This window comes from Bacillus sp. FSL K6-6540, assembly GCF_038007545.1.
Map to the genome: position 1 here is coordinate 6,961,200 of NZ_JBBOXH010000001.1, position 57,671 is coordinate 7,018,870.

A 57,671-nucleotide genomic window follows, 5' to 3' on the forward strand; every position below is an offset into this window, starting at 1 on the left:
TCCAACCAGCCGAGCTTCCATATTCCTTATCTGTTCAACTATGTAGGGCAGCCCGCATCATCCCAGGTGATCCTCAAACAGCTGATGTCGAACCTGTTCAACAGCGGCTTTGACGGCTTCCCGGGCGACGAGGATAACGGCAGCATGTCCGGCTGGTATGTGTTCAGCTCCATGGGCTTCTATCCGGTATGTCCGGGCAGCAATGAATATGTGCTCGGCATCCCGCTGTTCGACAGCGTGAGCATTGAGCTGCCAAACGGCAAACAGATGTTGATTCATACCGACAACAACAATCCGCAGTCCAATTTCGTGGCGAACGTGCAATTGGAGGGACAGGATTACACTAAACTGTACATTACGCATGAGGATATTCTGGCAGGCAAATCCCTCGATTTCCGTCTTGGATTGGCTCCAAGCTACCGTCATTACAGTGCGGAGGAACTGCCGTTCTCGATATCGAAGAAGTAAGAGCTTCAGCTTAACTCGCATCATAAGGGCATCCATCAGGTCAGCGGCCTGGGGGATGCCTTTTTTTTGCGTATCCAGTTTTCCAGCGCAATTCGTCATCATTGGAAGGCAGACCCGTGGGTCCCCTTCTCTAATATTGAAAATACAGGAATTTTCAAGATCGCCTCGGGTAACAATACACATGATTCGCATTATGACCCAATTGCTAAGAAACTGCGGGGTGATTATCGGTGTGGTCCGTCATTGCGTCTTATATTCCGAAGTGGACGATATTTTTCCAAGCCTTTCTGCTCTTTTTTGTCCCCGTCGTGATGCTGATGTTCTCCAAATGGTTTCACAAGTCAATCAACTCAAGCTTTTCCCTAAAGCCTAACATCCCCTCTTCACCCGTGAGGGAGGATAGCGTTTCGCCAGACGCTTCCCTAACGGGACTTTACGACACGGATATCACGTCGGTTCGCCAAGCGATCGGTGACAATGCGGACGTGGAAATCAGAGAATTTACGATACGGGGCACGCGAACGCGGGCGGTCGTCGTATATGTGGACGGATTGCTGGATAGCGACCTCATCGACACCCATCTTATAAGACCCCTGATGCTGGAGGGGGTTCCGGAAACGGAGCACGACAACTTTAATGATTCGAGCGATGCCATCAAAGCCTACATCAGCAGCCAGATGCTGCCGGTATGTGAGATTAAGCATGTTCGTCAATTATTGGACCTTGTACAAGCCGTTCTTGCAGGCACGCCCTGTTTATTGGTGGATGGAATGCAAGGAGCCTTTTTGGTGGGGTCGGCGAAGGGAAAAAGCCGAAACGTAGAAGAGCCTCTATCGGAAGCCCTTCTTCGAGGTCCCCGTATCGGATTTACCGAAAGATTGTCAGACAATACAGGCCTGCTTAGGCTTCATGGAAAAAATGAAAGTCTTCAGCTCACCCGATTCGAGGTCGGAAACCGGGTAAAGAAAGATCTGGTCGTCGCCTACATGAAGGACATCGCCGACCCCAATCTGGTGGATGAAGTCGTTACGCGCATCCGGAAAATCGAAATCGACGACCCGCTGGAATCGGGATACATCGAGCAATTGATTGAAGAAAACGTCATGAGTCCTTTTCAGCAAATCCAAAATACCGAGAGACCGGACAGGGTCATCGGCGCTTTGCTGGAGGGGCGGGTAGCCATCCTTCTTGACGGCACGCCCTACGCGTTAATCGTGCCGGTCACGTTCAGCATGCTGCTCCAATCGCCTGAAGACTATTACGAGAGATGGATCTCGGGCTCCTTTGTCCGCTTATTGCGCTTTCTCTCCGCCCTTCTGGCGCTGCTGGCACCCGCACTGTACATTTCGTTTATTTCGTTTAATCCCGGGCTGATACCCACCAAGCTGGCGTTGACTATTATCGGGACGAGGCAGGGCGTGCCCTTTCCCTCGATCATCGAAGCGCTCATCATGGAGATCGCCATTGAAATTTTGCGGGAGGCCGGGATCCGGCTTCCGAAACCCATTGGACCTGCGATGGGCATCGTGGGCGGTCTGATTATTGGCGATGCTGCCGTAAATGCCGGAATTGTCAGTCCGTTTCTCGTTATTGTCGTAGCTGTAACCGCGATCTCCTCCTTCACGATCCCGGTCTACAGTGCCGGCATTACACTGCGCGTCCTCCGGTTTACCGCGATGTTCTTTGCGGCAGTGCTCGGTTTGTTCGGCGTCGTGATGTTCTTCCTTTTGCTGTGCAGTCATCTGGTCAGATTGAAGAGCTTTGGCGTGCCTTACGCAAGCCCCATGGTGCCTTACGGTATCAACGACTTGAAGGATTTCCTCATCCGCTTCCCCTTGAAGGTGATGAAGAAACGCCCCCAACTGTTAAAACCGCAGGATCCCGATCGTCGAAACTAATCATTCCAAGCACGAAATGAGGTGAGGACCATGAGCAGCTCCAGTTTACAGACCAAAGACCAAATTACCACTTCCCAGGCTGCCGTCATGATCATTAACTACATGCTGGGCGCCGGTATTCTCACGCTCCCGAGAACGACGGTAGAGGCTGCCAAAACCCCGGATGTATGGATATCCATTCTAATCTCCGGCATGATCATCATGCTGGCCGGATTCATCGTCGTGACGCTATGCCGCAGATTTCAGGGAAAAACCTATTTTCAATTCGTGCCCGAAATCACTGGTAAATGGGTGGCCTTCCTGTTGAGCTTGCTGGTCATTGCTTATCTCATTACCATTTCTGCTTTTGAAATCCGGGTGATGGCGGAAGTTACGGGGCTCTACCTGCTTGAGGGCACACCCGTATGGATCATCGTGATGACGTTTATGTGGATCGGTCTGTATTTGACCACAGGAGGGATCAACTGCATCGCCAGAATGTACGAGATCATTTTGCCCATTACGCTGTTGTTCTTCATTATTGCAATTATGCTGAGCAGCAGCATATTCGACGTCAAAAATTTAAGGCCGGTGCTTGGCTCGGGCATCATGCCCGTGCTGAAAGGGATTAAACCCTCGCTGTTATCGTTCACCGGTTACGAGATCATGTTTGTTGCCATGGCGTTCATGAAGTCGCCCAAGAAAGGCACCAAGGCTATGCTCGTCGGTATTACGGTTCCCATGGTGATCTATTTGATCACCGTCATCATGGTCATTGGCGGGCTCTCCATTCACGGCGTACAGAAGAGAACCTGGCCCACGCTGGACTTAATGCGGAGTTTCGAGATGCAGGGCTTGATATTCGAGCGCTTTGAATCCCTGCTGCTTGTCATCTGGATCATGCAAATATTCTCGACCTTTACGGTCGCGCATTACGCAGCCTCGCTAGGGCTCTCCCAGCTGCTGAAGAAGAATATACGCCCCATCCTCTTCATCATGCTTCCGGTGATCTTCCTGATCGCCATGGTGCCGAAGGATGTGTCGGAGACGTTCAAGCTGGGAGATACCGTAGGTTATATGTCGATATATTTATTCGGAGGACTGCCACTCATCCTATTATTGATCAGTAAGGCCCGCAAGAAAGGGGGGAAGCCGAAATGAACAGATATAAACGATGCGTGTCGATAGTAACGGCCAGCGTCCTGCTGCTGCTGACAACCGGATGCTGGAGCAGCAACGAGATCGAGGATGTCAGCGTCTATGTAGGTTTAGGACTGGATGCAGCGAATGAATCCCGATTCGAACGGGAGATCAACCAACAAGGGGCATCTTACCCCAAAAGGAAAGTGCTGACGGCGACGGTCCAGATCGTGCCCCCGATTACGAGCAAGAGCGAGAAACAAGGCGGATCCAGCTCGTCACCCCCAAGCAAGGCCTACCTGAATGAACAATTAACGGGAGATTCCCTTATTCAGATCTTCCGCCAATTTGCTCTGCGACGAGACCGTCCGCTGATCGGCCATCATCTCAAGGTCATCGTCGTTTCAAGCGAACTCGCCAAACGGTACAGCCTAGAGCAGATCCTTGATTTTATTCTCCGCGATAATGATATCCGCCCCAGCTGCATGGTGGTGGTGAGCCACCGGAGTGCACTTGAAGCATTGAGCTCCACCGAGCCCGGGGAAATTCCCGCTTTCTACTTGATGGGACTTGTGGACAACCGATATCGTTCCAACAAAATCCTTCCCCCGATGTCACTCATAAAGCTGGATAGCACCATGCAGTCGGGAGAGAGCTTCCTGCTGCAAAATGTCGTTACCGCGCAAAGCGAGCATAAATTCTCGGGTGCCGCCGTATTCAAAGGCAACACCAAGAAATTTATCGGGGAACTAAGCCAATATGATCTTGAAGGCTTATCCTGGATCAAGGAGGACGTGAAGGGAGGGGCGCTGAAAACGTACGCGCATAAAACCGGACATACCGTTATTTATGAGCCCAAGAATTCCCACAGCACCATTATCCCCAAGATTCAGGGAGACGAAATATCATTTCATATCAAGGTCCGTTCGGAAGGCAGATTAATTGAGGATTGGAGCTTTCCGGAGATTCCCACAACCGAGCAATATATGAGAGAGTTGGAACGACTGTTTGAAGAAGAAGCCCGTAAACAGATCGAACAGGTTCTGGATAAAATGCAGCATGTCTATCATGTAGACGTTGGGGGCTTTGCCGATCAGATCCGAATCAAATATCCAAAATTGTGGAAAAAAGTAGAGAAGGATTGGGATGAAACCTTTAGCCATATCCCAATTACGTATGAAGTCGACATGAAGATCACGGACTTCGGTTCCTCAACGGATTAAAGAGCGCTGACGCAATACCGTCAGCGCTCTTTTGCCTTGGCTTACACCAGAAACATTGCTACGACCGTGGTAACGGCAAGGCCCAGCAGCACCGGCTTCAGATTCCGTCTTGCCAGTTCGAACGGGCTGACCCCGCAGATGGCGGCGGCCGGAATCAGTGCCCACGGAATGAGCGTCCCGCCGCCTACCCAGATGGCGGCAACCTGGCCGAGCGCGGTCAGGGTAGCCGCCCCTGAGCCGATGGCCGTGGCAAACAACTGCGCGATCGAGCCGGCGAGCGATATGCCGGAGAAGCCCGAACCGTCCAGACCCGTAATGGCACCGGTGATCGTCAACGTCACCGAACCCACGGCGCCGTTCAGCGGTACTGCATTCGCAAGGGCAACCCCCAGGTCGTTCACGATCCCATGGGATGCTTCCGGAAGCACTTTGCCGAACAGATCGCTGAACGCAGCATCCCCCAGATAGAAGAAAGCCGCAATGGGAATGACGGGACCGAACACCTTAAATCCGAACATGAAGCCCTCAATCAAATACGAGGTGACCTTCTCCAAACCGCGGTTGCGATGAGCGACCAGCGCAATGACGCCGAGGATCAGGACGGCTGTTCCGCCTACCAGGGCCGTCGCATCTCCGCCTTGCAGCTTCAAGATGAACATGGCCGCGACGTCTGCCGCGAACAGGAGCAGGATCGCGATGGCCAGCCATTTTTTCATGCCGGGAGAAACGGCTGCAACGGTATCATCCTCATCGGTACGCGTGGTCAGCGCGTCTCCCGTGCTTTTGATGGAGACCAATCCATCCCTCCAGCTGCCATTGCGCTGATCTCTCTTCATCATCCAAAATGCCGCCACCGTCGTCACCAGCCCCATCACGATCACGAGCGGCACACTCGCGGCCATGACGCTGGCTACAGGCAATCCGGCTGCATCGGCAGTCAATTTAGGCGCGCCTTGAATGATATAATCTCCCGATAGCGCGATGCCGTGCCCGAACAGATTCATCGCCACGGCTGCTCCCAGGGCAGGCAAGCCGACCCGGATGGCAACGGGAAGCAGGACCGCTCCGATCAACGCCACCGCCGGTGACGGCCAGAAGAAAAAGGAGGTGACCATCATGATGATCCCGATGCCCCAGTAAGCCATAGCCGGAGTTCGGAGAAAACGGGTTAACGGGGCTACCATCGTCTCGTTGATCCCCGTCTTGATCAAGACCCGGCTCATCGCCACGATAATGGAAATAATCATGATCGTGCCCATCAGCTCTTTGGTCGCGTAGATAAATGAATTAAATACGCCGGAGACCGAGCCGCTCAGCGTCTCCGTTGCCAGAATGCCAAGCGCGAATATTCCGGTAATGCAAACCAGCGTCGTATCGCGCCGCCGGATCAACAGCGTCATGATCAATACGATAAACGCCAGGTAAACCCAGTGAATCGCGGTTAGATGAATTCCCATATGAAGCCACGCCCTTTCCCAGGCAGCAGGTTTTGTGTGACTACATCTTATGCATGGGCCTGGGCAAGGGTTCATGACCCGTACTTATCATACGCTTACGGATCTCCGGGAAGGGTGTGGTATAGTGAATGCAAGCCCCTGCTTTGCGTTAAAGGAGTTGATGACATGTATACCATTCTGATTGTGGAAGACGATGAACGAATCGCGGATAAACTAAGGTCAGCGATCTCCAAATATGATTTCAACGTACGGATTATCGAAGATTTCAACCGCGTGATGGACATTTTTGCGGAGACGAAGCCGGATCTGGTTCTGCTGGACGTCAATCTGCCGAAATACGACGGATTCTACTGGTGCCGGCAAATCCGCACCCAATCCCACTGCCCGATCATCTTCATCTCGGCACGCGACAGCGGCATGGACCAGATCATGGCGCTCGAAAACGGGGCCGATGATTATATTACGAAGCCGTTTGACATGGAGCTTGTCCTGGCCAAAGTCCGCAGCCACCTGCGCCGCGCGGTCGGCGCCTATGCCTCCGGCCAGGAGGAGGAGCCTACCGTTGAAAGCGCCGGCCTCCTCCTGTATCCCGAGCGACTCCTCGTGACCTATGGAGACCGTTCGGCCGAGTTAACTCAGAAGGAAGCTGCCCTGCTGACGATGCTCATGGAAAAAGACGGCCGCGTGGTCAGCCGCGAGCGGCTCCTGGACCTAATGTGGGAAGATCAGCACTTCATTGACGACAATACGTTGAATGTTTATATTACGAGGGTTCGCCGCAAGCTTCGTGAACTCGGAGCCGGGGATCTCATCGAAACCGTCCGGGGAGCAGGCTACCGGTTCATGACAGGCAAGGAGACCCTATGAAACTTTTTTTGAGGGAGCACCTCCCGCTCATGCTGTTTTTTGCCGTTCAAATGCTGCTTGTCCCCCTGCTGTACTGGCTTACCGGTGAAGGCAGACCCTTTACTGTCGTACTATACGGGGTACTGTTGAGCAGCGTCGTGCTGCTGGTCTATCTGGTGTACCGGTATCTCTCTCATCGCACGATGTATCAAGAGCTTTCCAGCCAGGAACTTTCGGAGGAGTTCTCCAATCCTCCTCTGGGCGATGCGCCGCTGCCGGAAGCGATCCACGAGCGGATCAGCCATTATGAACGCTTATACCGGGAACAGCTGCATCGGCATCAAAGCGGAACCGACCAGCATCTGGCCTTCGTCAACCGCTGGGTTCATCAGATGAAGACCCCGCTGTCGGTGATTCAATTAACGCTCGATGAAGTCGAAGAAGCACCCGCCGAACATATACGGGAAGAGCTTGAACGAATACGCAAAGGCCTCGAAATGGTGCTCTATACCGCACGCCTGGACCGGTTCGAGCAGGACTTCGCGGTAGAAGCCGTCGGACTCCGTGCCGCGGTCAGCGAATCCGTCGTGGAGAACCGAAAGCTATTCATTCGCAAAGGGATTACCCCGGTGTTTCGCATCGATGATCGGATCTCCGTCTACACGGATGCCAAATGGTTTCGATTTATGCTGGGTCAAATTCTGACAAACGCCGTGAACTACTCCGGCAGCCCCGGCAAGAAGATTCAATTCACTGCAGAAGAAGCAGGGAAACACATCAAACTTCGTATCCGCGATGAGGGGATCGGCATTGCACCGGAGGACATCAACCGGGTATTCCATCCCTACTTCACCGGCGAGCGCGGCCGGCAATATCATGAATCCACCGGCATGGGCCTGTATCTAGTCCGTGAAATCGCCCATAAGCTTGACCATTCCGTCGAACTGGAATCCACGCTCGGTGAGGGAACCACCGTTATCTTAACGCTGCGCACTGCAGCAATCCAAGGCACATCTTTTTCATAGGTGTGCCTTATTTTCATGGGGCGGTTAAGCTTAAACTTCATGCCGGCATCTCAGGATACGAACAGAATATGCGAACATAACCTTATGGCAGATGTAAGCTCCGTTTCACCTAAATCCATAGCAGGAGCATGTCGGTATGCGGTAGAGTTAGGCTACACTGAGAGGTTGTTCAAAAAATTCGCCTTTTGATAAGAAAACCAATCGAGGCCAATCAAGGATGAGCGACCGCGATTCAAAGGTAGGTTTTCTTGCGATATAGAATTTCATCAGCTCTGCTGATAACGAATAAATTCTATATCTAACACGAAGGGAGTCAAGAAGTAACTTGGCATCGAATCTTGAATTCAGCCGGGCCTTCCGGTGCTCACGTACCCAAAACGTACGCTCCGCTCCTCACTCCCTAGTTTCATCCAACCTTCTCGGTGCTGAAAATCCGACTTTTTGAACTCGCACAATAACAAGGTTATAGAAAGGAGCCTATGGATTTATGGATATTCTTGAAGTAAAGGCTTTAAACAAAGTATATGCGGGCAAAGTGGCGACACAAGCTCTTACCGATATTCATCTCACCATCAAAGAAGGAGAATTCGTCGGCATCATGGGGCCATCCGGCAGCGGCAAAACCACCCTGCTGAACATGGTATCCACCATCGATCGCCCCAGCTCGGGCGAGGTCAAGATCGGGGGAAGCAATCCTTACGCCATGAAAAAAAGCGAGCTTGCCCATTTCCGCCGCAGACAGCTCGGCTTTGTGTTCCAGGATTTCAATCTGCTCGACACGCTAACGGTTGCCGAGAATATCGTGCTCCCGCTTACGCTGGACCGCCGTCCACTAAAGGACATGGAATCGCTGCTGCAGCAAACCGCTTCGCGGCTTGGCATCCGGGAAATTCTGAATAAACGCGTGTACGAAATTTCGGGGGGCCAAAGGCAACGCACCGCGATTGCCCGGGCGATCATCGGCTCGCCCCTGTTACTGCTTGCGGATGAGCCTACGGGAGCGCTCGATTCCAACTCCTCTCGGATCGTGATGGAGTCGCTCGCCGAGATCAATGAGCGGGATCGTACCACTTTAATGCTGGTTACGCATGATCCCCTGGCCGCAAGCTATTGCAACCGCATCGTTTTTATTAAAGACGGCAAGCTTGCCGCCGAGATTCACCGCGGAGAGAACCGGCAGGCCTTTTTCCAAAAAATCATCGATACGCTATCGTTCTGGGGAGGGAATACAAGTGAGCTTTCCTCAATTCGCGTTTAATAACGTCCGGCGGAATGCTCGCCAATACTTCGCTTACCTGCTGAGCAGCTCATTCATGGTCATGATTTTCTTTACGTACGCGGTATTCATCTACCATCCGGCCATCGAGAATTCGCCCATGGGCGCGATGACGCGTACGGGAATGACGATTGCCACGGTGATCGTCTATGTGTTTGCCTTCTTGTTCGTTCTGTATTCGATCAGCGTATTCCTGAAGTCGAGAAATCGGGAATTCGGCATTCTGACGATTCTGGGAGCGGAAGCCAAACAGATCAATTGGCTGATTTTCCTGGAGAACATTCTGATTGGCGCCATTGCCATCGTAACGGGCATCGCCAGCGGAATGCTGTTATCCAAGGTGTTCCTGCTCATCAGCACCAAGGTGATCGATATGGACGAGCTGCCATTCTATTGGCCGGTCAAAGCGATGCTGCTGACCGCAGGTGCGTTCGCTGCGCTGTTTCTCGTCATTTCGCTCTTTACCTTGTTATTTATCCGGAAGAATCAAGTTCTGGAGCTTCTCAAAGGCACCAGCAAACCGAAAACCGAACCGAAAGCCAATCTGTTCCTGGCCCTCTTGGGCGTGGTGCTGCTTACCATCGGCTTTACCGTCCTTCGTGTCAAAGCGTTAGACCCTGCGGGATTGATAATCGCTGCGGCAACCGGAATTATGGGCACGTATTTCTTCTACTCCCAGCTATCCGTGTGGATTGTCCGCATGCTGCAGCGAAATCGCAGGACCACCTGGAAAGGAACAAACCTGCTGTGGATTTCCGAAATGAGTTACAAGATTAAGGATAATGCCCGCATGCTGTTTCTGGTCACGGTTGTGGTAGCGCTGGCTTCCATGAGCACCGGATTCGTACTGGCCATGCAGCAATCGATCAAATCGGTATATTTGGATAACCCGTACGCGCTTAGCTACAGCTACTATAACAATGACGACGAGACTAAGGTGCAGGACGAATTGGCCCTGATTGAAAATCGTCTGCAAATAGAAGGGCTGGAGTATAAACGGGCGGAGGTCGGAACCATCTACTATCGCTTGTCAGCGAATGGGGAGGACTCCTTACACATCATGCCGCAATCCCAATACGACCGTTTGGCTGCTATGTTGAATACCAAGCCGGCCGGGACACTCGGCGAGAATGAAGCCTTATTGACGGAAACCCCGAATGCAGCGAGGAAGAGTAAAGGGAAGCTAACGGAAGCAGATATCGAACTATCCGGCCAACCCTACTCCTTCATCTTGGAAAACCGCACAGACCGGATTGCGGCTCTGGTATATAGCGGCAGGTTGCTGGTCGTTACGGACACCATGTTTGAAGAGCTGAAGGGCGGGAACAAAGCAAATAAAATCAGTGTGAATCATACGTATCCGTTTATTCTTCCCGATTCCCAAGGACTCCCCGAGAAGGATGATCCCGAAACCAAGCTCGGCCTTGAGCTGTCGGAGTGGAACGGAAGTGCAATCAGAGAAGGTTATATAGAATCCAGGGCGGAGAACTATTACGTCAATAAACAGGGATTTGCGTTATTCAGCTTTATCGGGGTGTTTGTCACCCTGATCTTCTCGATCTCAACCGCAAGCTTCCTGTATTTCAAACTGCATACAGAGCTTTCGGCCGATCAGGCGATGTACCGTTCCCTGTCCAAGATCGGACTCAGCGCGCGAGAGATGAACATCTCCGCAACCATACAGATTGCCGTGCTATTCTTTATTCCCATCCTTGTTGCAGCCCTGCAGTCCTTGGTCGTGCTCGACCCGATTCTAGGCTACCTGGATGTCCCGAATGTAAACGGACCTGTAATGGCAGCCTCATCGGCATTCTTAGCCGCCCAAATGATATATTTCCTGATCGCCAGAGCCCGTTATATTAAATCCGTGAACAGGATGATGGTGTGATCATGCATGCAGGACAACACGACGCTGCGACTCGGTATCGCCCTGCCCTTGAAAAGACACGCTTGCACTTTTTGGACCAATTCAGGGGGTTTGCCCTCCTTGGACTGCCGTTTGTCAACGTGTTGGGACTCTGGCTCATCGACACACCCGAAACGGCAGCTGATTATTGGCTCCAGCGAGGACTTAACTTTTTTGTGGAAGCCCGATTTTATACCATCTTCACGTTTCTGTTCGGACTTGGATTCTACATGTTTCTATCACGAAGCGCTACAATGGGCGGAAAGCCAAGACTTCGGCTGTATATTCGCCGGTTAGCGATTCTGGTGCTGATCGGCTTCATCCATCAGCAGTATCAATCGGGGGAAGCATTATTCTATTATGCGGTTGTTGGCCTGCTTACGGTTCCTCTCTACTGGGCTCCGCGGAGGGTTAACCTTCTCATCGGATTGGCGGGGTTTGTTCTGGCGGCCGTTACGGGCGTCAAACTCCTCACCATCCCTTTCCTGATCGTATTAGGTCTAGCTGCTGGCCAATATCGATTACTTGATGCGATCAACAAGGGATTAAGATTAAGATTACGCTCGTTGCGCATGATTTGGATACCGTCTCTGTTAGGAACGATTTTGGCCATCGGTATCATGTGGTGGGTAGCGCCTTCCGAGCCGATGCCATCGTTTCTGTTCGAGGTAGCAGGCGAGTCGCCGTCGCCAACCATGGAAGCCGCCTTCACTCTGGCACATATCGGGGTGGCGACAGGCCCTCTCGTATCCGTATTTTATCTAAGCTCTCTCTTAATGCTTGGACGTACCCGCGTAGGTGCGAAGATGCTGTATCCGTTACAGGCATACGGGCGCATGGCGCTTACCAACTACATTGGGCAAACCGTCTTTCTGGTAGGCATTCAGCGCTTCATGCTGAACACCACACCGACGACTTATGCCGTGTCCTCGCTCGTTTCCCTGGGGATTGTGATATTTCAGATCATAGCCAGCCAAGTGTGGATGCGTTGGTTCCAATATGGACCTTTGGAATGGTTGTGGCGATGCGGTACCTATTGGACCCTCGTGCCGATTCGCAAACAAACAGGAGACCTATAGGTCCCCTGTTTTTTGGTTTGTCTTTGCCCGATGACGGAATCGATGATAATCCTTAATTTCGGAAGCAGCCGTGCTGCAAGGTTTTCCAAGTATTCTCCCCACGCTGCTGCCCAGCTTGATCCGCCATTCCTTCTACCTCATCCGCCGCTCTAAACGCCGTATTTCCTCCTCGATCACAATCATACCCGCCTCGATTCGGGGTTTCTCCACCCCGATGATACATAACCGAATCCGGTCATTGCCCTGATTCTCAGGCAGCAGATGTTGATCCACGTTCGTAACCGAGATACCTCTCTGCAGCAAGCGATCCTGAAGTGCGGATGCCTTTACATACTGGGGCAGCCGGATGGTGATGAACACGCCGGAGGAGGGGCACGTATAGTGAATGCCGCTGCCGAAGACACGGGCACATACCTCGATGGCATAGCGCATCTTCTCCCGGTAATGCTCCCGGATGCGGGCTGCATGGCGTTTGTACATGCCGCTCTTGATATAAAGTTCAAGCGCGCCTTGGGAGAGGATCGGCGACGATATGTCTGCGGCGTTTTTATGCCTAATAAACGGATCCAACAGCCGATCCGGAAGAAGGACGGCGCCCATTCGAATGCCTGGCAGGATCGTCTTCGAGAAGCTTTTGACATAGATGACATGGTCCGACTGATCCAGTGCGTACAAAGGGTCTGCCTTCGAATCCTCCTCCAGGTCCGCCAGATAATCGTCCTCCACGATATAGACATCATACTGCCGGGCGAGATCCGCGATACGCCTCTTCTGCTCCAGCGAATACGAGGTGCCTAACGGGTTGAGGAATCGCGGCACCGTGTAGAACAGCTTGATCTGTCCGCTGCGAAAATAAGACTCCAGCACCTCCAGGTCGATACCATGCTCATCCCGATGGATGCCCATCACCGGACAGCCTGCAACGTGCGCCGCCGCCAAGAAACCGAAATACGTCGGCTGCTCCACCAGGACCGCCCGTCCCTCGCCCGGGAAAGGCATGCGCGTCAGGATCGAGAAGGCCTGCTGAGCCCCGGTCACCACAGCGATCTGATCAGGTTTAGCGAACATTTGCTGCGCGTGGAAATACCTGCTCAGTTCGTTCCTTAACGAAAAGATCCCCTGTGGATCGGTGTAACCGAACAGTTCCTCCTTGTATAAGGAAATCGCCTTACGCAGGCAGTGCTCCATCTCCTGAAACGGCAAAAAATCGCCCCGGGGCGTCGTTGAGGCGAAATCAATCGGCCCGCTTTCCGTCCGCGCAGAGGCTCGGCCCCTCCCCTCCACGAGATAGTATCCGCTTTTGGGCACCGGGTAAATGATATCATCGCGCTCCAAGGTCTGATACGCACGAACGACCGTATTGGGACTGCAGGAGAACATTTTGGCCAAGGCTCTGACCGATGGCAGCTTATGACCTGATCGGATATGCCCCCTCTCCACTTCACGGATCATATGGGCAACAATTTGTTCGTGCTTCGTGTCCATCCCGCTTATCCCCCTGTATTGATACAGTTGCTCTAAATTGTCCTGTTCATTTCCGATTCCATGATTAAAATTAGCTTATTGCATGACATAGCGGAAGTAAAGACTTGGGAGAGGGGCTGACGGGGTTGCGATGAAAAGAGACCGGGGTTATGCATGGGTCATTCTCATATTTCTATGGATGCTAGGGTTTGCGGCGGCCATCAGCCGGTTTGTCATGTCTTATTACCAGCACGAAATGGCAAGGGATTTAAGCGTCGACCTCACCTTTATCAGCTTCACCTGGTCCGTTAACATTGCCGTTGCCGCCATCTGTTCTCCGCTCGGCGGATGGTTGACCGATCGATACGGTCCCAAAAAAATGATGCTCCTGAACGCCCTGTTTGGCGTGATGTCCATGCTGACCGTGCTTACGTTTCGTCATCCGGCGGGATTCTTCCTGGGGCTCGGGCTGCTCTCCGGCCTCTCCGGCATGGCTGCAAGTACAGGTTATGTCGTGGTCACAAGCTGGTTCAGCCGCCATAAAGCGAAGGCACTCATGATTATGACCAGCGCGAGCTCGCTCGGCCTGGCCATTCTGACGCCTCTATTTGTAAGCAACAGGGACTGGCTCGATTGGACAACGGCATTCACGTTCACCTTATGGATCACGCTTGTATCCATACCGCTCACCTTGCTTATCATGAAAGAACGAAAGCGCGAAGAGCACGAAGCCGACCCCTCCGCTGCTGAATTGCCCCCATCGGCTGGGAGGCCACGGATCCTCCCGATCGCCAAGGAAATGGCAACCAGCCGCACCGTACTTCTGGTGATCTTCGCTTTGTTCACATGCGGCTTCAGCATGGGAACGGTTGAAATGCACCTGATGGCCATCCATCGCCATCATCAGATCAGTTCGGTAATGTTCACGTCCTCACTGAGTATTCTCGGTTTGCTTGAGCTGACAGGCGGACTGCTGTTTGCCTTCCTCCTGGACCGGATGTCGAGGAGTTTGGCCTTGTCCTTCCTGTACGTATTTCGAATCGTGGCCTTTATGGTGCTGTATCTGCACTTCAGCGCCTCTCCGATCCTCTTCTCGTTCATCTTCGGAGCCAGCTATTTAGGCGCCATTCCGGGCGGTATTCTGGTAGCCGGCGAGGCCATGGGCCATCGCTCCGTTGGATTGCAGGCCGGAACGCTGCTTATTTTCCATCAGGCGGGCGCCGTTCTCGGCTCCTTCTCCGGCGGATTCCTGTATGACCTTACGAACAGCTACCAAGCGCTGATCGGGATCAACTTGATATTCAGCGTTCTGTCGGCCACGGGCTATTACCAGATTCATCGTGCGTCGAATCGAAGGCGTTCCGTTCCAGGCCAGCCGGGCGGCGCCAGCTTAAAAAAATCACTATAGGCAGGTGTTCTTGATGAAAATGGCTTTCATTCTATTCCATGGCATGACGGCCCTGGACCTGATCGGCTTCACCGAAGTCATGACCCGGCTTGCCCGCATCCGTCCCGAAGCGGATATATCCTGGGATTATTGCGCGCTGAGCACGCAAATTACCGATGATCGCGGATTGGCGTATGTCGTATCCCGGGTCAAACCGGATCTTTCGGAATACGATCTGGTCTTCGTGCCTGGCGGCTTTACCACGAGGGAGCTGAGGTGCGACCCCGATGTGCTGACTTGGCTGCAGACCGCCCGGGAAGCCAAACATCTCGTATCCGTCTGCACCGGATCGCTGCTTCTGGGCGCGGCCGGCTTGCTGGAGGGCAAGCGGGCTACCACCAACGCTTCGGCTTACGAACTGTTGACACCCTACTGCAAGGAAGTTGTTCAAGCACGCATTGTACAGGACGGCCGTCTCTTTACGGGCAGCGGAGTGTCATCGTCCATTGATCTCGGCTTATATGTGCTCGAAAGGCTAACCGATGCAGCGACAGCAGAACGGGTCCAGACGGATATGAGCTACCCCTATTACCGGACGGGAACTTCATCCGCCGTATATCATGCGAAGACAGGCATGTAAATCCGGATGCGGCGACCGGGGAACTTGCCCTATATTATGGAAGCCGCTCTCCCCCCGCAGGAGTCACGATTTCATTACGCATAAGCACGGAGCCGGTCATCAATCAGCCCGAGCAGCCAATCTCTTTCCCCGGGAACATCCTCTCTCAGCCTGGCCGCCGCTACGGGCAGCATCCACCGGTCGATATCCTCCAGCTTCGCACGGGATAATCGGCAGTACTCGTTCAGGTATACTTTATTCCACAGCATGCGGGCCATCCGAAGCGGAAGCACCAGGATGCCCGGCTGATCGACCGGGTTAAACGGCGATTGGAACATGAGCGATGTCCTGGCGACGTCGCATAGCGGGTTACCCACATGGGCATTGTTCCAGTCGATCGCCCGGCATCCGTTCTCCGCGACGATCACATTGTCCGGGTGAAAGTCGCCATGGCAGATGGAATCGCCTTCCGGAAATGAATCCAGCACCTTGCATATGGCCTGCGCTTTTTCTTGCAGGATGCCGCTTGCATCAAGAATCGCGTGTTCCAGCTTTTCTTTTTGCGGCGGCAGCAGGCTGGTCGTGCAGCAGTGCGTCGCATGTTGGAGCTGCGCCATATCCCGGGCGCACTTCGTTAGCTGAAACGGTGCCGATTGAACCTGACGCAGCATCGAAGGGCCCGTAATCCGTTCATACACCAGCCCCGTACGTCCTTCAATATCCACCATGTCAAAGACGGAAGGGGCGGGAACCCCCGCTTCCGCAACGATGCGTCCCATCTCCGCCTCATACGTCACCCATTCCGGGCGATACCCTTCATAATACAGCTTTAGTGCCTGAGACTCTCCCCATTCATAGACCTCTGCACTCCTGCCTTTTCCAATCAGCGCACCCTTCTTCAAAAGCTCATCCTCCACATCTTTAATCAGCTGGATTTTGAATTCGAACGCATCATCATCCGCTGAATCCAGCCTGGCTTCTGAATCCGGCAGTTATGAAATGCCGATATCTTCCACTCTCCGTTCACTTTGACCAGCACGTTGGTATTAATGGAGAAGCGGCTGGTGGGCGGCTTCTTATGGAATCTCAGCTGCACCGCTCCCGTAGCCTGGGCTATCGCAAGCTCCGGGGTCAGGAAACGCAGCTCCGTCGGGGTTGGCCCCGCTACCAGTTTGGAGTCGCGGAGCACCCCGTCCCACAGCTTCTGATGAACCTCATCGATCTCTTGGCGGCCCTTCAAGTGCTGCCCGCTAAACGTCACGTAATCCGCATCAACCGTAAAGCATTCCGCATAAGCCCGGCCATTCCCTTCTCCCCACGCCTTGGACAGCGAATCGAATAACGTTTGGATCGCCTGGCGATCCTCGTGCGTTCCGTTCATCAACCTTATCTCCTTTCTTGCTCTGAAGCGGGATCACGAATCTTCTTTGAACACATTGTACGATAATCCGGCCGAACTGAATTCCCGCCCCGGGATGAAAACAGACTCGGTCTTGGGACCGAGTTGTTCCCTCAGTTCCGGCGAGTTGCGTTCTTTACGCAGGCAGGAGAGCGGGATATGATATCGTTATCCACGAGAGACCGAATCGTAAAGGAGGTAGCAAACGGTATGATGAAGATCAGCGTTTTTGCCAAGGTCAGCGGCATTTCCATCAAAACATTGCGTTATTATGATGAGCTGGGCCTGTTAAGGCCGGCCCATGTTGATGAGCAAAGCGGATACCGTTACTATTCCGAGGAGCAGCTTCTGACCGTCAAGCGGATTGCCGCCTACAAGGAACAGGGGTTTACCTTGGAACAGCTCAAGGATTTTTTTGAAGAGGATATAGGAACCGATGCCGTAAAGAACAAACTTGCGGATAAAATGACGGAGCTTCGACATGCGATGCAGACCCTCCAGCTGCAGCTGGATGAGGTGAACAGCAGAATGTCGCGCTTGGAGCCATCGGAAGCCGGTGATCCGGCAGGCTTCATCCGTATCCGGGAAGTCCCATCCCAGCTCGCCGCATCGATTCGCGACCAAGTCCCCCGCAGCCAGCTATGTCTCTTGCTTGATGAGATTACGAAATATGCTTCCTCTTATGGAGAAGAGGAAGCTAGCCAGTTAACCATCCTTTGGCATGATCACGGCAGCGAGAATGCCGACATCGCCGACATCGAAGTCGCAATCCCCGTAACCAGGGACATACCTGTTAACGGCCGTGTTCGTGTGGACTACCTGCCGATGCTTCAATCCGCCGCATCTCTTGTACATCGTTGTGATCCGTACGGTTATAGCTGTCCCGTTGCACCCGAGCTCAAAGCATGGATTTCGTCCCAAGGCCTCGTTCAATCGGATCGGGAGCCGATCCGCGAAATCTATCTCACCTCGGATAAAGATATCTATGGCAAGAAGCGCCCCGCGGAATTGCTTATCCCCTTACAAGGCAACGCGTTGTAACCCATCCATAGGCTGCCGGAGCAGGCTTCTGCCCAGCCTCCATCGCCTCCATCCGTACTTGCAGCAGCAGTAATCGCCATGTCTTTGTTGTTCATGAATAACTCTCGAAAAATTCTAAATCAACCTCTTGACTCTCCCCCTAACCGGAGAGTGTACAGTAGTTTTAAATCAAACAAGAGGAGTGGAGTTTCATGAAACGATTGGAAAACAAAGTTGCATTGGTTACAGGCGGAAGCCGAGGAATCGGTAAAGGAATCGCGCTTCGGTTGGCGGAAGAAGGGGCACTGGTCGTTGTTCATTACGGAAACCGCCGGGATGCTGCGGATGAGGTTGTGCAGACCATACAGGTTCAAGGCGGGCAAGCTATCGCCTTAGGTGCTGGGCTGGAATCGGTAGATGGAGCCAAGGGGCTTATTCATTCGCTGAAGAAGGAGCTGCTGCGTGTAACGCGGGACCAGCATTTTGATATTCTGGTGAATAACGCAGGCATCGGAACCTCAAAGACCTTTGAAGAGACGACCGAGGAGAGCTTCGACGAGCTACTTGCCGTTAATGTAAAAGCACCGTTCTTCCTGGTCCAACAGGCTCTGCCGCTCCTGCGTGACGGCGGGCGTATCGTCAACATCTCCTCCGGTGTGACGCGTATCGCCTATCCGCATATTATGGCTTACAACATCACCAAGGGAGCCATCAATACGTTCACCTTGCACCTCGCCAAGCTGCTGGGTCCACGCGGGATCACGGTGAATGCGGTTCTTCCGGGCATCGTGGATACGGACGTGAATGCTGCATGGCTTCATACTCCGGAAGGGCAGCAGCATGCCGCAGAGATGTCCGCGCTTGGCCGAATCGGTCAGCCGTCGGATATTGCGGACGTCGTAGCGTTTTTGTCATCAAGTGACGGGCGCTGGGTCACGGGACAGATGGTCGATGCAACCGGCGGCTCTCATCTGTAACTATGAAAAGAGCTATCCTTGCTTGGCATTAACGCCAGAAAGGATAGCTCTTTTGCTGTATTCTACTGTTAATCGGATCCCCCAATATGCTCAATATTGCTCTTTTCCTATGTCTTCGGTTAATCGGCTTCAGCTATCCGCACAACCGACTTCCGCTCCGGGTTCCAGCGCCATAACGGATCCTTCCCCCTTACCTGCAAGCCTCCTACCCATTTATCGATCGTTGCGGCGCAGGCATAGTCGGTCTTACCGGCCAGCACCTCATGCCCCAAACTCGTCACTTGCAGCACCCGCTCTTGAAAATGGGGTACAGCCAGTTTGAAGTCAGGAAACAGTGCTGTACCATCGATAACCAGCAAGGAATCCGGCCCCTCAATCATCTTCGCCAGGTAATACCAGAATTCCAGGTCTCCCATTCCGAGTGTATGAAGCCGGTCACCTACTGTGCGGAATAACTCATAAGGCGTATGAATTCCGCCCGCTACAGCTTCTAACGTCGTCTGCTCGATGATCCCGAGGCCATGGCTCACAGAGGGCAGCCGTGCCAGATGGGCCTCGAACGCATCCCTCGCAAAAGGCAGTGCCGAGGAATCCATTTCCAGCAAACGCTGATGTTTCTCCGGCAGGTCCGAGGCATAGGCTTCCCACAACATGCTGCCCAGCATTAGCTCTTCGTCTCCAATCGCATGCCATGTGCCCGATAAAGTCTCGAGCTGCTCTGTGCTAAGCTGCCCCAGCCCGCGAAAAAGCTCGATGCCCGGGTATGCGCCAATGCACAGCAGACTCAGCCTCGTATTCCCCAGTGACTGTTCCTTAAACCAATGCAGCAAGTAGGCCAGCATGGTCTGGTCAAACAGGTCATGCTCAAACCAGAGCACAACTTCGTCATATTTTCGAAAATCCTGGAGCTTCCTCTCCTGCGACTCGCAGGTCCCGATATATTCCTTCTGTGGAATCCCCAGCGTTTGCTCCAAATACTGAGCTCTTGTTCTCCGATGATCCGGCTCGTCCATCTTCGTATAAACCGGACCAAACGAATAAAGCTCCCTCCACACCAGGATATCTCCTTGAATGTTCCCTTGCTTCAGCTTATCCCCTACCGAATCCCCGTTAACGATATGCAGCATGCGTTTTCCTCCCTCATACAGATCGGTGAACACCGATACAAAGTCGGCTACGTGCAGCGTGTTCCTCAGCTTCCGCCGGGCATCAAAAAGTCGCTTCTTCAAAGCCGGCAAAGAAATGTCCAAATATTGCGAGATCTCACGCAGGTTGTAGCCTTGAAAATAATAGAGCTGGACCGCAATCCTCATGCCCGATGGCAAGTCCGCGATCGTGGCATGCAGCTGACCGATCAGCTCTCTCTTTTCCACGACCGACTCCAAGCTTCGCTGATCTCCCATCGGCAATTCTATCTCATGCAGCGGAAACGTCTGCAATTGCTTGCGGCGCAAGTCTCTGTAACACTGCCGTTCCACGATCACTTTGAACCATCCGGGGAAACGCCGGGGATCCTGCAGCTTATGCAGATTCGCAAAGGCCTCTGTAAAGGCCTCCTGCACGGCGTCCTCCGCCAAATGGGAATCCTGCAGCTTATCGTAGGCCACAGCCAGCGCCATGCCGGTAAAATGCCGGACCAAGCTTTCCTGAGCTTCGGCACTGCCCCTCCGGGCTTCCTCAATCCACTGGATCACGCTCACTTCACCTCCCTCTCGGTGTCTCTATCCCTTAAGTGCCGATCTAAATGAAAAAAGTTACCTCTCTTCAGGAAAAATGATCGTCTGCACCGGATGGATGATATATCGAAAATTCTCCATAGCCTTCGCCGGAGCCGAAACACGGTTCCAATGATGGTAGAAACTGAACGGAAATTTGAACAGATGGCCGAAGTCCCAATCGATGACAGCCCCGTCGATACCCGCCCAGTACTCCGGCTGGTGCGGCAGCCAAGCCGATCTTGGAGCCCCCACGAGTGGCAGCCGATCCACCGGAGACACGATTCGGATCGGCTCTGCAGGATCCAGCTGGCTGCTGGCACGGAGCACCTTCACGATTTTGAGCAGACCCGGCAAGCCTCTGTGGAAATAATCATGATGGCCAAGATCGTACAAGATGTTTAAGGCATGCGAGTACGTCAGCATATGCCCCATCAAGTCATGATGGGCTTCTGCGCGGTAGATCACCGAATAAGAGGCCAGCTCGTTTAAAATTAAGGCCGACAGCTGATCGCCGTCCGTTATTTCTGATATCCCGTCAAGTTCATCCAGGGTCAACCGTTTGACCTCGGCAGCAGAATATCCGATCCAGGACCTTCCCGGAATCGTCTTCGTGAAAGAGGCTATTAATTCCGCGATATCGGCTGCTTCATGCCGTAGACCGCCTCCAAGCTCGTGGAGTGCAGCCAGGCTTATTGCGGCATAGATCACATTGTGCCCGACCCAGTGCAGCCCATCAATCGTATCGTCAAGGGCCGCAAGAATCCTTGATTCGGCACTTTTCACACTCAAGCTTTCCCCTGTCACCGTTCCCGACTGCAAATACTTGGCGATCATCCTTTGGTTCTCCGCCGTAACGGCCTCCTCGACCTTCCCGGGCAAATGGTTTGCCTTTACAAAAAAATAACCCGCGATCGCGGCCGCTCCGTAATGAGCCTGCCAAATATCCCCTGTTAGCATTCTGCACTGCGACAGTATGGATAATCCGTCCCCAAGAATCGCTCTGTCCTTATCGCTCATCCTGCCCCCCCGATCCCTCTTGACATTCACCTAACATCTGTGTGATGATACTCATCAAATCATCTTGTTCTCTATTCACATTCGAACAGAGCTGCACAGATGAATTTAAGAACAACATACCACACGGCTATGAGAAGAAATAGTAGCTTATCTCTTGAGGTCCAAGCGAACCGGCGATTGGTGCGAGGCCCGGTACTCCGGAATAAGTGAATGGATCTTCTCGCTTCAACCCGAACCTCCGATCTCTGCCGGAGCAGTAGGCCTTGACGGCTCTCCACCGTTACTTTGGGAGATATGACAGGGAAAATGGTGCGTTTCCCCATTTCCGCGTCATGCTAAAGAGCGACCGTACAGTCGAATTTGGGTGGTACCGCGAAAGTTACACTTCGTCCCATACAGGGATGAGGTGTTTTTGTGTTGTTCGCAAACAAATTAGGAGGTGGTTATTATGCAACGATTATTGTCAGGCATCAAGCCGAGCGGAGATTTGAATATTGGCGGATATGGAGGTGCCCTCCGTCAATATGTGAAGCTGCAACATGAGTATGAGTCCTATTTCTTCGTGCCGGATCTGCATGCGATCACGGTCTATCAGGATCCCATGGAGCTGCACCAGCGCACGCGCGACATTGCCGCGCTGTACATTGCGTCGGGCATTGACCCCGATAAAGCGACGATCTTTCTGCAATCGCAGGTCCCCGCGCATGTAGAGCTCGGGTGGTTGCTGGAGACGCAGGCGCATTTTGGTGAATTAAAACGCATGACCCAATTCAAGGAGAAATCGGACGGAAAGGATACCGTAAGCTCCGCGTTGTTTACGTATCCGGTCCTGATGGCTGCCGATGTGCTGCTCTACCAGGCAACGCACGTGCCTGTCGGCGACGACCAGAAGCAGCATCTGGAACTGACCCGCGATGTGGCCGAGCGCTTCAACAACCGGTATGGCCGCACGTTTGCGGTGCCTGAGCCGATCATTCAGGATATTGGCTCCCGCGTCATGGGGCTTGACGATCCGTCCAAGAAGATGAGCAAAAGCAACCCGAATAAGAACAGCTGCGTCCACATGATGGATACGCCGGAGGATATCCGCAAGAAGTTCTCCAGGGCCGTTACCGACTCCGATGGCCAGGTCCGGCACGACTGGGAGCAGAAGCCGGCGGTCAGCAATCTGATTGAAATATATTCCGTATTCTCCGAGGAAGCCATCTCCGTCATCGAGAAACGGTATGAAGGCCAAGGATACGGTACGTTCAAGAAGGAATTAGCCGAAGTGGTCATCGAGAAACTTCAACCGATCCAGGAGAGGTTCCATGAAATCGTGAATTCCTCCGAGCTTGATCGCATTTTGATGGACGGAGCGCAGCGGGCTTCCGAAACCGCAGTCCCGACACTCCTTGCCGCCAAGAAAGCGATGGGATTGGTCACGTTCTGAAAGAACCGAGAGGGCGTCCCCTTAATAACTGATCCTTATCGGGAATCAGAACAAGGGACGCCCTGCTTATTTTTGTCGGCTGGCCTTTTTATGTTGTACATAAGCGTCTACACCGCTTTAGTCTGTCCTGCCTCACTATAACCCATGGTTCTTCTGATTCCCGACTTGTTTATTGAGATGCCTGCCATGTCGCTGTCGCCCCTTGACATCATCTCCCTATCGTAACCGTAATTGGAACGCTCGGTATCGACCACCAGGTCATATGAGGCCGATGATATCCGTGTAATACTTCAAGAACACATTGTGGATGAGCACTCCCCCGACTGACAGGATCGGACCAGGAAGAGCCAGACGCCATTTCTCCCCTAGAGTCAGTCCGGTAGCAGTGAAGCGAAAGGCTTGCCGCAAGGCACTTCGCGCTTTACCTAACATTTACCATCCCCCGATCGTTCAACGTTTCAACCAGATCCTGTATCTTGAACTCATTGTAAACCATGGAGTAACTCCAGATGAAATAGCTTTGTTCATTTTTTCCAATAGATTTTTCGCCGGAAGAACGGGTTTTAGACTAATGAAAAAAAAGGAGCCTTGCTGTTCAAGCAAGCCCCTGATCGCTTATAGCCGGCCATCCTATGTGCAGTACAAGGAGACCCTGCCATTAAATTTAAATATAGCTCTGCGTATCTCTATTTCTTGCGAACTTGTAGGTTGCAATCAGCGATAAGGCCAAGGCAAAAGCCAGCAGAATCGCCACGTTCAGAATCACGTCGGTCAGGCCGCTTCCTTGCTGAAGCTTGCCGAACGTATCGAGCAGCCAATACTGCGGCAGGAAATCGGCGATTCGCTGAATCGCTTCGGGCATCACGGAGAGCGGGAATACACACCCCGCCAGCAGCGATGTCGGCATGATCACCATCGTCTGGATTCCGTTAGCCATCATGGTGCTGTCCGAGAACGCGACAATGACCTGCGATAAACTAACCGCGACCAGAGCGAACAGCGACAGAATCAGAAACATCTGCCATAATGGAATGCCTGGCTCGATATGAAAGAACCGGGTCATGACGAACAAGGTGGCCGCAATCTGGATCATCATCAGAATGATGTTCACGATGGCATTCGAGAAGACGTAACTGCGGGCCGTAATAGGCGACGATAAGAGTCTATAGTACGTACGGTTCTCGCGATCCCGGATCGTCAATGCCGATAGATTCACGGCGGAGAATAGCATGAACACAACCAAGTAACCGATCGTCCGGTTGGTCATATCATGATTGGCCGATTGATCCGCAACCATAGTCGTGGACAATTGAAACGTAGAACTGCGGTAACCGCTGTATAATTCGTTAAACGCGGCGGCGTCGCCACCCGCTATAACCCCCATGGATGAAATATTCTGGACGTACGCGTTCAGATACGATTTGACATACCCCGTAACCTGAGCGCCCTTAATCGACTCGATCCGGACCGGCTCGGGTGTCCCCTGAATTACGCCTTTCGCAAACCCTTCGGGGAAGATCAGCACCGCATCCAGCTCACCCGACACAACCAAGTCATCCGCTTCCGATTCCCTAATGACCGATGCCTCGGTATGCTCCAATTGAGCAACAAAATCGATCGTATCTTGCGTGACCTTCTGTTCAATATCGTGATTCACGATGCCAAGGGTAACGGAGGTATCGCCGGAGCCCTTGTAGATTAAGGTGGATAGCAGAATGCCGACAATGGGAAGCGCAATAACGAGCAGCAGATTTTTATAATCCTTCAACGAGGTCAATATCGTTTTTCGAATGAGCCAGAGCATATCCTTCGACATTACAGCCCCTCCCTTCTTCGCATCGAAATCATGGCTACCGCCAGCAGCAGGATGGAAAAACCGATATTCAGCATCATCGCATGCATGGCTGCCGACCCACTGCCTGAATAAATGAGCTGCAGCAGAGCTTCATTGGACCAATGCAAGGGAGAATACGTTGCGGCCTCCCTCATGAATCCCGTTGTGCTTGCAACCGGCGTATATCCTCCGCCAAAAAACGCAGCCAGTTGAATAATGACCATGATGACAGCTCCGGCTGCATTGCCCTTCAGCACGTAACTGATGCCGAGCCCAAGGCTGAGCGCAAACAGGATCTCGGTGAACAACACCAGGAATACCATGACGGGGTTCTCCCCCCAGTAGGCATTGAACATATATTTGCTGATCAGCACGACGATGATGACAAATACGGCATTGATTGCGAGCGTGCCCGTTATTTTTCCGGCAAAAATCTCGGCTTTCGTCACCGGTGAAGCCAATAGGCGCTGTGCGGTGTTTCGCTTTCGCTCACTATCGATGAGTCCGTCTGCCGTCAAGGCGCTGTACAGGATGATCATCGTGGTGACCGCAATCGAAAAATAATCAAGCGAACCCGGCTGCCTCGCTCCCTGAATGGAAGACTCCAGCACATAGCTCCCTCCATCATCAACAAGCGGCTTGCTCTCATATTCCGGATCGATCTTCGCGGCTTCCGCTGACAGCCGATACCGGTCGGCAAAGGCGGACAGCACCCCTTGCACAATCCCGTTCTCCATACTGTTGCGGCTGTTCCCCTCATATCGGATGCCTTGGCCGTCTATTTCCACGTAACCGGTGTACCGGTTGTTTCTCACTTCCCGCCCTCCGTCCATGCCTTCCTCGATCTGCTCAAAGGCCATGCCCGATGAGCGCTCCGCCTCCTGCATGAATGCCTGCCATTGCTCCGTAAGCGCGGGTTCTGCTCCATTGTTATGGTATAGCACCCGAATGTCTCCAATCGTGGTACTGCCGTTAAAAGCATTCGAAAGCGCCGTCCCTAGGATCAGAATGAGCAGCACCGGGGTTGCCAGCATAAATACCAGCATCCGCGGCTCCCGGACGATCTTCATCTCCTTCAGCGCGATTCTCAGCACATTCATGTACTTCCACCTCCCTCTTCCTAAATCAGCTAATCCCGAAGGCTCCGGCCGGTCAGCGTCAGGAACACCGTTTCCAAATTCGGCTCGGACGCTTGAACGGAACGAATTTCAATGCCTTGCGCCATGAATTGCTGAATGATTTTATTCAGGTTATTGACCCCTGCGTCGGAGCTGATGTGCACGATATTCTCCTTCACTTCAACCGATTTGACGCCCGCGATCTCCTTCAACTTGTTCGCTTCAAGATGGGCGGCCGTTTGCACTTCGATCCCGATATCCTTCTGGTCCGTAATAATGGCCTTCAGCTGTGCCTGCGTGCCCTCCGCTATGACCTTGCCGTGGTCGATAATGGCAATCCGGGTGCAGAGCTCCTCCACTTCCTCCATATAATGGCTCGTGTACAGGATCGTGCTGCCCATCTCGTTCAGCTTCCTAACCGAGTTTAGGATATAGTTCCTCGATTGGGGATCGATGCCGACGGTCGGCTCATCCATGATGATCAGCTTCGGTCTGTGGGCAATCGCGCAAGCGATATTCAATCGTCTCTTCATGCCGCCGGAGAAGCTTTTCGGGTACATCTTATGTTTGTCGCTAAGTCCGACGAAGGTAAGCGCCTCTTCAGTCCTGCTCCTAAGCTCCGATCCTCTCAGTCCATACAATCCGGCAAAAAAATGAACATTCTCATAGGCGGTCAGATCCTCATAAATCGCAACCTCCTGCGGAACCATGCCGATCTGCTGCTTCGCGAACTTTCGATGCTTCGTCAGATTCTTGCCCAGGACATGAACCTCTCCCTTGGTCATGGGCATGAGCGATGATATGATATTGATGGTTGTGCTCTTGCCTGCTCCGTTCGCGCCCAGGAAGCCGAAAATCTCGCCTTCCCGTATGTTCAACGACAGCTGGTCTACCGCTATGAAATCCCCAAACTTCTTCGTGAGCCCTTTGATCTCCAGCACGTTCATATGTTTTTCGCCTCCATATTCCATCCACGCATCAACCGGTGGACTTGATCTGCATTTATCGTACGAAAAAAGGATGCCCTTGCGATAGTGCACAAGTTCATCCTTACCCATGAGAATATTCATGTTGTTGACGATCCAAATCTTCACCCTTGTGGGGAATGTCTTGTTTGACCCGGTATCCCTAACCCGCCAAATGCGCTTACCAGCTTTAGCTATAAGGAATTAGAGTGGTCACCGAGAAACCGCTCGAGCCATCCACGATCACGGTTCCATTCACGACCGCGGCGCGTTCCTCCATGCCTATAATCCCAAGGCCCTTGATTACCTTCTGCATGCCCTTGCCGTTGTCGCTGACTTTGGCCTTGATCATGGTGCCCAGAACTTCGATATGTAACGAGACTGCCGTTGCATTCGCATACTTCATCGTATTGGTTAACGCTTCCTGGGTATTATCCTGAATGATTTTCCACTGAAGCGGCGTAATCACATCCATATTGCCCTCATGCGTTAGTACGGTCTTGATCGAGTGCTGGGCGGAGAACTCCTCCAGAAATAAACGCATTCGGTTGATGCCGAGCTGCTCCGTCGGAGGCTTTACGTTCTTTAGAACCAGCCTGATGCTCTCAATGCCTTCTTTGGAGATGGATATGGCATTTTGCAGCAGCTCGGCAGATTTGTCCGGATTCGATGTCATCAAGCGCTTGGCCGCTTCCATCTGAATCAACGCTCCCGTCATGGAATGCCCGATCTTGTCATGAATTTCCTGGGACAGCCGATTTCGCTCTTCCAGCTTGAACATATATTCAAACTGCCGGATGTACTCATTATTTTCGCTCAGTCGCTGGGTCAACCGATCGAGTTCGCGATGCATCTGCTCGTTCTGCTCCTGGTAGGATGCGGCTCGGTTAACAAAGGTTCTGAGCATCGTAAGATAAATATAGGATAGAACGGATGTAGAAACATAGGTCATAACAAACCCCTGAGGCACGATAAGCGCTGGAACCAGCAGGGGGATCAGGATCATCCAGCTCCTGCGAACGTAAAGCGACAACAGCTCGTACAGATTCACGGGAAGCAGTATGAGGAGCAGCGGATGGATGTAGAATGAGGAAGCCATGGCAACAAGAATCGCAAGCAGCATGAGGTACGGCTGTATGCTTCGGCTCTTGAAAATATAGACGGATACATTCACGGACAGGTAGAGAAGAACGACAAGTATATACCATGGCGTTATCGCAAGATCAGAGGCATACGACTGGCTGATCACATACAGGAACAGCATGCTTTTGAACCCGATGACCCACAGTTCGGCATAGTTTCGGCGTTCGCTCACTTATTCACTTCTCCCGTCAGATAAAAAATCGCAATCTGGGTTCGATGCTCCAGACCTGTCTTGCTGAGAACCGAAGTGATGTGATTGGCAATCGTGCCTTCGGAAATAAACAGCTTCTTCGAGATTTCCTTGTTGGCCAGTCCTTTGGCGATGAGCGCCATAATATCCAGTTCCCTTTCGGTGAATAAGCTTCGGTCGAACTTGTCTGCCTTGTCTGTCTTATCAGGATTTCCGGGAGACAGCCCGGATTTGATTTTATCCAGCACGACGTCCTGCAGCACATGATGGCCGTGGTATACGGTTTTGATCGCATCTCGGATCCGTTCCGGGTCGTTATTCTTTAGCAGATAACCCTTGGCGCCATTCAGGATCGCATCGGTAATGTATTCATCGTCGTCGAAGGTCGTCAAGATCAGCGTCTTGGTCTTGGTACGCTCCGTGAGCTGTTTCGTGGCCTCAACGCCATTCAGGTTCGGCATCCGGACATCCATCAGCGCCACATCCACTTCGTGCGCTTCGCAATAGGCGACCGCTTCTTGTCCGTCTTCGACGGTCGCCACCACGTCGAACTCATCAAACGTCGCCAGAATGATCTTCATGCCTTCCCTGATAAATGAGTTATCGTCCGCAATGATCACTTTAATCTTCAATTTACGCTCACGCTCCCTTATTCAGGATTATACAGGCTGCCATCCTGAAGAACGATAGTATTTTATTCACTTGAATAAAGGGAGCAACGTCCCGATGCTGCGACTTTGGATGGTCCCGTCCACATGAACCGGTCGGCTTGAGCAAACTATAAAAAGCAGTGCAGGGATAAACCCCGCACTGCTTAGGCGCCAACCTATTCTATTAAGAAGCGGCCATCGATTTTCTTGGGTCTGAACGACTCCCTTTCTTGAATGTCGAGGCCAGCAGCAGAACAAGAAAACCTCCGGCTATGAACCACACTACCGCGGAATGCGAAGAAGATGGAGCGTATCCGTCAAAATACATCACATCCCGGAGAGCGGAAGCGGCAAAACGCAGCGGCGTCCAGGAGTACAGCCAATCCTGCGTCGCCTGCGGCAGAAACTCCGGCGCCATATTGAGAAGCGGCATCGAGAAGAACATCAGGAGCACCAAGATGCCCATGGCCGGGAGCCCGATCCAGTTCAACAAGGTCGACTGAAGAAGGAAAAATGCCGACCCGGCCAGCCACAGCATCAGCCATACGCTGCCTCCGTTCGCAAGCTCCATGCCATACCAGGAGGAAGCCATCCATACTAGAAAACCGGAGACCAGACCCGCCAGCAGCAAACCGGCAGCGCCTTGCAGCACAATCGCGATTCCCCTGCTGCTGCCGTCATTCACTGCTTTCTGCAGCGCCTGGAACAGGAACACGCTAAGGATCAGGCAGCCGATCCATAGAATCTGTATCAGCATTCCCGGCGCATTGCCGCTTGCGTGGTTCACACCTACAGGATGAACGACTTCCTCATGAACCTCGAACGGGATGAGCAGAGCCTGCGCGGTTGTGACCGGCAGCATATCCGTCTGCGAGCCGATCATGGTCAACGCCTGCTTGGAGAGCTCCGCTCCCGCCATCTTCATCGCTTGCCCCAGCATCTGTCTCACCGCAGTGGATGCCTGCGTGCTCATCCCCTCATTCGCCAGCACCTGCACCACAGCGGGCTTCGGAGCAGGCGACTGCAGCGACAAGATGCCGGCGCTTAAGTCCTCAGGCAGCACAAGGGCACCGTAATACTTCTGGCTGTCGAGTCCTTCCCGCGCTTCCGCTTCCGAATTCACGATCTCCCAATGAATGGGCAGCTGCGAGTTTGCCTGCAGCATTCCTTTCATCATGTCACCGACAGCGAGGGTTTCGCCGCTTGGCAACTCAACCGGCTGATCCAAGGCAACAAGCGCAACGGGAAGCGACTTCGGCTTCGCTCCCGCGATCGACCCCATCATGGCTACGCCGAAGATGGCCAGCACCAGAAGGACAACCAATGCGCCGATCCACAGCATTTTTTGTCTTAAGAACCCCATATCCACCACTCCTCGTTAATGAACAGACTGTTGATTAATGATCACAGCGTTAATTATAATGAAGGGAGTGATTTGTTCAATCATCAGCTTTCAGCGGAGTGTTCATTACTCATCAGTGTACGAGCCTTCTGTTGATTAAGTCTTCACATTCGTACTGGGGGGAATTCCTTGACAAAAAAGACGGATCGCCGGCAAATCCGGACCAACCAGCTGTTGCGGCAAACCCTGTTTGAACTTATGGAGGAGAAACGGATAGATGCCATTACCGTGACCGATATCGCCAATCGCGCCAATCCCTCAACCGTGGTACCTTCTACCTGCATTATCGGGATGTGCCGGATATGCTGGATAAGATCAAAGAAGAGGTGCTTCAAAAGATTGAGAACATCGTGGTTCATATCGATCCCAGGGATTCCAGGGACTATGCGGAAAAGGGAGAGCCTTATCCGGCGTCAGAACAAATATTCGAGGAGCTCGTCCGGCACGCCGACTTCTTCAAGGCTATTGTCGGCCCGAATGGGGACATTTCCTTCGTTCGGCAATTCAGGGAGTTCATGAAGGAGCATATGTTTGCCAAGCATGCGTTCAGAATGCCCACAGGCGGGAATCAGATCATTCCGAGCGATTACCTGATCGCTTATATGATCTCCGCCAATATCGGCTTGGTCATACACTGGATCGAGTCCGGGATGAACAAGTCCGCAAGAGAGATGGGCATCATGATGACGCAGCTGATCAATTACGGCCCGTTGATAACTTCAGGGATTATCCAAAAACAATAAGGGCACGCAAAAAAAGAGAAGCGGAGGTTCCCTCGCTTCTCTTCTATCGTTACATGCATGTACACGCATGCCCTGTTCTAATTGATTAATTGCTTCACTAATTCGCGATTGCGCTCCTTGAATACCTCGTTATGCGAAGAGACCATCGCGTACTTCCTGGCATCCGGCTCAATGAACTGCTTCGCGCTGTTCACCGCGTTCGCGGCATCCTGGAAGGCGCCTGCAATCAGGTGCAGCTTCCCGTCAAAATGCAGGATGTCGCCGGCAGCATACAGTCCCGGTATGGAAGAATTACAGCTTGCGTTGCCCGCGATATAGTAGTCATCCACCCGGTGAATATCAAGGTTGCTGTTCTCCAGCAGCGACATATCCCGTTCATAGCCATGGTTAATGATGACCTCGTCTACGGCTAAATAGGAAACTTCCCCTGTCGCATTATTGGTCAATTCTACCCGCTCAATCACCTCATGATTATCCGAAGCAATGAGCTTCGTGATCGATGTATTAAGATGGCAGGTCGCCTTACTGTTCATCAGCTGCTCGACCTGGGCTTCATGGCCTGACAATTCGTCCTTGCGATAGGCCAGGTAGACCTTCTTCGCCACAGGCTCCAGCTCGTTCGCCCAATCTACGGCTGAATTCCCTCCGCCGGACACAATGACGGTTTTGCCCTTGAAATGCTGCAGGGACTTCACGGTGTAGTTCAGGTTCGACACTTCGAACCGCTCGGCTCCTTCAATCTCCAGCTTTTGCGGATTCAAGATGCCTCCGCCAACCGCCACGATGACCGTTTTGGACAGATGCATGCCGGAATTCGCCGTATGTAATTCGAACAGTCCTTCCTCATTGCGGGCGATCGATTCAACCTTCTCGTTTAACAGCACTTCGGGATTGAACGTCAGGCCTTGCTGAACCATTTGCTCGATCAGCTTCGCGCCTGGAATCGGCGTCAATCCGCCGACGTCCCATATCATTTTCTCCGGATATACGTGAACCTTTCCGCCAAGCATGGGCTGATATTCTATTATCTTGGTTTTCATGCCACGCAGTCCACTATAAAAAGCGGAATACAATCCCGCTGGTCCTCCGCCAATAACCGTTACATCAAATATCTCATTCCCACTCATGCGTTTCACTCCCGGTCTATAAATTAAAAGGCTGTTTGTGATCACCTTGTAACGTAAATGATTATCATTATCAATTAGTATACGTTGCCTTTACCCTTTTTACAATCAAACATTTAGAAAAAATTCATTTTGTCACAATTTCGCCTAGATATAGGCCTGTAATATTCCACTGAACTATATATGGGTATTATTCGGCTGAAACATGAATATTATTTGAAGTTTCCATTAAGATATTTATTGACAACGGCGCGGCCTCACATTATATTTATGGATGAAATTGAGAATCATTATCGTTTGATAGCTAACTACTCTGGAGGTGAAATGATGATTCGCCTAAGTACAGATCGAATAAGCGTCGGTTATGGCGAGAATCTGATATTGAATCGTCTTAACGTAGATATTCCCGATAAAAGAATCACGACCATCATTGGGCCTAACGGCTGCGGCAAATCCACTCTTTTAAAGGCTGTTACCCGCATCATTCCTTATCAATCCGGGGCTGCCATTCTGGACGGGGAAGAAATCGCCAAGATGAACACCAAGCTTCTGGCGAAGAAGCTGGCCATTCTGCCCCAGACTCCGGAAGGTCCGGGCGGATTAACGGTGGGCGAACTCGTATCCTACGGGCGCTATCCCCATCAGCGCGGTTTTGGCCGCTTGACCAAGCAGGATATGGACGTCATCGACTGGGCACTCGAGGTTACCGGCACCCAGGATTATAAATACCGTTCGGTGGATGCCCTGTCCGGCGGACAGCGCCAGCGGGTATGGATTGCGATGGCACTCGCGCAGGAGACCGAAATGATCTTCCTCGACGAGCCGACCACGTATCTGGACATGGCGCATCAGCTGGAGATTCTGGAATTGCTCGAGAGGCTCAATATCGAACAAGAGCGGACCATCGTCATGGTTCTGCACGATTTGAACCAGGCTGCCCGATTCGCGGATTACATTATCGCAATGAAGGATGGAGATATCATTCAGGCCGGCGATCCGGAATCCGTCATTTCGCACGAAGTATTAAAGAAAGTATTCCATATCGACGCAGAGATCGGCCGCGATCCGCGCACGGCGAAGCCGATTTGCATCACTTACAATCTATTAAAAGGGGAAAAAGAGGACATACTCAAAACGGCGGAGCATAACGACAACTACGAAGAAACTGCTCACCCCGTTTATCGCACTGCTGTTCATTCTTAGCGTCTGCGGCAATCCCGGAACCATTACATATGAGTCCGAGAACGGCCCCGCTTGAGGTGCCCGCCAATTCGCCGCGCGTGAGATTGTGTTATCCTCCAACGCGGGCGATCTGCTTGCACTCGGGTCAACATGGATTTACGGATACTTTATGCCGAACTTCCAAAGCTCTCATTGCACGCCCGCGGGTGTGATGGGGGCTTTTTCGATTCTGTGTTATATGGGTTTGGCTATGGCTGCTGTCATATCCGGGCTCATTTTCATAAAAATAAAGAGGACACCGCATGAGTGCCCTCTTGAATCCAATTCTTCCGACTTCGCTGTACCTCGCGCTTATCTCACTTCTTCCCACGGTTTGCTGCCTCTTCGAGACGGCGAAACCGTTTCAGATCGGCTTTGCGAATCGGAAGCGGCTCTCGGCTCAGCAGTTTCACTACCGCAACGATCATCAGAAGCAGCAGTACGGTGAACGGCAATGCCGCAATCAGCGAAGCGGTCTGTAAGGCTTCAAGGCCACCTGCATACAGCAGGACGCCGGCAATGGCTGCCATCAGCGTGCCCCACACGATTTTTGCCGTTTGGGGAGGGTTCAAGCTGCCATAAGTGGTCATGCTGGCTAATATATACGTTGCCGAATCCGCGGACGTTACCAGGAACGTCAGTATAAGTATAATCGCCAGCACGTTCATGACGGAAGCGAAAGGCAATTGGTTGAACAATTGGAACAGCGCCGACGTGACATCCGCGTTAACGGCTGCCGCTATCCCGGTGTTCTCGTGCAGGTCAAACCAGATGGCCGTTCCGCCGAACACGGCGATCCAGAGACAGGCAATGACCGGCGGTACAACCATCACGCCCACAATGAATTCGCGAACCGTTCTTCCCTTGGATACCCTCGCCACGAAGGCTCCCACATACGGCGACCAAGCAATGGCCCACGCCCAGTAGAATATCGTCCATTCCCGTACCCACGTGCCTTCCGCATAGGGTTGGAGCCTTAAACTGTACGAAACGAAATTCGTAATGTAGTCGCCAAGCGCTAATGTGAACGTCTCCAAGATGAATACGGAGGGTCCGCAGATAAACACAAACAATAAGAAAGCTAGCGCCATCCCGAGGTTCAGGTTGCTTAAGTATTTAATCCCCTTGTCCAATCCCGTTGTCGACGAGATCATGTAAGCGACAAAAATAATCCCCAGCATCAATAACTGCAGCCCTACGCCATTGTTAATTCCCATAATGGTATTCAACCCGCCGCTCATTTGCAGAACGCCAAGTCCGATCGAAGTAGCGATACCCATGACTGTTGCAATGACCGCCAGGATATCAATCACATTCTTGACACTGCGCTTTGAACCGGTAACAGGCTCCAGCGCGGTAGATACCAGCCCATCCTTCTGCTTACGGAACTGCAGAAACGCAATCACAAGCCCGACTAGGGCAAACACGGACCATTGACTTATCCCCCAGTGAAAAAAGGAATAGCCCATAGCCACGCGTGCCGCTTCGAAGCCTTGTGCTTCGACGCCTCCGAAGGGCGTCTTAAAAAAGTGGCTCATGGGTTCGGCCACGCCCCAAAACACCAGCCCGACGCCGAATCCTGCGGAGAACAGCATGCCGATCCAGGTAAAGAACGGGTACTCGGGCTTCTCCTTATCTCCGCCAAGGCGAATGGTGCCGTATTTGCTGGCCGCAACCCAGATCAGAAATATGATAATCGCAAAGATCGAGAGCATATAGAACCAGCCGAACGTATTCGTTGTAAATCTGTACAGATACCCTGCCACTTCACCGAAAGCCCCGGGCTTGACGGCCCCCAGAATAGCCAACACGGCAATAATGACAGCTGATACTGAAAACACGATATTCTTCAGTAAACTTCCTTTCACAAGCTCCACCTCAACAGATAAGTCATCGTTTTCCCATACAGTATTTGTATTTAAACCAGAATTGATGTACTTAATCTCTGAATGTGTGCTGCATCGAGTACTCATCTGATCAAAGCTATCGTTATCGTTACTTCTCCTTAAAATCTTGTTGAGATCCGATATACTGCTGGCCCAAAATGACCATTTGCTCCAGTACCGCTTCAAACTGTCGGCCAAACTCCGTGATCGAATACTCCACCTTGGGAGGCAGCTCATGAAACACCGTCCGCTTCACAATGCCGTTCTCCTCCAACTCCCGTAATTGCAAGGTCAGCACGTGCCGCGATACTTCAGGAATTCTCCGGTGTAGCTCACCGAAACGGATGGTTTCCTGAAACAGCTCATATAGTATTCGAGGCTTCCACTTTCCGCTAATCATGTGCAGGCCGATTTCAGCCGGACACCCGAAACTCTCATCCTGATAGGGCATATTGCTATTCCTCAACTCCCTTGGTCATGAATAGATGACTAGGTCACCATATTCTGCGTACTTACCATGGCTTTCTTTTTCAGATAGGCTATTGATTATCATCTTACAGAAAGAGGAGATACAATGAAACCATCAAATCCTTCAAAACCAGTCCGGAGGCCGGAAGATATGAATGCAGCTTTTGCAGACGCGTATAATAGCGGGGATATCGATCAACTGCTGGCACTGTATGAACCGAACGGCGTTCATGTCCACCGAAACGGAAGCCTGGAAATCGGAATCCATTCCTTCCGCCATACGTTGGAGGAACTGCTGCGGCTCAAAGGCACCATGGTCTCCACCAATGTATATTGTATTCCGTTTGAAAATATCGCTTTGCTGCGCGCTCGGTTCACCCTGCAAACGACCGATCCGGATGGCCAACCGCTGGTGCTGCAAGGACATACCTCCGAGATCGTAAGACAACAGCCCGATGGAAGCTGGCTGTACATCGTGGACCATCCTTTCGGTTCGGATACATGAGAATGACCGTAAGATCCGTTATTTCGGTGGTACAAAAAAAGCAATCCGCCCTTGTCATGAACAAGCGGATTGCTTCTTGAGATTCATTGCATCATTCCTTCACGAATTCCTTCGTGCTGCGCACCGTATCGATCGGGCGAACCATGCTCTCGATCTGCTCGCGCTTCGGCTCCAGGAATGGAGGCAGGGACAATTTTTCGCCCAGCGTTTCATACGGCTCATCCCCCATGAAGCCCGGACCGTCGGTGGCAAACTCGAACAGAATTTGCGGCGCGACGCGTGCGTACAGGGACTGGAAGAAAAAGCGGTCGACAAAGCCCGACGTATGGAATTGGAAGTCGTCCAGACGCTTGATCCAGTGCTCCAGCACCGAACGGTCCTCTACCCGGAAGGCCGCGTGGTGAACGGTACCGAAGCCCTGCTGGGCCCGTGGGAGCACGGCGTTGTACTCGACAACCACCTGCGCGCCATTGCCGCCTTCACCAACCTCAAACAGATGAAGCGAGCCTTCCTTGCCGATTTCCTTAAACTGAAGCACCTTCTCCATCACTTCTCTGAAATGATCGAAATTGGACACCCGCACAAAGACCGGGCCAAGTCCTGTAATCGCATGCTCCAAGGGAATCGGCCCCTTCTGCCAAGGCGTTCCCGAAGCCACGCCTTCATTGTTCTCGTCGGAGATGAGTTGATATTGCTGATCGTCGAAATCAACAAAAGCGAGTGTTTTTTTGCCGAATAACTCTTGAATGCCTTGATGCTTCACGTCCATCCGATCAAATCGCTTGACCCAATAGTCCAGCGCGGCATCGTTAGGAACACGGAACGAGGTTTTGTAAATCTCGTCCGTACCGTGTCGGCCCTTCGGGATACCCGGGAAGTCGAAGAAGGTCATATCCGTGCCTGCACTGCCCTTGTCATCCGCAAAGAACAGGTGGTAGGTCTGAATATCGTCCTGGTTAACCGTCTTCTTCACGAGCCGCATGCCCAGCACATAGGTGAAGAACTCGTAGTTCTTCTCGGCACTGCTCGTAATGGCTGTTACGTGGTGAATTCCTTTTAATCCGTTCATAGTTAACGCCTCCGTCTCTTATATTGTAAAGTGTGTGTCGAATCTGTTTCATTTATTATTTCGATTTAAAACATCTTTAATTTAAGATAATAGTATCACGGCTTTCCTCTTCCGTCAAGCATCAACATTCGCAGCCATAACCAATAAAAAAACAGCCGGACATCAGATCCGGCCGTTCTATTCATTTCGCCTTGGTCTCTACATGGACGCTATGAACCTGTATTGGATAATCCAATGACGGGTAACAGCTCGATGCGTCGATGCGTCTCCTCATGATACAACCATCCATCCCGAACATGGTCCACAAACAAAATGCCGTTCAGGTGATCAATCTCATGCTGCATGCATCTGGCCAGATAATCCTCGCCCTTCAGGATTACCGTCTGTCCTTGCCGGTTCAATGTCTTCACCGTCACTTTGTCGGCTCTCTTCACGTATCCGTAATAGCCCGGATAGGAGAGGCACGCTTCAGGGCCCATTTGTTCCCCGTCCATCTCCACGATTTCAGGATTAATCAGTTCGATCAGCCCTTCTCCGCAGTCCATGACAATAAGCCGTCGCAAAATGCCGATTTGCGGTGCGGCAAGGCCGGCGCGCCCATCGCTGTCGTACAGCGTCTCGACCATATCATCCAGTATCTTTAATACTCTGGCATTCACGGAATCGACCGGCCGAGCAATCTTGCGCAGGATGGGATCGCCGAATGGCACAATAGGTTTTACCGTCATTCACTTAAGCCCCCTTAGTTTTGGAAGGAGGTGTATGCACCCATAAGTCACTTGGAGTACACTCTAAGGTTGTGCAAAGGGCATCTAACGTCTCTGCCTTCATCTGCCTGGGCTGGTTCGTCAGCAATGCGCTAATGGAAGCAGCCGACAGGCTGTAACCCGCCTTCTCTTTCATCAGCCGCGCCAAAGCCGCTCCCGACCATATCCCTCTCTCTGCCATCACGTTACGCAACATCCATTCGAGCAAAGGGTCACCCTCCCATTCATCAAAATATTAGTTCACACCTAATTTTATTAGGTAGTGCCTAATATCTCAAGCCCATTTCTATAGGGACTGACAAAAGTGGTTCTCCAGAGCTCGCGATGACCCTTCGCTGACAAATTTATTGGAAGAGACCCTTCTAGCATAATACTCGTTGATGAAGTTCTACAATTTCTCTACAGCTTGCAGCAGCCCGGATTAAGCAGGCTTGGATTCGTTCCGGGCCAGCCGTTTCTTAGCGTTCCGGGCTCTGCCTGCAAGGCTGGTCCCGATCACGCCGATAATCACGAGCACTGCCCCGATGACATGATAGTAAGCCAGCTGTTCATTCAGGAAGGCGACGCCTCCAAAAATCGTGACAACGGTAGCCAGATTGTTAAAGATGCCCATCCGGGACGCCTCGATCTGGGACAAGGCATAGTTGGACAGGAGCGATGTTCCCAGGGAGGACAAGACGCCGAGATAAAGAACCGACCACACGAAGGATGAGTGCATAAACGGGTCAAAATAATGGACCAGCGTCCCTTGCGCCGCATGCTGAGAAACGGACATCAGGTTAAACAGCACGAATCCGATCATCGACATGATGAAGGTGATATCCAGTACCGACTGCTTCTGCGTCATCTTGCGGGCCATCACGCTGTAAATGGCATTGGATAGCGCAGAGAGCAGAATCAGCACAATCCCGAGGGTGCTCGATTGCTCGAAGGACACGCCTTTCAACACAAAGATGGAGATGATCCCTGTCACCGACAGCACGGTAAACAGCTTTTGTGCCCAGCTGGAGCGCTCCTTTAAGAACAGCGACGCCAAGAGCAGCGTAAAGATCGGTACGGTAGCGTGAATAATCCCGGCCTCGGCCGAACTGGTATAGACTAATCCGAAGGTTTGCAGCGTAAAGAACAGGAACGGATAGAATATGGCCAGCGGCACGATGGACAGCAGCCGCTTCAGGTCCATCGGGACCTTTCTGCGGGCAATGAGGAGCCCCAGCGATGCGGCTAAGAACGAAAGGGTAAACCGATGCGCCAGCGTATCCAGCGGGTTAGCATGGACCAGGGCCAGCTTTACGAACATAAACGAAAAACCAATGATGGCCGTATATCCCAAAGCGGCGGCATAGGCACGGCTTGTATGCGGTAGATTCATGATATGTGTATCTCCTTCATCTTCTCTTTTTTATGTCCAACCGGGAGGGCCGGAGCATTTGCTATTTATCTTACGGCACGAAGGACTTCGTTACGATTTGAAATAACGCTAACTGTACCGGTACAGTTAGCGCGATGAAGGAGGGTAACAACAAAAAGGCTGTTTCCCGTCATCCCCGGATGACGGGAAACAGCCCCGTTATATATACTTCAACTTGCATTCTTTCATAACAGCATCGGCATTGCCGACCGTTATCGATAAAAATTATCGTTAATCGCGTTCGACCGATATCCAGCCATCTCCCTCGAGATGAAGCGTTGCGCCGAGCGCTTCGGCCATAAACCGGAGCGGAACGTAGGTAGATCCGTTGCTATGAACGAATGGCGCTTCCGGCAGCGTCACGCTTTTACCGCCAACGCTGGCTATTTTGGAGCCTACGGTCACCACGATTTCTTCTCCCGTCAAATCATTGATGACTATAATTCTATTCGAGCCTTTGGTCCACTTCACTTCGGCATCCAGCTGATCTGCCAGGTAACGGAGCGGAACGAAGCTCTGATGGTTCTTCTTGATGGCGCCGTATCCAAAATCCTCGTTCGAGATATTCAAATACATCGACTTTTGCGTGATCTTCAGATCATCCTTCAGCACGTTGTAGATGAGGGAATCCTTCTCGAAGTTCCGCAGCACTTGACCCGGCGTCACGGAATCATTCAGGACATCGAGCACGCCTTTGGACGTATCGACCTTATTGGCTTTCACTGCGCCGCCGATATTCCAGACCTCACCTTGGGAATGCACCTTGACGGCCTTCAATGGCAGGTCCTCGGATGCCGGAAGCGCGACGGTCAGCTCCAGCGCATTCTTGCGCGTATTCAGCTGCTCGTCGAAATAGTAGTCCAATTTAAGGGTCGTATCCTTGCCGAAGACGGTTTCGGATCCCGGAAGCTCCTCCAATAATTGTTCCTTCTGCTCATCATAGTTCTCCGTGAATTCGGTCAGCGCGCCGTGCACGATCTCGTAAAGCGACGCAACGACCTCTTCCTTGGATTCCTGCGGCAGGAGTTCAACGTCTTCGCCGTATGCCTCGCCGATGCTGGTCATCATCGGATAAATGGCATCATAAGCATCACCGATTACCTGCTTCAAGCCGGCTTCGTCTTTAAGCAGACTTTCGGCAAAAGGCTTAACCATGTTCAAGATCTCTTCGCCCGTAAGCTCCATCTGAAGATGCGTCAGGTTCAAGCTCTCTCCGTTCACCTTCTCCTGGACCGGCTTCACCGAAACTTTGGACGGGTTCGGGAAATGCTTCAGCACGAGTCCTGCCGCTTTCTTCACGACATCTTGAATCGCCTGCTCATACTGGCTGGTGTCAGGCATTCCCGGAACGGTTGTATCCATCGACAGATAGAACGGCTGCTTGGCGCCGTCCAGTTGAATCGCCATTCCCTTGGCATCCATGGACAGATGAAGCGGAACCTTCTTGTCCGAATAATGAACGCTGCCTTGCATGGACACCGTATTGCTATCCTCCACGATGGCATGGTCAATATTTAAGGATAAGGAATTAATAAGATCAATCGCTTCTTTATCTTCAGACGATAGGGCCTTGTCCGCAGGCACCACCTCGAATCGAATACTTGCGCTGGATTCGCTGGATTTCACATCAAGACTGGTCAGCATCGCCTTGTTGATATCCAGTCCCCCGACGGCCTGACATCCTGTCATAACGACCAACACGGCTGCAATGAGTACGGTCAACCATTTGAACTTCTTATACATTTTGATATTCGTCCCCTCCCAGGTCATAGGCTCATTTCTATTATGGGAAGGGAGGAAATGTTTGTAAATAGGTATTTAAGCCTCGTCATGTATGCACATGGGAAGGCGCCTCAAGATAGCATATATCGACTTTTTGCTATACACTGGGGAATGAAAATCATGACGGAACAGCGCACATTCATGAAGTGCGGCTTGAACAACCTATAAAGCGTGGTGAATCTCTTGTTTAAAATTATGCTGATCGAAGACGACGCGACCCTGTTCCATGAAGTGCAGGAGCGCCTCTCGCAATGGTCGTATGACGTTTATGGCGTCCACGATTTCAGCGCCGTACTCCAGGAGTTCACGGCGATTCAGCCCGACCTGGTCATTATCGACATCCAGCTGCCGAAGTTTGACGGGTTCCATTGGTGCCGAATGATTCGTTCCCACTCCAACGTCCCGATTATATTCCTGTCTTCCCGGGATCATCCTACCGATATGGTGATGTCGATGCAGCTGGGTGCGGATGATTTCATTCAGAAGCCGTTTCACTTCGATGTCCTGATTGCCAAAATCCAGGCCACCCTGCGCCGGGTATACAATTACAACACCGAGCGGACCGAGCTGAGAACATGGCGGGGAGCCACCGTCGAATTCGGCAAAAATACGATAAGCAGCCCTCAGGGCACCGCTGAACTGACAAAGAATGAAATGTTCATTCTGAAGATCCTCATGGAACGGAAGAACCAGATCGTCAGCCGGGAGGACCTGATCAAGAGCCTGTGGGACAACGAGCATTTTGTCAGCGATAATACGTTAACGGTCAACGTGAATCGTCTTCGCAAGAAGCTGGAGCCCTTGGGACTTGACCCTTACATCGAAACCAAGGTGGGACAAGGTTATATCGCCACGGAAGAGGTCCATGCATGATCATGGCCTATATCCGGGAACGGCTAAGCTGGATTCTGTTATTCGTGTTCTTGCAGCTGATGCTTCTGTTTATAGCCGCGGTGGACGCCCAAATCCCGTTCCTGCCCATCCTCTATATCGTGTTTCTGTCGACGCTGTTCTTCCTGGTGTTTCTGTTCGTCAGATACAACCGGGAAACCAAGTTCTACAAAAGTCTCCAGGCATGGGACGATACCTACGACTTAACCGCCATCAGCGAGCCGGAGCGCCCCTTTGAAGGGATTGCCATGGACATGCTCTCCCTGCAGACCGAGCGTTTCAAGAAGGAATCCTCCATGCGCCTGATGGAGATGCAAGGGGAGAAGGACGAGCTGTTATCCTGGATTCATGAAGTGAAAACGCCGCTCACCACGATGCAATTGATGATCGAACGCATGGAAGACGAAACGTTGAAAGCGCAGCTCCAGTATGAATGGCTCCGCATTCACCTACTGCTTGACCAGCAGCTGCACCAGAAGCGCATCCCTTTTATTCAGAACGATCTGCTGATCGAAGTGTCCGCCCTTGAGCCGATCATCTTTCAGGAGATCCGCGGGCTCAAAACCTGGTGCATGCAAAAGGGCATCGGCTTTGACGTTTCCCTGCAGGCAGCGGAAGTGCTGAGCGACGCCAAATGGCTGGGCTTTATCATCCGCCAGCTGTTGACCAACGCGGTCAAATACAGCTCCGCTTCGGACATTAACATCGAGAGCGATCTCGTGGCCGAACATGTCAGACTCATCATACGGGATGCCGGACGCGGCATTGATCCGAAGGACATGCCCCGGATTTTCGATAAAGGCTTCACGTCCACCACCTCGCATCAGGATCGTGCCGCAACCGGCATGGGGCTCTATCTGACGAAAAAAGTAGCCGAAGCCTTGATGATCCGGATCCAGGTAGAATCAAAGCCCGGCATCGGCACAACCTTTACCTTGATCTTTCCGAGACGGAATGATTTCGTGAGCATTACCGGCATGTGACAACAATGTCACATGCTTTTGCGCTTTGTTCGGCGAATCGAAGGAAAAGGGCCCTCGACTCCTTTATGATAAGGACAGATAACAAAGGAGTGAGTGAAATTGGCAATTCTTGAAGCAAACCAAATTCATAAAAGCTACGGCAACAAATTCAATAAACAGGAAGTGCTGAAGGGCATCGACATCCGCGTGGACAAAGGCGAGTTCGTCAGCATCATGGGCGCTTCGGGCTCCGGGAAAACCACGCTGCTGAACGTGCTCTCCTCGATCGACAAAGTGAGCCTCGGCAGCATCAAAATCGAGGGCAAAGAGTTTACGGGCCTCAAGGAGAAGGAGCTGGCTGAGTTCCGAAAGCATCATCTCGGGTTTATTTTCCAAGAGTATAACTTGCTGGATACGCTGACCGTCAAAGAAAACGTCCTGCTGCCGCTCTCCATTAAGAAGGTATCCAAAAAAGAAGCCGATCAGAAATTCCAAAGAATCGCGACCGAGCTTGGCATCTACGAAATCAAGGATAAATATCCGAACCAAATCTCCGGGGGACAGAAGCAGCGGACCTCCGCGGCCCGCGCATTCATCCATGATCCGAGCATTATTTTTGCTGATGAGCCGACGGGTGCGCTGGACTCGAAGTCTGCATCCGATCTGTTGAACAAGCTGAGCGAATTAAATCAGAAGATCGACTCCACGATCATCATGGTTACCCATGACCCCGTAGCGGCCAGCTATTGCACCCGGGTGGTCTTCATCAAGGACGGACAGATCTACACCCAGCTGAACAAGGGTGAGCAATCCCGGCAGGCCTTCTTCAACGACATCATCAAGACTCAAGGCGTGCTAGGCGGTGTTCAGAATGAACATTAATTATCTGATCTACCGGAATTTGAAGAAGAATATCAAGAACTATTATCTGTATGTATTTGCGCTGATCTTCAGCGTGGGTCTGTACTTCGCGTTTGTCACGCTGCAGTATGATCCCGCAATGGATGAAGCGAAGGGCTCCATAAAGGGAGCGGCTGCGCTTGGAGCCGCCTCCGTGCTGCTCGTGGCCATCGTGGCGATCTTCCTGCTGTATGCCAACACGATTTTCATCAAACGGCGCAGCAAGGAAATCGGACTGTTTCAGCTCATCGGACTGACCAAGGGCAAGATCTTCCGGATCCTCAGTGCGGAGAACCTGATTCTGTACTTCGGCTCCATGGTCATCGGCATCTTTGCCGGCTTCGCGGCTTCGCGCTTAATTCTGATGATCCTGTTCAAGGTGACCGGCGTAGACACCGAAGCAGCCCTCTCCTTCTCGACCGAGGCGCTCATCCAGACCGTGATTGTGTTTGCCGTCATCTATGTGCTGATCATGATCATGAATTATACGTTCATCAAAAGGCAGAGCATTCTCTCCCTCTTCCGCGCGGTATCGACGACCGAGAACCAAATTAAGAAAATGTCCTTCGCCGAAATGCTGTTCGGCCTGCTCGGCATCGGACTCATACTTCTTGGCTACTATGTGTCGACCAAGCTGTTCAGCGGAGATTTCACCACCATGAACGAGCTGTTCATGGCCATGATCCTGATCCTGGGGGCGGTGATCATCGGGACTTATCTGTTCTATAAAGGGTCGGTCAGCTTTATATTCAACGCGATCCGGAAGAGCAAGGGCGGTTACTTGTCCCTGAATAATGTGCTGTCCCTGTCCTCCATCATGTTCCGCATGAAATCGAACGCGCTGCTGTTAACGATCATTACGACCGTGTCCGCACTCGCGATCGGACTGCTGTCTCTTAGTTATATTTCGTACTATTCCGCTGAGAAATCGGCCGAGCAGAGCGTGCCCAATCATTTTGCGGTAGCGGATCAGAAGGATTTTTCCACATTTATTCAGGCACTTACAGATGAAGATATCGAATTTAAGAAGACCCAACGGGACGTAATCCAGGTGAATGCGGACCTATCCGACATTATCGGGGCCAGCCTGGAGGTATCTGGGCAAGTGGATTCCGGTTCCATGATCATCCCGGTAATCAGTGATGCCAGCGTGAAGGACAAGGATGTTTCCCCCGGCGAGACGTTGTTCACGGGTTACAGTGACGCGATCCAGCAATTCATGGCGATTCAGACCACAGGGGAAATTGAACTCATAAGCCCTAAACAAAGCTTTAAGCAGAAGCTGATCGGCTTGGATAAGGAAGCATACGTATCCTATTATTATGCAAGCGGCGGGCTCCCAACGGCCATTGTGGATCAGACCATATTCGATAAGTTGGTTCAGGATTTGGATCCGAAGATCCAGAAGAAGACTAATGTCTATCACGGCATCGATATTGTGGATCCAAACGCTGTGGATCAGGCCAATAAGATCTTTAAGAGCCTCGGCCTTAGCGAGGGAACAGGGAACCTCTCTCAGACGGAAATGGTCTTCAACCAGAAGAGCAATATGGGCTTGATGATGTTCATCGTGGGATTCCTGGGACTTACCTTCCTGATTACTTCAGGATGCATCTTGTACTTTAAGCAGATGGACGAAGGTGAAGAGGAGAAGCCGAATTACACGATCCTTCGGAAACTGGGATTCACTCAAGGGAACCTGCTTGCGGGGATTCAATTCAAACAGCTATTCAACTTCGGCATACCCCTGGTCGTCGGCTTGTCCCACAGTTACTTCGCCGTGAAATCCGGCTGGTTCTTCTTCGGAACCGAGCTGTGGCTGCCGATGGTTATGGTAATGCTCCTGTATACGGCGCTGTATTCCATATTCGGTTTGTTGTCGGTCATGTTCTATAAACGGGTAATCAAAGAAGCGTTGTAAACGAGGTGCATGGTTGGGCCCAGGGATGATTCGGGTACCATCCATGCATTTTTCGTGTGCAGGCGTGAAAAACAGCGGATTACCATTCCAACGGGCTGCAGCTCTTCTGCAGCTTCCGGATATACACGATTTGACCGATATGATAAGCATTGTGCGTGGCCGCATTACTCACCAATTCCCACCACTTGGCCGGTTCCGGGAATCCGTTCACTTCCTGCTCAAGCTTGGACGCTGACAACAGCTCCTGCCATTGCAGCAAAACCTCAAGCAGCCGATCCCTTAACTCGGCAAAAGTCGCGTTATCCGGGATGATGAAGCTATTGTGGTTGTCTCCAATAGAAGGAACGGCATCTACTTGCGATTCGCGGTAACGCGTCTGCCACGTTTCGTTCCAATACAGCAGATGCTGTATGATCTCCGCGATGCTGTGGCAGCCATTGGCCGGCGTCCAGAACGCTTCGTCCTCCGTCAGTTGCACCACGGATTGCTGGAACGGGACGTACCAGCTGGGATCGTTCGCGTTCGCTAACAGCTGATTCAATAGAACATCATTTGCATGCGCCATGGGTCATTCACTCCTTCATGCGCCCGGTAATGGGCAGCATCACAAATCATGACTAATTTTACTATAGGATGAGGCCCTGTGATTCGCAAAAAATGATTAAAATCATTCTTTCTCGGCTCGCCCCCAAGTAAAAAAGACTGCCTTGAAGGCAGTCTTTCATTGGTTTAAATCGTTGATGAATGCACGATCGCATGTCCGTCGTTCCCGTCGTTTTCTTTTTTCCCAACCAGGGTATGATAGAGGACGATTCCCGCAGCTAGCAGGACCGCCATCGCGATATACATGCCCCGGAAACCGACAAGCGGCGTCAGGAAGCCAAGTATAAAGGGACCGAACCCGATGCCCACGTCCACGAAAATATAAAAGGTCGATGTCGCAAGCCCGATCCGGTGCGCCGGCGAACGCTTAATGGCCAGGGCCTGAGCACTGGACTGCGTCGTGCCGTAGCCCAGACCGACGAATACGGCCGAGAGCAGCAAGGTCAGGCCGTGGTGGGCTTGGCTGAGCAGAACCATCCCAATCGCAAACGATAGAATGGCCGGGTACATCACCACATTGGCCCCTCTCTGGTCAAACCAGCGACCCGTGAACGGTCTCGACAGAATGACCACAATCGCATAGACAATAAAGAAATAACTTGCCACTTGGGCCAGACTGATCTGCCCGGCAAAAATCATCAGGTACGTTAAAATGCTGGAATACCCGAACCCCATGACAAAGCTGACCAGCGAAATCGGCACCGCCTTCGGCTCAATAAAGTTGGATAGCTTCAACCCTTGCAGATCCTTCTTCTGCTCCGCGGTCAGTTTCAGTTTCGGTATGTTCATAAAGAAAGCCGACAGCAGCGAAAGCACCCCTAGCGCGGCGCACAGCGTAAAGTTAGCCATCATCGAAGCATGCTCGTTAATCATCAGGCCGATAAAAGGGCCAATTGCCGAAGCGATAATAATGCTCACGCCATAGTAACCTGTGCCCTCGCCTCTTCTCGAATTCGGAATCAGGCTGGCCGCAATCGTGCCTGTTGCCGTTGAGGCAAGGGCGAAGGCGATACCGTGAAAGAAACGGACAACGAGCAGCATGCTCAAGCTGTTTACGACGAAGTACAAACCGATGAGAACGCTGAAGGCGATCAGACCGGTAAACAACAGTTTTTTGCGGCCGACCCGCTCGATGATGCTGCCTCCGACCAACCGCCCAATCAATGCGCCGACGACAAAAATGCTGGAAGCCAGGCCAGCCATTCCCGTCGATGCGTGAAACTCATTCTTTGCATATGAAGACATGATCACCACTAATAAATAAAAGCATAAAAAGAGCAGGAAATTGACGCCGAACACAATCAAAAAGTCCTTGCTCCACAATCGTTCTCGCGAGTCTGCTTGCTCCAAGTTAATCACCTTTTCTAATAATGTTGTCCCTGACCGTCTCCATCACGCGGATGACCGCCCTTTGATCCTCTTCAGAAACGCCTTCCATAATCTCCTGTTCATATTGGTCAAATATCTTGCGAATTTGCAGGAAGACGTCAGCTCCGGCCTTGGATAGCTGAATGCGCTTCTCCCGTTTATCCCGCACCGGGATTTGCTCCACATATTCCAGCTTGATCAGTGCGTTGACGGTTCGGGTGACGGTGGGCTTCTCCACGTACAGCATTCTGGACAGCTCCACCAAAGTCATCGACTGATAAAAATCCAGATAGTACATGATGGACCACTGGGCATAATACAGGTTGTAGTCTTCGAGCTTACGATTAAGCTCATTGACGAAAGGGCGATACAGCGTAAAGTATTTATGAAAAAAGTGTCTGTGGGCGTCCATTCGAGACCTCCGTTCAAATTAGTTACCTTGGGTAACTATTTATTGATTATAAAGAAGATCCTTCTGCTTGTCCATCCGGAATGATTTCCAACTCCAAGTTCGAACTGATGCGGACGGCATACCGACGCTTATTCTCCCTGTTTAGGAATGGCTCTATTCACGTTTCTGCCGCTTATTACAAGTAGCGGTGGACAAAAAAAATCGCCCTGGGGCGATGGAAGGTGGTGCTGCCATCTCAAGGGCGATTCGAACCAGGTATGCGATCTATGCGGCAATTTCAATTAGGTATCAAATCTGTTGTGAATTCTATCCAATATCACTGAACGAATCGGAAATCGGCCCGGATACATCAAGCAGCCTGCCCATATAATCGCTCAGCAGGATACCATCCGGGTCCAGCTCTTGCCGAACCGCGCGGAATGCTTCCCACATGGGATACAGCTCCTTCAATTGAGCAGCCTCAAGATGATGCATTTTCCCCCAATGCGGCCTGCCGCCGTACCGCAGGAAGATGCCCTCCATCGCACTGAAGTAATCTTCATGCGGCATGCCTTTGTACATATGGATCGCAATATAGGCGGAATCCCGGTCGTAGGCGGGGCTTAACCAAATATCATCGCCCTTGGCATAACGGCATTCTACGGGGAAATGCACATGGTACTTGTTTCGCGACATTTCTTCACGCATCTCTTCAATGACCGCATTCATCGACTCCGCGGGAATGTTATACTCCATTTCGTTGAAACGAACGAGCCGCCGGGTCGCGAATAACCGGTGGCTGTAATTCACTTTACGACCCAGCGGAACCTGCGACGCCGAGAGACGGCTCACATACGGGCTTGCTTTGGGCAGCTTGCGGCACAGCTCCGAGATCAGCCCGAAGAGGGTGTTCTCCACCAACACGTCGCTGATATAATCCTTGATCCGATGCTCCCTCACCTCTTGGTCCGTCTTGTTCATCAGCTTGATCTGGCACGGCTCTGCGTAAGGAAACCAATAAAACTCGAAATGACGGTTCTCCTCCGCCAATCGCGCCTGCTGTTTCAAGCATTCGCCGAGCGGTATCCTCCGGCTTTCATATTCGATTTTGTAAGCCGGCTCAAGCCTCAACGTCACTTGCACGATAATGCCGAGCGTACCTAAGGATACCTGCAGCGCCTTGAACCAATCGGGGTGCGACTCCCCGCTGCACTCCAGGACCTCGCCCGTACCGGTGACCACCGTCATTCCGACAACCTGCGTGGATATATTCCCGAAGGCCCGGCCCGTACCATGCGTCCCTGCACTAATGGCGCCGGCAATGGACTGGACATCAATATCCCCCAGGTTCTCCTGTGCCAGCCCCTGCCGAAACAACAGCTCGCCCAACAGCTTCAGCTTCGTCCCTGCCCACACGGTGGCGGTTCGGGCTTCGGCGTCGACATGGACCAGGCCCTGCATCCTGTCCAAGGAGATCAGGCAGTCCTCGGATGCCGCAATGGGGGTAAAAGAGTGCCCTGAACCGACCACTCGCAGCCGCCTGCCCTCTTGCCGGCACATCCGGACCACTTTTTCGACTTCCGCTATGGAGGCAGGATACAACACCGTTCTTGGATTGGCTCGTACCGATCCCGACCAATTCGACCACTGGACCTGCTTCATAGAAAACACTCCCCCATTCCGCGATAGGTTGCATATTCGCCTACGATGCGGCCTTGCGAGACCGCATACAGCACCTTGAACCGTTCGCACAGCTCGCCGGCCTTCGCATGGCGGAAGAACACCGGGTCTCCCAGGCCAAGCTCCACATGGGCAGGCAGACGCAGCGGTGTCTGCACTTCCCCGGCCCCTTCAAGCGGGAACAGCTTCAATCCCGAAGGCAAGTAAGGTTTCGCAAGTTTATCCTTGTCTGCCGTACCCGATGCCGTGTAGCCGCCTCCCATGCAGGTCACGATCCCTGCCTTCGGGATGCGAACCACCTCTACGGCATAGGCCGCTGCCGGCTTATAACGGAACGAGGCATAATGATCGAACAAACCCGGCGCATAGAAGCCTGACCCGGCCGTAATTTCGGTTACCCAAGCTTCCTCCCGGGAGCTGTCCAAACTTCCGGTTCCCCCTGCATTCATGAAGCGGAGCCGAAGGTCCATGGCGGCAAGCCGCTCCACGGCTTCTTTCCTCCGCTTGGCCGCTTCAACGATGGAGCGGCTTTTCAGCCACCGGACCATGGTATTCTTCATATGCTTACCGGCTGCGTTATCCCCAACGCCTGCTACCTGCGCCTCGTACCCCATGATGCCGTCCAGGCGGAGCCATGGAGAGCGGATAATCTGCTCCACTATCGGGTACATGCCCTCCCACGAATGGACGGGCGATCGCCATACACCGAAGTGCAGACCCGGATATTGGACCGACATATCCACATCGATGCATAGTGGAATCACGGTCCGCTGTTGTTTGGCGAACTGTTCGATGTGCTCGACATGCTCCACGCTGTCCACCATTAAGGTAATCCTGCGACCTTCGCCGACCAGATTCACGATGGAGCGAATGGCTTCCGGCTGCCACTGCGGATATCCCAGCAGCAGATCGTCAAAGCCCTGTTCCGCCAGAAATACGGCCTCCGCTGCCGTATAACACATGATTCCTTGAAAGATCGGGTTCGTACGAAGGATACGGTTCAACACGTCCACGGAGCGGATGGACTTGCTGGCCAGCCGCACTTTCTTACCCCCAGCCGCTTGTGCAATCGCTTCGGCATTGTCGTCCAGCATGTCCAGATCCACCAAGGCGAACGGCTTCGGAATCTCCGCGAAAATCTCTTTATAATACTCGTATGTCGACACCCCTACATCAACACCTTCCCGTTTCCCTCACGCCTATGCCACATGATATTCTCGAAGGTAGCGGATTATCCTTCCGCACACCACTATCCGCGCAAATAAAAAGAGCCCAGCCTTTGGTTGGCTGGACCCGAATCTTAATCGGCTAATTTGATGAGGGTTAGGGAAGCGCCGTTGCCTTGTGCAAGGGTTGCAGCACCTAATGCATCATACAATTGAAGACTAAGCGCATCTCCTGCATCCAATCGCTCTATAAACTGGGCGTGGTAATGTGACTTGTACTTAATTGGAGCTTCGTCACTCTGTATGATAGAGACACCGTTTCGAGTAATCCTTGAGCCCGCAAGCAAATCTGATGCTAAATTAATCGTATAAGAAATATAATATGTCCCTGTTTCATGAACCGTAAACAATGTTGAACTTCCATCTGCCATGATTCCTGCTACTTTCGGATTGTCCGGCAGCGGAACCGGGGTCCCGCCGAGCAGTACTGGAATAACGCCTCCCGACGTATTCCCTGCGTATGCATAAGTTCCTGTGGAGCTCCCTCCTGCAGGTCCAACAGGCCCCGCTGGACCTGCGGGGCCTTGGGGTCCCTGAGCTCCTTGTATCCCTTGCGGACCTTGTGGCCCTACCGGGCCGAGGTCGCCCTTATCGCCCTGGATTCCCTGAGGTCCAGGATCCCCTTGATCCCCCTTTTCACCCTGCGGACCTGCCGGGCCTTGTTCGCCTTGATCTCCTTTATCGCCTTTCGGACCCGGGGATCCCGTGGGGCCTGGATCGCCCTTAGGCCCGGATGGCCCTGCTGGTCCAGTTGGACCTTGGGAGCCCGAAGATCCTGAAGACCCGGACGGACCTTGCGGACCTTGGGGCCCTTGAGGCCCCTGTGGACCCTGCGGGCCCTTTTCGCCAGGTTCGCCTTTTGGACCCTGCGGGCCGGCCGGACCCGGCTGCCCCTGCTCCTGAGTTCCCCCGCCACTGCCATACGCAATGCTAACCAGCTGCTTTTGTTGGTTCCACTGCACCTTGGCCTCAAACACTTCCGCCAAAAAACGAAGCGGAACCATCACCCTGTTATCCTGCAGTTTGGCGGGCTGGTCCAGCTTCACTTTTGTGACGATAGTATCTTTTCTTACCGTAGCCACATCACTGCCCATAACCAGCTCGGCAGAGATATCGCCCCGAACGGCTGTGATCTTCTTGGCAGAAGCATCCCACCGAATGGAAAGGCCCAATATTTCGGTTACATGCTTAATGGGCACCAGCACTTTGCCTTTGACCATAACCGGGGCAACATCCAAAGGCTTGGTTATCCCGTTGACTTGCATCGTGATGCCTGCCGCTTGCGTGACGGGTGCGATCGCTAAACTCAAGGTGAGCAACATTGCTGCCGCAAAATACAGCCGTTTTTTCTTCAACACAATTACCTCCTTATCGATCTTGGAATAATTAATTTATCGGTCGAACCTACTCGCGAGTTAATATAAATAATTACACGAGAATCATGATATTTCCTGTGTACGATCGCGGAATACTAAACATTTTTTGTTAATTTTAGCCTAAGCAAAAAAGGATGAGGAATTCCCCCATCCTAAGTAAATCCATTTTCCATATCATGTTTGGAGACAGTTGGTCATTCGCTTGGATAACGCACCTACACACTCGCTACCGCATATAACCGCCCGAGCGCCGTCAGACGTTCCGCAATCGCGCGCTCGATCTGCTCATCCAGCGGCAATTGTTCCGAGGCGTACGGCGCGAGCTGCGGATGCTCGCCGATCATCACCGCGTGCAGCGCATGCCGGAACATCGAGATATCGTTGGCATCGTTGCCGAAGGCGATATACTCTCTCTCCTTCACGCCCAGCTGCTGGAGCCCGCTCCATTTATGGATCCCCTTTGGGCTAATATCCAGCACCCCTTCTCCTCCGTGCGCGTGAACGACTACATCCAGCTGTCTCAGCCGCTCCTCCAGCTCTGCCATATGATCCGAGGTCAGCATCAATATTTTTACAATGGATTCAAGTTCCTGCAGCGGCACATTTCTGGCCAGTTTGTGCGGGTCCAAGTGAAGCCGGATCGGATGGTCCGCAGGACCCCTATAGGCATAGTCCCACTCCCCATCGATCAAGTAGCTCACGTTATGCGTGGTTAACAGCTGAAGAAGAACCGGAAGCACCTCGCCGTCAAAGCCGACCGTAGAGATCCGCGCTCCCCCTGCCGCCACCATCGAGCCGTTCCCCCCGACCATCGGGTAGTGATGAACACGCTCATGAAGGACGGGAAGCAAATCGCGAATCGGCCGGGCGGAAGCAAAAACAACCTCATGCCCCTGTGCTACCAGCTCCTCCAATGCCTTCAACAACGCGTCCGAAACCGGCTGACCTTTAAAACAGATCGTTCCGTCCAGATCGAATACGAATTTCATGTCCAGTTCCCCCTGTATCTTCTCATTGCTCTTATCATAGCAGTTGGTCGTATAATGAGAAGGACATTTGTCCAGATGAGAAGGGAGCGCAAAAGAAACCCGTGAAACGACTTCATGATGCACCATTGCTGAAAGCCAAGCTGGAGCAATTTCAATTCGGAAACATACTGGATTTGGGCAAGCCTGCGCCCTTTACCTTGCAACAATACGAGCCCGGCGAGATCATTCTGCATGAGGGTTTTGCCATGCAGTCCCTGTTGTTCCTAGTGCAAGGGAAAATCAAGGTGACCTCCAGCATCGAAACCGGAAAGTCGCTGCTTCTGCGTTTTGGCCATCCCTTTTCCATCATCGGGGATATTGAATTGATTCGAGACGTTCCTGTCCAATCCCAGATTGAAGCCGTTAACGAATGCCTGTTCATCGGGCTGTCGTTTGATTATATCAGGCTGCATGAAATGACGAACGCCCGCTTTACCGCCACCTTGCTGGATCACCTGAGCTACAAACTCCAGACCTGCACGACCGCTTCCCGCGTCAATCTGTTGGCATCCGTGGAGAACCGGTTTGCCAGCTATCTGATGTCCACCATGTCGCCTGGATCGGATCCTTCCTTCGGGATGGAGCTGAAAACCGACCATATCGGGGAGATTGCCAGCTTGCTTGGCACCACGCACCGACATTTGAATAGGGTAATGTTTGCCTTCGCCCAAAAGGGGATCCTGGAACGAAACGGACAGACTATCCGCATTCTGGACTGGACCGCGCTGGAGACCGCCTCGAACGGCATCCGTTATGAGTAGATCACTAACCTGAAAATTTTTTCGCGGATTCTTGTAACGAATCGGCCATGACCCGGTCATATAGGCAAGGAGGTGAACAGGTGACGGATTTGCACCAGATCTACCATCAACACTTTCAAGACGTGTATCGGTTTCTGCTGTCGCTCAGCAGAGACGAGCATGTTGCGGAAGAACTCACGCAGGAGACGTTTTTCAAAGCGCTGAAGCATATCGATTCGTTTCAAGGCACATGCAAGCTGAGCGTGTGGCTATGCCAAATCGCTAAACATACATACTTCTCCTATCTGGATAAACAAAAGCGGTATGAGCCTGCCCCGCAGATCGACCACGGCAGCGGTCAGGATATCGCATTTCAAACCGTGGAAAGGGCTGAGGCTTTTCGCATCCATCAAATCCTGCACCGGATGGACGAGCCGTATAAAGAGGTGTTTACGCTGCGAGTGTTCGGGGAATTGTCTTTTGGCGAAATCAGCCGGCTGTTTGGAAAAACCGAGAGCTGGGCAAGAGTCACCTTCTTTCGAGCCAAGCAAAAAATCCAAAGCCTATACAAGGAGGGGAATCAACCGTGAGCCGAATATCGTGCGAGATTATTCAGGATTTGCTGCCTTTGCACCATGATGATGTATGCAGCGCAGACACCAAAACCTTGGTAGAAGAGCATCTGGCGGATTGCCCGGCTTGCCGGGAGGTGCTGAGCCATATGAGCTCCCCGATGTCGCTGCCCACCCAAACGATGGAGCAAAACAAGGATGAGGGAGCCGGCTTGCGGCAAGTTGCGGCCCAGTGGTCGCGCACCAAATGGATCTCGTTTACCAAAGGTCTATTGATCAGCTGCTTAGCAGTCGGTCTCTTGTTCCTGGCATATGCGGGCCTGTTCGAATGGAACATTACAAGCGTGCCGACCCGCGTGATGCAGGTATCCGATATCAGCCAGCTGAAGGATGGGCGCATTGCTTATCACGTGAAGATGACCGACGGCTATAATGTTAACCAAGCCAGCTACGATACAGATGAGGAAGGAAACTTCTATGTGACACCCAAGCGTCCCATCATTAAATCTAAAAAATTCGCGGATATGGGACTGTCCAATATGTACTATACGAACGATATTGAAGAGCGAAATGCCTACGAGAAGAGCTTTGGCGATGGCGTACAGATCAAGGCCCTCTATTTGGGGACGCCGGATGACCGGGTTCTGATCTGGGAACAAGGCATGGAGCTGCCACCGGCAAGCGAGTCCGTCGAGATGCAGTTCAGGAGCGACGAGTAAGTATATTTTTAATCAAAAGACCATCGGATGCCCTAATGGCTTCCCATGGTCTTTTCTTGAACCTTAAACCGAGCCGGCCGGATAATTACGCAGAACCTTCCGCTCGATCCCGCCGTAGATCAAGCCGATTACCCCAAACAGAATGACTGCGGTGCTGACATGAAGTTCATATTCCTGTATGAATCGATCATCATAGCTTTCGTAGAACAGCACTGTCCCGACCGCAGCCCACATCACGGCATACAGCAGGGCATACAGGATGAGTGAAGCTCTGACCCATCGAATCATGCCCATGAGCCACGATAAAGGGAGCACGATCACCGGGTATAGAAGCGAGGATATGAGAATCGGAATGATCATCAGAACAAAACCCGCATTACGAAGGCCGAAAAATTCCGTCGTCGTGATCTTGTATCCTTCGATATACTCCAAGCCTACGACAGCACCGGTAAACAGAAACATAAAGACGAACCACAACACAAAATATCTGGCCACCCGCAAGATGTACACCGCCCCGCCTGTTTATGTCATAGACGAACTCGTGCCGGAAAAGGTTACATGCGTCTTCATTTCATATCGTCAAAAAGTAAGTCTGCTTACTCCGCAGGCTCCCCAGCGGCTTCCCAGCGGTCGATTTCCTTGCGGACCCGAGGGGCGACTTCGGTTCCCAGCAGTTCGATGGCTCTCATGACTTCGTCGTGAGGCATCGTTCCCACAGGCACATGCAGCATAAAGCGGGTAATGCCCACATGCTTGCGCAGGTGAATGATCTTCTCGGCCACCGTCTCAGGATCCCCTACATACAGCGCACCTTCGAAGCTGCGGGCCGCATCGAATCTTGCCCGGTCATAGTACCCCCAGCCCCGCTCCCGTCCCAGCACGTTCATGCTGGCTTGGGTCGAAGGGAAGAACTTGTCCGCTGCCAGCTCGGTTTCTTCCGCAATGAATCCGTGGGAATGCGAGCCGATCGGCAGCTTTGACACATCATGCCCGGCATGAGCTGCCGCTTCTTTATACAGCTTGACCAGCGGCGCAAACTGCAGGGGACTGCCGCCGATAATCGCCAGCACCAGCGGGAGGCCGAGCAGGCCTGCGCGCACAACCGATTCCGAATTGCCCCCGCTTCCGATCCACACCGGCAGCGGATTCTGAACCGGACGCGGATAGACGCCCAAGTTATGGATCGCCGGGCGATGCTCGCCCTGCCAGGTGACTTTTTCCGACTCGCGGATTTTGAGCAGCAGCTCCAGCTTCTCCTCAAACAGCTCGTCATAATGACTCAGATCATAGCCGAATAACGGGAACGATTCGATGAACGAACCCCTGCCGGCCATAATCTCCGCGCGTCCGTTCGAAATCGCGTCCAAGGTGGCAAAATCCTGAAAGACCCGTACCGGATCCGCGGAAGACAGCACCGTCACCGCGCTGGTCAGCCGAATCCACTTCGTCTGCGACGCAGCCGCGGCAAGAACGACCGCAGGCGAAGACGCCGCATAATCCTTGCGATGATGCTCCCCTACGCCATACACATCCAATCCCACCTGATCGGCCAGGACGATTTCCTCAACCACCTCGCGCAGCCGCTGCGCATGGCTCATCACTTCGCCGGTCTTCACATCCGGCCACGTCTCCACGAACGAGCTAACCCCAATTTCCATTATGTTTTCCTCCTATTATCCTTTGCCG

54 protein-coding genes and 1 other annotated feature (1 of these 55 only partly in view) are annotated in these 57,671 nt (G+C 52.3%); of the genes, 24 read left to right on the forward strand and 30 right to left on the reverse strand.

Going from position 1 to position 57,671, the window contains the following annotated elements; all coding sequences use genetic code 11:
- From MHH82_RS31355 to MHH82_RS31370, 4 genes are all read left to right on the forward strand, one after another.
- Window positions 1-468 carry the final stretch of a GH92 family glycosyl hydrolase gene (locus MHH82_RS31355; protein WP_015737938.1) on the forward strand. 1,725 nt of this gene lie to the left of the window's left edge, so the window shows 468 of its 2,193 coding nt (coding positions 1,726-2,193); the start codon falls outside the window, past its left edge; the stop codon is at window positions 466-468.
- Between the two features lie 230 nt (window positions 469-698).
- Window positions 699-2,366 carry a spore germination protein gene (locus MHH82_RS31360; RefSeq protein WP_015737939.1) on the forward strand — a complete coding sequence of 556 codons (1,668 nt, stop codon included), beginning with the start codon at window positions 699-701 and terminating at the stop codon, window positions 2,364-2,366.
- 30 nt (window positions 2,367-2,396) lie between these two features.
- On the forward strand, window positions 2,397-3,506 hold the full coding sequence (locus tag MHH82_RS31365; RefSeq protein WP_015737940.1) for a spore germination protein: 1,110 nt from the start codon (window positions 2,397-2,399) through the stop codon (window positions 3,504-3,506).
- Complete coding sequence (locus MHH82_RS31370) at window positions 3,503-4,708, forward strand: Ger(x)C family spore germination protein (RefSeq protein ID WP_015737941.1); 1,206 nt, start codon at window positions 3,503-3,505, stop codon at window positions 4,706-4,708. The genes MHH82_RS31365 and MHH82_RS31370 overlap by 4 nt, the downstream gene beginning before the upstream one ends.
- A gap of 41 nt (window positions 4,709-4,749) precedes the next feature.
- Here the strand turns inward: MHH82_RS31370 and MHH82_RS31375 are convergent, their stop codons facing one another.
- Complete coding sequence (locus MHH82_RS31375; protein WP_015737942.1) at window positions 4,750-6,165, reverse strand: hypothetical protein; 1,416 nt, start codon at window positions 6,163-6,165, stop codon at window positions 4,750-4,752.
- A 165-nt stretch (window positions 6,166-6,330) separates the two neighbouring features.
- Here MHH82_RS31375 and MHH82_RS31380 point away from each other — a divergent pair, with 165 nt between their 5' ends.
- The 5 genes from MHH82_RS31380 to MHH82_RS31400 all read left to right on the forward strand — a co-directional run bounded on the left by MHH82_RS31380 (window position 6,331) and on the right by MHH82_RS31400 (window position 12,297).
- The gene (locus MHH82_RS31380; RefSeq protein ID WP_015737943.1) at window positions 6,331-7,032 is read left to right on the forward strand and encodes a response regulator transcription factor; all 702 of its coding nucleotides are present in this window, start codon (window positions 6,331-6,333) and stop codon (window positions 7,030-7,032) included.
- Entirely contained in the window at window positions 7,029-8,036 is a 1,008-nt protein-coding gene (locus tag MHH82_RS31385; protein ID WP_015737944.1) for a sensor histidine kinase, read from the forward strand. Before MHH82_RS31380 ends, MHH82_RS31385 begins: the two co-directional genes overlap by 4 nt.
- 487 nt (window positions 8,037-8,523) lie before the next feature.
- Window positions 8,524-9,294: an ABC transporter ATP-binding protein gene (locus MHH82_RS31390; protein WP_015737945.1), complete on the forward strand. Its 771-nt coding sequence runs from the start codon at window positions 8,524-8,526 to the stop codon at window positions 9,292-9,294.
- The gene (locus tag MHH82_RS31395) at window positions 9,269-11,200 is read left to right on the forward strand and encodes an ABC transporter permease (RefSeq protein ID WP_340969439.1); all 1,932 of its coding nucleotides are present in this window, start codon (window positions 9,269-9,271) and stop codon (window positions 11,198-11,200) included. Before MHH82_RS31390 ends, MHH82_RS31395 begins: the two co-directional genes overlap by 26 nt.
- A gap of 2 nt (window positions 11,201-11,202) precedes the next feature.
- Entirely contained in the window at window positions 11,203-12,297 is a 1,095-nt protein-coding gene (locus MHH82_RS31400) for a DUF418 domain-containing protein (protein ID WP_015737947.1), read from the forward strand.
- A gap of 132 nt (window positions 12,298-12,429) precedes the next feature.
- On the opposite strand, the gene MHH82_RS31405 is transcribed toward MHH82_RS31400, so the two are convergent.
- On the reverse strand, window positions 12,430-13,782 hold the full coding sequence (locus tag MHH82_RS31405; RefSeq protein ID WP_340969442.1) for an aminotransferase-like domain-containing protein: 1,353 nt from the start codon (window positions 13,780-13,782) through the stop codon (window positions 12,430-12,432).
- Between the two features lie 130 nt (window positions 13,783-13,912).
- On the opposite strand from MHH82_RS31405, the gene MHH82_RS31410 reads away from it, so the two are divergent.
- The gene (locus tag MHH82_RS31410) at window positions 13,913-15,169 is read left to right on the forward strand and encodes an MFS transporter (protein WP_340969444.1); all 1,257 of its coding nucleotides are present in this window, start codon (window positions 13,913-13,915) and stop codon (window positions 15,167-15,169) included.
- A gap of 13 nt (window positions 15,170-15,182) precedes the next feature.
- Window positions 15,183-15,788 (forward strand): DJ-1/PfpI family protein, encoded by a 606-nt coding sequence (locus MHH82_RS31415; RefSeq protein WP_036659403.1) that lies wholly within the window; start codon window positions 15,183-15,185, stop codon window positions 15,786-15,788.
- 74 nt (window positions 15,789-15,862) lie between these two features.
- Here MHH82_RS31415 and MHH82_RS31420 read toward each other — a convergent pair whose 3' ends face one another.
- Window positions 15,863-16,669 (reverse strand): phosphotransferase family protein, encoded by an 807-nt coding sequence (locus MHH82_RS31420; RefSeq protein WP_015737951.1) that lies wholly within the window; start codon window positions 16,667-16,669, stop codon window positions 15,863-15,865.
- A gap of 23 nt (window positions 16,670-16,692) precedes the next feature.
- Entirely contained in the window at window positions 16,693-17,148 is a 456-nt protein-coding gene (locus MHH82_RS31425) for an SgcJ/EcaC family oxidoreductase (RefSeq protein WP_340969448.1), read from the reverse strand.
- Between the two features lie 228 nt (window positions 17,149-17,376).
- Between MHH82_RS31425 and MHH82_RS31430 the strand changes: the two genes are divergently transcribed.
- A complete protein-coding gene (locus MHH82_RS31430; protein ID WP_340969449.1) occupies window positions 17,377-18,207 on the forward strand; it encodes a MerR family transcriptional regulator in 831 nt (276 codons plus the stop codon).
- A 191-nt stretch (window positions 18,208-18,398) separates the two neighbouring features.
- Window positions 18,399-19,163, forward strand: a complete 765-nt coding sequence (locus tag MHH82_RS31435) for an SDR family oxidoreductase (RefSeq protein ID WP_145039508.1) — start codon at window positions 18,399-18,401, stop codon at window positions 19,161-19,163.
- A 119-nt stretch (window positions 19,164-19,282) separates the two neighbouring features.
- On the opposite strand, the gene MHH82_RS31440 is transcribed toward MHH82_RS31435, so the two are convergent.
- The gene (locus MHH82_RS31440; RefSeq protein WP_445661984.1) at window positions 19,283-20,863 is read right to left on the reverse strand and encodes a sigma-70 family RNA polymerase sigma factor; all 1,581 of its coding nucleotides are present in this window, start codon (window positions 20,861-20,863) and stop codon (window positions 19,283-19,285) included.
- A gap of 54 nt (window positions 20,864-20,917) precedes the next feature.
- Window positions 20,918-21,898 carry a hypothetical protein gene (locus tag MHH82_RS31445; protein WP_340969455.1) on the reverse strand — a complete coding sequence of 327 codons (981 nt, stop codon included), beginning with the start codon at window positions 21,896-21,898 and terminating at the stop codon, window positions 20,918-20,920.
- A gap of 120 nt (window positions 21,899-22,018) precedes the next feature.
- Window positions 22,019-22,295: a binding site (T-box leader), on the forward strand.
- A 51-nt stretch (window positions 22,296-22,346) separates the two neighbouring features.
- Here MHH82_RS31445 and trpS point away from each other — a divergent pair.
- A complete protein-coding gene (gene trpS, locus MHH82_RS31450; RefSeq protein WP_015737957.1) occupies window positions 22,347-23,330 on the forward strand; it encodes a tryptophan--tRNA ligase in 984 nt (327 codons plus the stop codon).
- A gap of 258 nt (window positions 23,331-23,588) precedes the next feature.
- Here the strand turns inward: trpS and MHH82_RS31455 are convergent, their stop codons facing one another.
- The 7 genes from MHH82_RS31455 to MHH82_RS31485 form a co-directional block, all read right to left on the reverse strand.
- Window positions 23,589-23,762: a hypothetical protein gene (locus tag MHH82_RS31455; RefSeq protein WP_015737958.1), complete on the reverse strand. Its 174-nt coding sequence runs from the start codon at window positions 23,760-23,762 to the stop codon at window positions 23,589-23,591.
- 232 nt (window positions 23,763-23,994) lie between these two features.
- Window positions 23,995-25,146, reverse strand: coding sequence for an ABC transporter permease (locus MHH82_RS31460; RefSeq protein ID WP_015737959.1), 1,152 nt, complete (start codon window positions 25,144-25,146; stop codon window positions 23,995-23,997).
- A complete protein-coding gene (locus MHH82_RS31465; RefSeq protein ID WP_340969457.1) occupies window positions 25,146-26,264 on the reverse strand; it encodes an ABC transporter permease in 1,119 nt (372 codons plus the stop codon). The genes MHH82_RS31460 and MHH82_RS31465 overlap by 1 nt, the downstream gene beginning before the upstream one ends.
- Window positions 26,265-26,293: 29 nt before the next feature.
- Complete coding sequence (locus MHH82_RS31470) at window positions 26,294-27,229, reverse strand: ABC transporter ATP-binding protein (RefSeq protein WP_015737961.1); 936 nt, start codon at window positions 27,227-27,229, stop codon at window positions 26,294-26,296.
- Between the two features lie 208 nt (window positions 27,230-27,437).
- Window positions 27,438-28,511, reverse strand: a complete 1,074-nt coding sequence (locus MHH82_RS31475) for a sensor histidine kinase (RefSeq protein ID WP_340970220.1) — start codon at window positions 28,509-28,511, stop codon at window positions 27,438-27,440.
- A gap of 47 nt (window positions 28,512-28,558) precedes the next feature.
- Complete coding sequence (locus MHH82_RS31480; protein WP_015737963.1) at window positions 28,559-29,212, reverse strand: response regulator; 654 nt, start codon at window positions 29,210-29,212, stop codon at window positions 28,559-28,561.
- Between the two features lie 202 nt (window positions 29,213-29,414).
- Entirely contained in the window at window positions 29,415-30,593 is a 1,179-nt protein-coding gene (locus tag MHH82_RS31485; protein WP_036659419.1) for a YhgE/Pip domain-containing protein, read from the reverse strand.
- 341 nt (window positions 30,594-30,934) lie between these two features.
- Here MHH82_RS31485 and MHH82_RS31490 point away from each other — a divergent pair, with 341 nt between their 5' ends.
- Window positions 30,935-31,375 carry a TetR-like C-terminal domain-containing protein gene (locus tag MHH82_RS31490; RefSeq protein ID WP_340969461.1) on the forward strand — a complete coding sequence of 147 codons (441 nt, stop codon included), beginning with the start codon at window positions 30,935-30,937 and terminating at the stop codon, window positions 31,373-31,375.
- Window positions 31,376-31,452: 77 nt separating this feature from the next.
- Here MHH82_RS31490 and MHH82_RS31495 read toward each other — a convergent pair whose 3' ends face one another.
- Entirely contained in the window at window positions 31,453-32,502 is a 1,050-nt protein-coding gene (locus MHH82_RS31495; RefSeq protein ID WP_340969463.1) for an NAD(P)/FAD-dependent oxidoreductase, read from the reverse strand.
- A 324-nt stretch (window positions 32,503-32,826) separates the two neighbouring features.
- Between MHH82_RS31495 and MHH82_RS31500 the strand changes: the two genes are divergently transcribed.
- Window positions 32,827-33,702: an ABC transporter ATP-binding protein gene (locus tag MHH82_RS31500; RefSeq protein ID WP_090909700.1), complete on the forward strand. Its 876-nt coding sequence runs from the start codon at window positions 32,827-32,829 to the stop codon at window positions 33,700-33,702.
- 335 nt (window positions 33,703-34,037) lie between these two features.
- On the opposite strand, the gene MHH82_RS31505 is transcribed toward MHH82_RS31500, so the two are convergent.
- A complete protein-coding gene (locus MHH82_RS31505; RefSeq protein ID WP_340969465.1) occupies window positions 34,038-35,588 on the reverse strand; it encodes a BCCT family transporter in 1,551 nt (516 codons plus the stop codon).
- Between the two features lie 127 nt (window positions 35,589-35,715).
- Entirely contained in the window at window positions 35,716-36,057 is a 342-nt protein-coding gene (locus tag MHH82_RS31510; protein WP_340969467.1) for a winged helix-turn-helix transcriptional regulator, read from the reverse strand.
- A gap of 168 nt (window positions 36,058-36,225) precedes the next feature.
- Here MHH82_RS31510 and MHH82_RS31515 point away from each other — a divergent pair, with 168 nt between their 5' ends.
- A complete protein-coding gene (locus MHH82_RS31515; protein WP_340969469.1) occupies window positions 36,226-36,579 on the forward strand; it encodes a YybH family protein in 354 nt (117 codons plus the stop codon).
- Between the two features lie 91 nt (window positions 36,580-36,670).
- Here MHH82_RS31515 and MHH82_RS31520 read toward each other — a convergent pair whose 3' ends face one another.
- The 5 genes from MHH82_RS31520 to MHH82_RS31540 form a co-directional block, all read right to left on the reverse strand.
- Window positions 36,671-37,648, reverse strand: coding sequence for a ring-cleaving dioxygenase (locus tag MHH82_RS31520; RefSeq protein ID WP_340969470.1), 978 nt, complete (start codon window positions 37,646-37,648; stop codon window positions 36,671-36,673).
- A 209-nt stretch (window positions 37,649-37,857) separates the two neighbouring features.
- Window positions 37,858-38,376, reverse strand: coding sequence for a peptide deformylase (gene def / locus MHH82_RS31525; RefSeq protein WP_015737972.1), 519 nt, complete (start codon window positions 38,374-38,376; stop codon window positions 37,858-37,860).
- A 4-nt stretch (window positions 38,377-38,380) separates the two neighbouring features.
- Window positions 38,381-38,623 (reverse strand): helix-turn-helix domain-containing protein, encoded by a 243-nt coding sequence (locus tag MHH82_RS31530; RefSeq protein ID WP_015737973.1) that lies wholly within the window; start codon window positions 38,621-38,623, stop codon window positions 38,381-38,383.
- 213 nt (window positions 38,624-38,836) lie between these two features.
- A complete protein-coding gene (locus MHH82_RS31535) occupies window positions 38,837-39,787 on the reverse strand; it encodes a DMT family transporter (RefSeq protein ID WP_340969471.1) in 951 nt (316 codons plus the stop codon).
- A 270-nt stretch (window positions 39,788-40,057) separates the two neighbouring features.
- The gene (locus MHH82_RS31540; protein WP_340969473.1) at window positions 40,058-41,569 is read right to left on the reverse strand and encodes a copper amine oxidase N-terminal domain-containing protein; all 1,512 of its coding nucleotides are present in this window, start codon (window positions 41,567-41,569) and stop codon (window positions 40,058-40,060) included.
- 222 nt (window positions 41,570-41,791) lie between these two features.
- Here MHH82_RS31540 and MHH82_RS31545 point away from each other — a divergent pair, with 222 nt between their 5' ends.
- From MHH82_RS31545 to MHH82_RS31560, 4 genes are all read left to right on the forward strand, one after another.
- A complete protein-coding gene (locus MHH82_RS31545; protein ID WP_041622076.1) occupies window positions 41,792-42,481 on the forward strand; it encodes a response regulator transcription factor in 690 nt (229 codons plus the stop codon).
- Window positions 42,478-43,482 carry a sensor histidine kinase gene (locus tag MHH82_RS31550; RefSeq protein WP_251500992.1) on the forward strand — a complete coding sequence of 335 codons (1,005 nt, stop codon included), beginning with the start codon at window positions 42,478-42,480 and terminating at the stop codon, window positions 43,480-43,482. The genes MHH82_RS31545 and MHH82_RS31550 overlap by 4 nt, the downstream gene beginning before the upstream one ends.
- 99 nt (window positions 43,483-43,581) lie before the next feature.
- Complete coding sequence (locus tag MHH82_RS31555; protein ID WP_015737978.1) at window positions 43,582-44,343, forward strand: ABC transporter ATP-binding protein; 762 nt, start codon at window positions 43,582-43,584, stop codon at window positions 44,341-44,343.
- Window positions 44,333-46,282 carry an FtsX-like permease family protein gene (locus MHH82_RS31560; RefSeq protein ID WP_036659438.1) on the forward strand — a complete coding sequence of 650 codons (1,950 nt, stop codon included), beginning with the start codon at window positions 44,333-44,335 and terminating at the stop codon, window positions 46,280-46,282. Before MHH82_RS31555 ends, MHH82_RS31560 begins: the two co-directional genes overlap by 11 nt.
- 79 nt (window positions 46,283-46,361) lie before the next feature.
- Here the strand turns inward: MHH82_RS31560 and MHH82_RS31565 are convergent, their stop codons facing one another.
- The 7 genes from MHH82_RS31565 to MHH82_RS31595 all read right to left on the reverse strand — a co-directional run bounded on the left by MHH82_RS31565 (window position 46,362) and on the right by MHH82_RS31595 (window position 53,915).
- Window positions 46,362-46,847, reverse strand: a complete 486-nt coding sequence (locus MHH82_RS31565; RefSeq protein WP_090909688.1) for a DinB family protein — start codon at window positions 46,845-46,847, stop codon at window positions 46,362-46,364.
- Window positions 46,848-47,011: 164 nt separating this feature from the next.
- Complete coding sequence (locus MHH82_RS31570) at window positions 47,012-48,244, reverse strand: MFS transporter (RefSeq protein ID WP_340969478.1); 1,233 nt, start codon at window positions 48,242-48,244, stop codon at window positions 47,012-47,014.
- A complete protein-coding gene (locus MHH82_RS31575) occupies window positions 48,237-48,665 on the reverse strand; it encodes a MarR family winged helix-turn-helix transcriptional regulator (protein WP_036659443.1) in 429 nt (142 codons plus the stop codon). The genes MHH82_RS31570 and MHH82_RS31575 overlap by 8 nt, the downstream gene beginning before the upstream one ends.
- A gap of 306 nt (window positions 48,666-48,971) precedes the next feature.
- Window positions 48,972-50,306 (reverse strand): D-arabinono-1,4-lactone oxidase, encoded by a 1,335-nt coding sequence (locus MHH82_RS31580; RefSeq protein ID WP_340969480.1) that lies wholly within the window; start codon window positions 50,304-50,306, stop codon window positions 48,972-48,974.
- The gene (locus MHH82_RS31585) at window positions 50,303-51,490 is read right to left on the reverse strand and encodes an amino acid deaminase/aldolase (RefSeq protein ID WP_015737984.1); all 1,188 of its coding nucleotides are present in this window, start codon (window positions 51,488-51,490) and stop codon (window positions 50,303-50,305) included. Before MHH82_RS31585 ends, MHH82_RS31580 begins: the two co-directional genes overlap by 4 nt.
- A 134-nt stretch (window positions 51,491-51,624) precedes the next feature.
- Complete coding sequence (locus tag MHH82_RS31590) at window positions 51,625-52,908, reverse strand: BclA C-terminal domain-containing protein (RefSeq protein ID WP_340969482.1); 1,284 nt, start codon at window positions 52,906-52,908, stop codon at window positions 51,625-51,627.
- A 233-nt stretch (window positions 52,909-53,141) separates the two neighbouring features.
- Entirely contained in the window at window positions 53,142-53,915 is a 774-nt protein-coding gene (locus MHH82_RS31595) for an HAD family hydrolase (protein ID WP_340969484.1), read from the reverse strand.
- Window positions 53,916-54,016: 101 nt separating this feature from the next.
- Here MHH82_RS31595 and MHH82_RS31600 point away from each other — a divergent pair, with 101 nt between their 5' ends.
- The 3 genes from MHH82_RS31600 to MHH82_RS31610 all read left to right on the forward strand — a co-directional run bounded on the left by MHH82_RS31600 (window position 54,017) and on the right by MHH82_RS31610 (window position 55,985).
- Window positions 54,017-54,715 (forward strand): Crp/Fnr family transcriptional regulator, encoded by a 699-nt coding sequence (locus MHH82_RS31600; protein WP_340969485.1) that lies wholly within the window; start codon window positions 54,017-54,019, stop codon window positions 54,713-54,715.
- An 80-nt stretch (window positions 54,716-54,795) separates the two neighbouring features.
- Window positions 54,796-55,284 (forward strand): RNA polymerase sigma factor, encoded by a 489-nt coding sequence (locus tag MHH82_RS31605; RefSeq protein ID WP_340969487.1) that lies wholly within the window; start codon window positions 54,796-54,798, stop codon window positions 55,282-55,284.
- Window positions 55,281-55,985: a zf-HC2 domain-containing protein gene (locus MHH82_RS31610; RefSeq protein WP_145039571.1), complete on the forward strand. Its 705-nt coding sequence runs from the start codon at window positions 55,281-55,283 to the stop codon at window positions 55,983-55,985. The genes MHH82_RS31605 and MHH82_RS31610 overlap by 4 nt, the downstream gene beginning before the upstream one ends.
- A 63-nt stretch (window positions 55,986-56,048) precedes the next feature.
- On the opposite strand, the gene MHH82_RS31615 is transcribed toward MHH82_RS31610, so the two are convergent.
- Window positions 56,049-56,480 carry a hypothetical protein gene (locus MHH82_RS31615; RefSeq protein WP_251501561.1) on the reverse strand — a complete coding sequence of 144 codons (432 nt, stop codon included), beginning with the start codon at window positions 56,478-56,480 and terminating at the stop codon, window positions 56,049-56,051.
- A gap of 101 nt (window positions 56,481-56,581) precedes the next feature.
- Window positions 56,582-57,643 carry an LLM class flavin-dependent oxidoreductase gene (locus MHH82_RS31620; RefSeq protein WP_015737991.1) on the reverse strand — a complete coding sequence of 354 codons (1,062 nt, stop codon included), beginning with the start codon at window positions 57,641-57,643 and terminating at the stop codon, window positions 56,582-56,584.
- Window positions 57,644-57,671: the final 28 nt, after the last annotated feature.

Excerpts from the sequence above, each read along its gene's own strand:
- MHH82_RS31365 (WP_015737940.1), top strand. The coding sequence starts at position 2,397 with ATGAGCAGCTCCAGTTTACAGACCAAAGACCAAATTACCACTTCCCAG.
- MHH82_RS31370 (WP_015737941.1), top strand. The coding sequence starts at position 3,503 with ATGAACAGATATAAACGATGCGTGTCGATAGTAACGGCCAGCGTCCTG.
- MHH82_RS31375 (WP_015737942.1), bottom strand. The coding sequence starts at position 6,165 with ATGGGAATTCATCTAACCGCGATTCACTGGGTTTACCTGGCGTTTATC.
- MHH82_RS31380 (WP_015737943.1), top strand. The coding sequence starts at position 6,331 with ATGTATACCATTCTGATTGTGGAAGACGATGAACGAATCGCGGATAAA.
- MHH82_RS31385 (WP_015737944.1), top strand. The coding sequence starts at position 7,029 with ATGAAACTTTTTTTGAGGGAGCACCTCCCGCTCATGCTGTTTTTTGCC.
- MHH82_RS31390 (WP_015737945.1), top strand. The coding sequence starts at position 8,524 with ATGGATATTCTTGAAGTAAAGGCTTTAAACAAAGTATATGCGGGCAAA.
- MHH82_RS31400 (WP_015737947.1), top strand. The coding sequence starts at position 11,203 with ATGCATGCAGGACAACACGACGCTGCGACTCGGTATCGCCCTGCCCTT.
- MHH82_RS31405 (WP_340969442.1), bottom strand. The coding sequence starts at position 13,782 with ATGGACACGAAGCACGAACAAATTGTTGCCCATATGATCCGTGAAGTG.
- MHH82_RS31410 (WP_340969444.1), top strand. The coding sequence starts at position 13,913 with ATGAAAAGAGACCGGGGTTATGCATGGGTCATTCTCATATTTCTATGG.
- MHH82_RS31415 (WP_036659403.1), top strand. The coding sequence starts at position 15,183 with ATGAAAATGGCTTTCATTCTATTCCATGGCATGACGGCCCTGGACCTG.
- MHH82_RS31425 (WP_340969448.1), bottom strand. The coding sequence starts at position 17,148 with ATGAACGGAACGCACGAGGATCGCCAGGCGATCCAAACGTTATTCGAT.
- MHH82_RS31430 (WP_340969449.1), top strand. The coding sequence starts at position 17,377 with ATGATGAAGATCAGCGTTTTTGCCAAGGTCAGCGGCATTTCCATCAAA.
- MHH82_RS31435 (WP_145039508.1), top strand. The coding sequence starts at position 18,399 with ATGAAACGATTGGAAAACAAAGTTGCATTGGTTACAGGCGGAAGCCGA.
- MHH82_RS31445 (WP_340969455.1), bottom strand. The coding sequence starts at position 21,898 with ATGAGCGATAAGGACAGAGCGATTCTTGGGGACGGATTATCCATACTG.
- trpS (WP_015737957.1), top strand. The coding sequence starts at position 22,347 with ATGCAACGATTATTGTCAGGCATCAAGCCGAGCGGAGATTTGAATATT.
- MHH82_RS31455 (WP_015737958.1), bottom strand. The coding sequence starts at position 23,762 with ATGTTAGGTAAAGCGCGAAGTGCCTTGCGGCAAGCCTTTCGCTTCACT.
- MHH82_RS31460 (WP_015737959.1), bottom strand. The coding sequence starts at position 25,146 with ATGTCGAAGGATATGCTCTGGCTCATTCGAAAAACGATATTGACCTCG.
- MHH82_RS31465 (WP_340969457.1), bottom strand. The coding sequence starts at position 26,264 with ATGAATGTGCTGAGAATCGCGCTGAAGGAGATGAAGATCGTCCGGGAG.
- MHH82_RS31470 (WP_015737961.1), bottom strand. The coding sequence starts at position 27,229 with ATGAACGTGCTGGAGATCAAAGGGCTCACGAAGAAGTTTGGGGATTTC.
- MHH82_RS31475 (WP_340970220.1), bottom strand. The coding sequence starts at position 28,511 with ATGCTGTTCCTGTATGTGATCAGCCAGTCGTATGCCTCTGATCTTGCG.
- MHH82_RS31485 (WP_036659419.1), bottom strand. The coding sequence starts at position 30,593 with ATGGGGTTCTTAAGACAAAAAATGCTGTGGATCGGCGCATTGGTTGTC.
- MHH82_RS31490 (WP_340969461.1), top strand. The coding sequence starts at position 30,935 with ATGCTGGATAAGATCAAAGAAGAGGTGCTTCAAAAGATTGAGAACATC.
- MHH82_RS31495 (WP_340969463.1), bottom strand. The coding sequence starts at position 32,502 with ATGAGTGGGAATGAGATATTTGATGTAACGGTTATTGGCGGAGGACCA.
- MHH82_RS31500 (WP_090909700.1), top strand. The coding sequence starts at position 32,827 with ATGATTCGCCTAAGTACAGATCGAATAAGCGTCGGTTATGGCGAGAAT.
- MHH82_RS31510 (WP_340969467.1), bottom strand. The coding sequence starts at position 36,057 with ATGCCCTATCAGGATGAGAGTTTCGGGTGTCCGGCTGAAATCGGCCTG.
- MHH82_RS31515 (WP_340969469.1), top strand. The coding sequence starts at position 36,226 with ATGAATGCAGCTTTTGCAGACGCGTATAATAGCGGGGATATCGATCAA.
- MHH82_RS31520 (WP_340969470.1), bottom strand. The coding sequence starts at position 37,648 with ATGAACGGATTAAAAGGAATTCACCACGTAACAGCCATTACGAGCAGT.
- def (WP_015737972.1), bottom strand. The coding sequence starts at position 38,376 with ATGACGGTAAAACCTATTGTGCCATTCGGCGATCCCATCCTGCGCAAG.
- MHH82_RS31535 (WP_340969471.1), bottom strand. The coding sequence starts at position 39,787 with ATGAATCTACCGCATACAAGCCGTGCCTATGCCGCCGCTTTGGGATAT.
- MHH82_RS31540 (WP_340969473.1), bottom strand. The coding sequence starts at position 41,569 with ATGTATAAGAAGTTCAAATGGTTGACCGTACTCATTGCAGCCGTGTTG.
- MHH82_RS31550 (WP_251500992.1), top strand. The coding sequence starts at position 42,478 with ATGATCATGGCCTATATCCGGGAACGGCTAAGCTGGATTCTGTTATTC.
- MHH82_RS31560 (WP_036659438.1), top strand. The coding sequence starts at position 44,333 with ATGAACATTAATTATCTGATCTACCGGAATTTGAAGAAGAATATCAAG.
- MHH82_RS31565 (WP_090909688.1), bottom strand. The coding sequence starts at position 46,847 with ATGGCGCATGCAAATGATGTTCTATTGAATCAGCTGTTAGCGAACGCG.
- MHH82_RS31575 (WP_036659443.1), bottom strand. The coding sequence starts at position 48,665 with ATGGACGCCCACAGACACTTTTTTCATAAATACTTTACGCTGTATCGC.
- MHH82_RS31580 (WP_340969480.1), bottom strand. The coding sequence starts at position 50,306 with ATGAAGCAGGTCCAGTGGTCGAATTGGTCGGGATCGGTACGAGCCAAT.
- MHH82_RS31595 (WP_340969484.1), bottom strand. The coding sequence starts at position 53,915 with ATGAAATTCGTATTCGATCTGGACGGAACGATCTGTTTTAAAGGTCAG.
- MHH82_RS31620 (WP_015737991.1), bottom strand. The coding sequence starts at position 57,643 with ATGGAAATTGGGGTTAGCTCGTTCGTGGAGACGTGGCCGGATGTGAAG.